We start from the raw sequence: 57,671 nt of genomic DNA on the forward strand, positions 1-57,671 counted from the left end.
CTGGGCGCAGGCCGATACCAGTTACACCACTTACAGCAACAATAATTTGCCGGAAGTTGGCTCCGATGCCCGGCTCACCTTTTATTCGCAGGATAACACCGGCAGTTTTGCACAGGCCTTTGTAGAGCAAGGCACTACTTTACAGTATGGCGCCAGCCAGGTGCTGCAATCAACCCAAAGAGCCAATATTAACTGGCAGCAAACCGATTTAACCCATTACGAAGGCTACGTAAGCCGCAATACCAGCTTAACCCTGGCTCTTCCGGCCCCGCCTACCACAGTAGTGGGTGCTAATATCTCCGACTATAATTATAACATCACCGCCGGCACTTTAGCTATCGAGTTTTCCGGCCCTTCTAATTTTGGAGTAATTACCCAGAATAATGCCTTACCGGTAAGATTAATTAATTTTAAAGCCGCGCGCCAGGAACACATCATACAACTCAACTGGCAAACGGCAGTAGAAAATCAGAATGCGGGCTTTACAGTGCGCCGGAAATCCGAAGGCGAAAAAGAATTCCGGCCGATTGGGTTTGTAGCCGGCAAAGGCAATTCCCAAACCTTAAGCTTTTACCGTTTCGAAGATAAAACGGCTCCTTCCGCGGCTATTAATTATTATCAGTTAATACAAACCGATTGGGACGGCAAAACCCATACCTCGCCGGTTATAGCGGTGCAAGGCCGAAATTACTTAAGTCCCGAACTGACGGTGTTTCCGGTACCGGCAGCGGAATATTTGCAGGTAAACCTCCGAGGTGTTGCAGCGGCTGATAATTTACATTTACAGCTTTATACTTTAAACGGCGAAGTAGTTTTACACCAGAAATTTTCGAACGAAACCAGCTTAAATGTAAGTAAGCTTAAACCCGGTTTGTATTACCTGCGGGTTCTGGATGTAAATGGTCAGGTTATTACCGCTGGAAAAAAGATAATCATCAACCATTAATTTTACCGGGTTAAAAGATTAGGATTATTATCTTTCGGTGTTAATAAATTTAAGGCATTATTTATGATACTTCCGGAATTCAGAGCGGTAGCCTACTCCCAAACAACTTTAACCGAATTAATGGTACCGGCTTATGCCAATTTCGGGGGCAAAATACACGGTGGCATTCTGCTCTCGCTTATGGATAAAGTGGCTTATACCTGCGCGGCCAAACACGCCGGCAATTATTGCGTTACCGTAAGCGTAGATGGCGTAAATTTTCTGCAACCCGTGGAAGTAGGCGAACTCGTATCGTTAATGGCTTCGGTAAACTACGTGGGCCGCACCTCTATTTTGCTAGGTATAAAAGTTATTGCCGAAAATGTTAAAACCGGTACCGTAAAGCACACCAATACCTCCTACTTCACCATGGTGGCCAAAGACGAAAGTAATAAACCCACCCAGGTACCCGGTCTGATACTCGAAAACCGGGAAGAGGTACGGCGCTTTCTGGAAGCGATTAAACGCAAAGAGATGAAATCCTTGTTCCAGGAAGAATTTAACAATGCCAAAACCAACTTAACTATAGAACAGGAACTCAACCGGCTGGAAGGCGAGCGATGCAAAGTAAGCTACCTGAATCTTCCGGCTTCCCGGCATAAATAAAAGCTTTAATCCCACTAAGTTTCCAGACCCAATTTTTCGGTTAAAAACTTAAAAGCATCAGCACGCTGCCGGAGGAAAATATTTTATTATTAACTGTACTAAAAGCTGGCATAATCATCTACCCAATGGCGGCAGCTAACCTCAAAATAATACCCAGCCCGGGAGAAGATAATGCGCTAATAACAGCGTAAACACATTGAACCTGAACCAGTACAGAAATGTTCTGCCTGCACCATTTACCCGTATAATTTCTAAAGTTTAGGAAAGCTAAGCTCCGACAATCAAACTGGTACCTAAATCACAGGTTAATTTCATGAATTATCGATATAAAGAGCGGGGGCCAGCTACGTACCATAAGGCACAGCAGGTACTTACTTATTTAAAGCCTTACCGGCTTTGGCTAGGTGGTGCCCTGCTGCTGATTATTTTCGGCGCAGCTCAAACCCAACCGGTAATGCCAACTGCTATTGTACTAAAACCAATAACTACCCCAATTACCCCTAAAGAATTTTTTGTAGCCGGGGTAGTAGATGAGCGCCGCGACCGCAAAGCCGTGGCTTATCTAGTACCGCCAACCAGTACTCCGGCAAAACCCAGTCCAACTCAGCCCATCGATTTAGAAGGAGGCGGCCTACCCGCCATCCGGCAATTCATTCTGCAGGGCATGCGCCGGAATATGAAGCTGCGGCCGGTGGTGGTACGCGTAAAAGAATTTAAATTAACCGAAACCGCTAATGCGAGCGGTTGGGTAGATGGACAGGTAAGTGTAGTTCTAGCGTTTGATATTCAGAACGAAGGCAAAACCATGCGCTCGGTAGATTATAAAGGCGGCGCACGATATAGGAGGCACCCCAACCAGTTTACCGTAATAGAACCAACCTTGCGGCAATCGCTGACCGATGCTTTAAACTATTTGAACGGCTGGATGGAAAAGAATGCCCACCATACCGAAGAACTGGCCCAAGGGCTCAAAGTAACGTTTAAAGATTTTAACCAGAACACCGATCCTGATACGTTGTTTTACAACCCGAAAAACCCACTGACCTGGAGCGATTTCCGGGCGGAGCCGCGGGGTGGCCGTTTTGCGGCCGCGGTTTTCCCCAGCTTTGCTTACGAAGGCGAAAGCAAAACCATTAATGGCGTGGTGCATCTTCATATAACGGTAAAAGTTTTTGTGGTGCGCGATGCTTCCTGGGTACGGGCGGGCCGCGATGATTATGGCTTAAACCACGAGCAGCGCCACTTTGATATTGTAAAACTTATAGCCGAACGGTTCAAACAAAAAATTAAGCCCAGTGCCCTCACTGTAGAAGATTACAACAGCATTATTCAGAACGAATTTTTGGAATCGTGGCGCGAAATGACACGATTACAGGAACAATACGATAGCGAAACCGGGCACGGCACTAACCACCCCAGTCAGGAAGCCTGGAACCTACGCATCGACGAAGAACTACGCAAGTTCGGGGTCCGCAAGTAAGCTACCAGGTTAAAACCTGGTTAACAAATTGCCAGCCTGCACAAATCCCTGACAAGGCCATAAAATAGTACCCTTTATTGTGCTAAAGGAGTTGTAAGGCAGCAGCGCCTTTGCATAGAAAGTAAAAGTGACGGCTACTTGTTTTATTAATTATCAAAATATATTTATCGAATAACAATAAATACATTTTGATAATTAATAAATTATTATTTCTTTTGGTCGAGTTAAAAGCCTCTAAACTTATTATGCTATGAAAACCTTAGGCCAATATTCCCTCTCCGCTTTCCTAAAATTTATTATTTACGCCAGCTGGTATATTCAGCTTTTTTTTCTGGTGCTGCTCACGGTACTTTTAACCATAAGCTTTATTGCTAAAGATAACATTCAAAGCGATTTAACGGTACGATTAACCCAAAGTAAGCCGATGGCGGTTACGCCTGCGCCAACTGCCACTAATATTAATAACGTTACCTTAAAATTAAACGCCGGCGAATTGTACTTTACCCAAGACAAAAGCGTCCCTCTGGTAATTTATAACCTGGGTGTTATGTGGATTGGCTTTGCCATTTCGCTGGGCATTACCAACCTGCTGCGCAAAATATTCGACAGCCTGACGGATAACAACCCGTTTGTAATTGAAAATGCGCAACGCCTCCGGCAGATTGCCTTGTTAATTATTTTAATTGCCCCACTCACTTTTATGCGCGATTTATTTCTGAACTGGTATTTGCGGCAAAACTTTGTTATTGACGGCAGCGTCATTCAAACCCACCTGACGCTCGATTTCAAAACCGTATTTATTGGTTTAATTTTGCTGATAATTGCCGAGATATTCCGGATTGGTACCCGGTTAAAAGAAGAGCAGGAATTAACCGTTTGAACCCGATGCCGATTTATATTAACTTAGATTTACAACTGGTAAAAAAGAAAATGTCGCTGACGGAGCTTTCGGAGCGGGTTGATATTACGATGTCTAACCTATCTATTCTGAAACAGGGTAAAGCCAAAGCAGTGCGCTTTTCTACGCTCGAAGCCATTTGCCGCGAACTGGAATGCCAACCCGGCGATATTCTGGAATACAAAGCCGAGTAATGCCCAATGGTCGGCTATGCTGGTACTTACCAATTACTAAACTATTAATTCGGATGGATGCGATTTATTCTGAGCGCTTAAAGTTAGTACCTCTAACCAACCGGCAATTGCAATTATGGGCGCAGAGCCGGACCGCTCTCGAAAAAGAATTGGGCCTGAACGCCAATATCATTCAGATGGATACCCAGATTGCGGCCGAGCTACAGGACGCTTTGCTGAATACCTGGCTACCCGGTACGGCGGCTCACCCCAACCATTATTTTTGGGTAACCAACTGGGAAATTATTTTGCCGGAGAAGAATATATCGGTGGGTGGTATTGGTTTTGCCGGTTTACCCGACGCGAACGGCGAAACCATGGTGGGCTACGGCCTAGATGCAAAACACCACGGTCGAGGGTACGCTTCTGAAGCGTTGGCTTGCCTGTTACGGTGGGCTTTCGGGCACGAGACTTTAAAAGCCGTGATAGCTACTACCCCACCCGATAATTACCCGTCGCACAAAGTGCTCACGAAAAACGGCTTTACCAACCTGGGCCACCTGGACCCGGAATATATTTACTGGCGACTGGAGCGAAGTAATTTTTAAAGAAATAGTCAATTTTAAGGCAGAGGCTGAAATTGCTCCTGCATAACACGCATTATTATTGGTTATGTTAAGCTGTTCTGACTATTGTAACCCGAACCGGAAAGGCAAAGCATGAACGTAGGCTCTTGGCACACCTTCTTCCATAGCCGGTTTAAAATCTGGCATGGCGCGCGCCACCCGTAAAGCTTCCCTATCCAACGATGAGGAGACCTTTTTTACCACTTCTGAGCTAATAAATTTGCCGGTTTCATCAATAATTACTTGCACCACAACAACTCCTTGCTCTTTGTCTCGCAGTGCCGCCGCCGGGTATCTTAAATTATTCGTCAAAAATTTAAGTAATGCGTTAGGCCCACCCGGGAATTCCGGCAGTTCTTCGTGCGGATAAAAGCTGACCGCTGTTCCGTCCTCGTTAAAACATTCACCAACTTTCAGCTCCCCCTTAATAAAGTTTTCGCGGCGCTTAAGTTGCCCGCTAGCATAGTACCCAACAGCCTGCCCTTCTTTTTTGCCTTGCCGGTACTGGGTAGTGTAATATAACTGACCATTTTTATGCCATTTTTGGGCTAAACCTTCCGGAAAAAATACACCTTCGGGAGTTTTGATAAAGTTGGTTTCGGCATGTTTCTCACCGGTTATAAAATAAGTAATTTCGGTTTTGCTGCTTTTTCCCTTATCTGTAAATTCTGTAACTTTATAATAGGCCGCGCCTTCTTTTCCGGGTAATAAATTAAATTTCTGGCCAAAATATTCCGGGTCGGTTTGGCTAAAAGCTGATAAACTAAGCGTTAAATAAGAAACTATAACAAGTAGAAAGCGCATGAATAAATTTTTTATATAAAATCAACCTATTATTTAAAATTAGGTTGATTGTTCATCCTGACAAACTTCTGTAAAAACTTATTTTGTTTTCCCGAACCATAATGTACTTGGCTAAAAAGCGATTCATTGTTTTATAGGTGTGGTTATGTGCTTTAGCCTTTTCAATCAATCCAACCAGTATAGAAAGGGTGTAGTAATTGATAGGGAATATAAGTTGATAAAAAAGCATACTATTACAATGACAATCAATAAATTTCGATTATGCGTCCCTCTATCAGTTTTATCATATTTTAAGGCAAATAATATGAGGCTAGGAATTGAAAGAATTAGAAAAGAGTTTGTCGCCAAACTTTGGTTTTTATAAACTATATTTAATTCTTCTGTCTTAACTTTATCACCTAATAGATTATAATACAAATAATCAGAAAGCCCTAAAACTATTAATGGGATAATTAGGGAACCTACACCAATTAAATATCCACTACCATTTTTAATAATCCATGCTTTTATAGAATTATTTCTAAGTAACTCAGTTTTATAAACTCTTTGAGATTGATATACATGTGCCATTAAAACTAATGGCCCTACGATTAATAAAACTATCTTCAAATAATTCTCAAAAGTCCAATGCGCCATTTTACTTATTTCAATTACACCTAACCATAACTAAATTACACCACCGGGTACTTCCATTCGCCGCGGTACTCGCGGCTGAGTAATTTATTGGCTTCGGGGTCGTTCAGGATAATTTCTTTGTCGCCGTCCCAGGCTATGCTGCGGCCTAGTTTGTACGAGAGCATACCCAGCAGAGCCATATTAGTAGAGCGATGGCCTATCTCAATGTCACAAACCGGTAGTTGTTTGCTTTTTACCGATTGCAGGAAATTGGCCCACAATTGCTTAATATTCTGACTGTCGGGCTGGTTTAGCCTGGCGTCTTCGTGCAATACCGGCTTGTTTTTATCGGTGGGGTAAAAAGTCCAGCCCTGGTGCCAACCCATGTGAAACGTGCCTTCGGTACCATAAAAATAACAGCCCACGTTTTCACCTTTCTCGGCGTTATTTCCCGCAAACTGACGGTGCTCCCAGTTTACGGTAAAATCTTCGAACTCGTAAGTAGCTACCTGGTGGTCGGGCGCATCGGTGTTGTCTTGCCGGATAGCACGGCCGCCGGTAGAGAATATTTTACGCGGGAATTTTTCTTCGGTCCACCACAAAATCTGGTCGAGCCAGTGAATACCCCAATCGCCGAGTTGCCCGTTGGCATAATCTAAATAAGCCCGGAAGCCTTTCGGGTGAATGGTTTTGTTATAGGGCCGGAAGGGAGCCGGACCGCACCACATTTCCCAGTTCAAGCCCTGCGGGGCTTCGCTGTCGGGTGTTTTTTGACCGGGGCCGCCGCCGTAGTGTACAAACGCCCGTACCATCCCAATCTTGCCTGCTTTCCCGGATTTCAAAAATTCCATGCCCGATACATTATGCGGCGATACCCGACGGTGCGTACCCACCTGCACCATCCGGTTGTTCGCCCGGGCGGCTTTTACCATGGCTTTACCTTCATTTATGGTGTGGCTAATGGGTTTTTCTACATACACGTGCGCGCCCTGCTGCACGGCGGCAATAGTAATAAGCGGATGCCAATGATCGGGCGTAGCTACAATCACAATTTCGGGTTTTTCGCGGGCCAGCAACTCTCTGAAATCGCCGTATTTTTTGGGCTTATCGCCATTTAATTTTTCTACTTCCAGCGCGGCGGCCGTGAGCATATTTTGGTCTACATCGCATAATGCTACAACTTTAGATTCGCCGGCGGCAATGGCTTCGCGCAAAATATTCATGCCCCACCAGCCGCTACCTACCAAAGCCGTGCGGTATGGCCGGGTTTTTCCGGCTACCGAAATTAGGGGCAACGACCAGGCTGAATAGGCGACACTGGCGGCAGCCGAAGTTTTAATAAAATTTCGTCGGTTCATTGTTAAGAGTAGTTAGCAATTAGTAATTAGTTTTTAGTAATTATTTTTTCGATTACAAGCTAAAGCTATTAGAATGAAGTATGGGAAATTAGCTAAGGTATAACTCCAGAATTCTTAAATTTAAGCAGATGATAATTATTAAAAAAATCATCAGAAGTGTTATTCCAAAGGCCCTCCTTAATTTTTGACCGCCAGAATACTGTTTCCAAAAACAGAAAATCTGGTAAGTTTTCAGAAGACTTGCCAGTAATCCTATTCCGGTAAAAACGCTTTCAGCAAAAACGAATATTATCTTCGAAACTACAAGCCCGTTTAAATTTATATTTATTAAATAGGGAGACGATAAAATAGCAAGAGCCGTAATTCTTTCCATTGGTGCAAAAGCCAGTTTGGGCGTATGGGCAAGAGGTTATTTACTGATTAATCAATAGAGATAAAACATTCGATATTCTAAAACTCCCAAAGCACGGTGAGGATGAAAAGAGCGCCTTATTTTATAGCCAAATATATCCTGAGGCGCAAAACACCCTTTCTAAAATGCAAACTTTCCTCCGCATAAATACCTAATTTTTCAGGAAGCATAAAAATACTTGCCTGAGACTTAACCTTTTAATAAAAAAGGCAGTAATATCCCTTCCAAATAATTATTTATCAACCTCTTAAAACCGATGTGATGAAACATTTTTTTGACTATGATTTAAACAATCCCCAGGAAAGAATGGAGCGGTTCCAGAACTACCCCGAATTATCTAAGTTCTATATAGCGCTGCGGGAAGAACTATCGCAGGAAGAATACGAGAAGCTATACGAAGCAGAAAAAGAATCTTTTAAGGCATTAACCCCCGCCAATTCCCCGAAAAAGTTACAATGGATACGATAGCACCCACATATTATAATATTTGAAAAGGGTAAACAATAAAATGTTTACCCTTTTTCTTTTCTGGAAGCAAGGTATTTCTTTATTCTTCGCGCACGTACGGGTGCTGATATTGCAAAGCTTCTGCTTCGGTAATTATGGTGTAGGTATTCAGCATGTGGCTGCCTATCCCCGTGTTTAAACCTTTTACATACAAGCCCTCCGGCGACCGGTAAATAGCGTAATTATGCTTCCCGAACGGGTACAAATTATTGCTGCGCAACTCTTTGGCTTTGGTCAGGTCTAGCTGTTGGTTGTCCTGCGTAGTCACCAAAAATAGATTCTTATCTTTCATAACCGATAGATAATGGTTTTTAATTATTAAGACAAGTGTTTTACCTACCTATTACATACTCCAAAATAACTACATTCGTAAAGGTTCCTATTCAGGCTTCTGTTTAACCTGGCTTACTTCCTGGTTCCGCCGGTAATAGCAATTGCCTGGTCAGCTAATAAGGTAATTAAAAACGCAGTTTTTATACGACGGCATAATCATTATTAAAATATTACCCGTAGTAATATCAAATAATATCGAATAGGTATGACTGAAGACGAATTACTTAAGCATTTAAATAATGTTGAAATATCCGTAAAATATCAATCCTCAGTGCTGACAATATTGTAAAGAACATTACTGCTTCTCCGGTAAACCTGCACTGCAAAATACCAGTCAGCCGGTTTTAAGATTATAGCCGCCCGGTAAAAAGAAAAACTATCCCTACTGATAACTTAGCCCGACTCAGATTTAAATAAAGACAAATTTAACCTATTCGCTCCTCCTTTTTTTGACTAACCACTTCGGCAGTACCATTGCAATATTCTGAAGACTCCATCGATTGCGTAAAAAATATTTACAAAAATTTAACAATAACTTTAAATAATTACAAAATTTTCAAAATATTGATCTGTTTATTGCCTTATCTTCCGTACATTTAAATACTTTTTCTGTTTTAAATACAGTATTCTTACTCACATTGTTACCACCCATTGTTTAAAATGTTCTAACATGAAAAAAAGATTACATTGCCCGCAATATCTGTTCTGGGTACTGCCGTTGCTTCCTTTGCAGCCGAATCTGGCGCAGGCCGAAAGCACAGTAGCAGTAGCCGGGACATACACTTCCCCGGAGGCAAGTAAAGCGGCCGCTGCCTTCTTAAATAATAAAAGTACCAGCATCAGCTTTAAAAATAAGCTGGCAGAAGTTACCGTTCAGGGTAAAGTAACCGGCGAAAACAACGATGCGCTGCCCGGCGTTACGGTGCAGGTAAAAGGCACCACCACCGGTACCAGCACCGGCGTAGATGGTTCTTATTCGCTTACCGTACCAGATGGCAACGCTACTTTGGTTTTTTCTTATGTAGGTTACACTACGCAGGAAGTAGCCATTAATAATCGTACTACCTTAAACGTTACGTTGCGGCCCGATGCCAAAGCCCTGGAAGAAGTGGTGGTAGTGGGTTATGGTACCCAGAAAAAAGGTGATGTAACCGTAGCCGTGGCCAGCGTAGCGGGCGAAGCCATTGCCGAACGCGGTACGGTAAACCCGTTGCAAGCCGTGCAAGGCCAGGTAGCCGGGGTCGATATTTCGGCGGGTTCCGGTCGGGCCGGTACTAACTATAATATTCAAATCAGGGGGCAAAACTCTTTGGCCGGCGGCTCGCCTTTATACGTGGTAGACGGCGTAATTGTACCGGATATTAACTTCCTGAATCCGCAGGACATTGCCAAAATGGATGTTTTGAAAGATGCGGCTTCTACGGCAATATATGGTTCCCGGGGTTCTAACGGGGTAGTTATTGTTACCACCAAACAGGGTAATCTGGTAAAAGGCGGCGCTACTATCTCATACGACGGCTATACAGGTATCCGGCAAAACGTACGCATGCCCGATTTTATGGAAGGGCCAGAGTGGTGGGAATTCCGGCAAAATTCTTACATCGTACCGGAACTGATCGCGGGCAACAACCCTACTGATATTAGTACCGCCGGATCTAATAACCCGGAAGTAGCTCGCCGCATTGCCGAAAATGATTATACCAACTGGCGCGATCTGGTAATGCAAACCGGGGTACAAAACAACCATTGGCTTACGGTTTCGGGTACCAGCAGCAACAACATGCAATATGTATTGGGTGCGGGTTACCAAAACGAAAAAGGTAACTTAATTAACGAATATTTCGATCGGTATAACTTTAAAGCCAGCGTAGATCACAAACTCAACGACCACTGGGCGGCTGGTGCTGCCTTTAATTTTGCAATCTCCGAGATTGAACGGGGCAGTGATTTGGCTGTTACCAATGCCTTCCGGATGGCACCTATTTTTAAACCGTACGATGATCAGGGTAACCTGGTGTTCCGGCCGGGCCAGATTCCAATACCTGGTACCACCAACGTTACCAGTATGACTAGTTCAGTAAATCCTATTCTGGACAACCAGAATTCAGATAATAATACCCGCCGTTCGTTTGGGGTTGGTAATTTATACCTGCAATATTCACCTGTAGAAGGCGTAAGCTTCCGGTCTACTTTTTCGCCGCGCGTTACCTTCGAAAGAAACGGTCGTTTCTGGGGTTCGCAAACCGAAAGCCGGGGCGGCTTACAGCCGGCGGCCGAGTTGCGTAACAACGAAGCTTTCTCTTATATCTTAGATAACATAGTTACTGTAAACAAAGCATTTAAAGAACATAGCTTTACTTTTACCGGTTTGCACAGCATTCAGCAGGAGCGCTACGAAAGCAATTTTAGCCGGGTAACCAACCTGCCTTTTAATTCTTCTTTCTATAACCTGGGTACCGCTTCCAGCCGCGAGCGCATTGAAAGTGATTTCAGCAAAATATCGCTTATTTCGTACATGGGCCGGATCAATTACGCCTTCCGCGACCGCTATTTGGTAACCCTGGCCGCCCGCTGGGATGGTTCTTCTAAACTATCGCCAGGGAATAAATGGTCCTCGTTCCCGTCGGCGGCTATTGCCTGGCGCTTATCCGAGGAAAGTTTTATGGATGGTTTCGATTTCCTGACCGATTTAAAAGTAAGATTAAGTGCGGGGGTTGCCGGTAATAACAATAACATTAGTGCTTACGGTACCCAAATGAACCTGAGCAGCCCTACCTTCTACGATTTCGGCGGTACACTGGGCTTAGGTTATACGCCTAACCGCCTGCCCAACCCTGGCCTTACCTGGGAGCGAACCCGCGAATATGACCTGGGTCTGGATTATGCCTTATTTATGGGCCGCGTTTCCGGCTCTATTGATGTGTATGATAAACTTTCGCAGGGTGTAATCATGGACCGTGATGTGGCTATGGAAAACGGCTGGGTATCTATCAAAGACAACGTTGGTTCGGTAAGTAACAAAGGTGTGGAATTATCTTTAAGAACGGTAAATATTGCTACCGATAACTTTGAGTGGTCTACTACTTTTAACTTTGCCCGCAACAAAAACGCAATTGTGGAACTGCTGGATAAAAAAGAAGATTTACCCGGCAACGCCTGGTTTATCGGCGAGCCCATTAACGTAAACTACACGTATATTTTTGATGGCATCTGGCAGGAAAACGAAGCCGACCAGGCGCTTATTTACAAACAAATTCCCGGCATGGCCCGGGTAAAAGATATAGATGGCAACGGCGTATTAAATAATGCCGACCGCGCCATTATCGGGCAACGCGACCCCAAATGGACCGGTGGTTTCTCTACATCGGTCACGTACCGGGGCTTCGATTTTTCAGCTTCTTTATTTGCCCGCCAAGGCCACCAGGTGCTCAGCACGTTCCATCAGGAATTTACCAACTTAGCCGACCGCGGCCGGACCAAACTGGACGTGGATTATTACATGCCTGCTAATAATATTACCCCGGCTCGGGTTTCGAACACCTACCCTATGCCGGGCCGCCCCGGCGATTACTGGTCTTTGGTAGGGTATTACAAAGATGCCTCTTTTGTGAAAGTACAGAATATTTCGCTGGGTTACACGCTGCCGGCCAGCTTGCTGGAGCGGGTAAAAATTAAGAGCGTGCGGTTGTATAGCAATATATTAAATCCGTTTGTTTTCTCTGATTACGATGGTTTTGACCCGGAATACGCCGCCGAATCTTTAAATAATACCGGGGTTAGCACCGTTACTTACCAGTTTGGGGTAAATCTGAAATTTTAATCTGAATAGAAATGAAAAAGTATAATATATTAAGTTTAGTATTTATTTTCCTGCTCTCGGCCACCAGTTGCCAGGATTTTCTGGAAGAAGAAAACCGATCCAATATGGAATCGGACCAATATTATGCCACTGCTGAGGGCTACGATAAACTGGTGAATTCGGCGTACTCTACTTTGCGCACCGTTTACAGCGAGCCCTGGTTGTTTGCTGCCGGCACCGATTTATTTGTGGAAGGCCGCGATGCCCAGCCCAAAGGCATTAGCGAATACCGCGAACTAACGCCCGAGGAAGCCGCCGTAGAAGTTTTTTACCGCAACGCTTATACCGCCATTCAGGTTTGTAATACGGCCTTGTACTTCAACGACAAAACCGCCACCAACGCCAATTTACCCGTGCGGAAAGGCGAAGTTCAGTTTTTAAGAGCTTACTACTATTTCCTGCTGGTACAGAATTTTGGCGGTGTAGCCTTAGTTACCGATCGGTTTACGGCACCGCAGGGCTCGTTCCAGCGCAATTCGGCCGAAGAAGTTTATGCCTTTGTTTTGAAAGAAATGAACGAAGCGCTGGCAGCCGTACCAGAAAATCCATCTGAATTCGGGCGGGTATCTAAAAGAGCCATTCGGCATTATCTGGCCAAGGTACACCTGACCCGGGGTTACGAAACATTTGGTAGCCGCGAAGATTTCGTACAGGCTGCCGCCCTTGCCGATGCCGCTATTGCTAACCAAGCCTTAACCATTCCGTTCGAAACGCTCTTCTATCCGGGCAACGAACGCAATGCCGAAATTCTTTTCTCTATTCAGTACGACCCGGGTTCTATTCAAAATCCGCAATCGGGTGGTCATAACCAGAACTATTGGTTCGGGCCTTACATGGGTGGCCAGGGCGCTGCTCAAGGTTATCCGCAACGGGCTTACCGCTTGGTACCAACCATGTATTTGTTCGATGCTTTTACCCAGAACGATGCCCGGTTTGATGCCACTTTTATGCTGGAATATTATACCCGCTACTACGATTACTACGACAAGAGTTCCGAAAGAAATAACCTAAACGTACGGTTTTACTATGCGCCAAAATGGGCTTCGAGCCCGGCCGATATTGCCGCCTGGAAGGCCGCTAACCCTACCCGCCGCAATGCCGCGCAGGTAATTCCTTACTCCGCCGCCTGGGAAGCCTCTACCAGCACCGCTTTAGATAATGCCACGCCAGCTATTAAAAAGTTCGACGACCCCAAAGCCGCTTTTGGTAACCCCACCAGTACCCGCGATATTTTCCTGGCCCGCTTAGGCGAAACGTACCTGATTGCCGCGGAAGCTTACTTTAAATTAGGCGATAACGCTACGGCGGCTCAACGCATAAACGAGGTAAGAAAAAGAGCCGCTAAACCGGGTACTCCAGGCGCAATGGCCATTACACCAGCCGATGTAACCATTAATTTTATTCTGGACGAAAGAGCCCGCGAACTGGCCGGCGAATACCACCGGTGGTTCGACCTGAAACGTACCGGCACCTTAGTAGAAAGAACCCGTTTGTACAACCGCGATATTCGCAACTGGTTTAACCGGGGCATTAATCCTTTTGAAGGTGCCGGCGGTGCCCTGAAAGTGCTGCGCCCGATTCCTTCCCGTGCCCTTATCCTGAACGAAGGGGAATTTGAGCAAAACCCAGGTTACTAAGCGGCCCCGCTTGTAAATAAAAATACCTGGCCTGAATTTTCAGGTCAGGTATTTTTATTTACAATATTCTCCAATAAAACTTTTCTTCAATTTTCCGCCAATAAATTCCTTTAAACAGGCCGGCAGGTATCTATTACTTTCACCCGGTTCTTTCAACCACACTAAAATGGCCTCTTAAAACAATATAAGACAAGCCCAGCACATTTAAAGTAGTGGTTCCGAGCAAAGCCACCAAAACCGTATCGCCTAAGCCAATATTCTTTTTATTCATCAGCAAAATATACAGCACGGCTATTAACCAGAGGGTAACTACGGCGGCGGTCCAGACGGCAAGCCATTTGCGGTGCGAGGTATCTTCGCGGTAACGCTGGTTTTCGAATAAGCGGCGCTGGGCCATTAAATCGCCCGAGTCTATGTCAGCGTCGGGATCTTGGCTGGTGGGCCGCGATCCGATAATATCTGCTAAATTCCTGGCCACGTATATTTATATCTCAATTTCAGAAAAATATTCTTTTATGTACTCGTTCGGAATGGGCTGGTTCCAGGTAAAAGAAGTTTCTTTCGTAGTTTTATCCCAGGGGCTGCCCGGCATATGCGACCAGTCGGATAGTTGGGTAGCGCTGAATGGGGCATAATTATCTATAATTTTATTTAAAGCCTCCGTAACGGCCGGGTCCCCGGCAATCTCTTTCAGCGAATCGTCGGATACCTCAATTACTTTATCAAAATCAACGCCTTTCCGGGTTTTAGGAAACACCGGCCCAAATGGCCAGGCTTTGGGCTTCTCGTCTAATAAAACATGGTTATACCGGGCCAGAAAATAACCGTAGGCAATAAAAAGTAATTTCTGTACCTTGGTTACATTCAGGACAATACCTTTTTTATAGGCCAGCGCCAATAAATATTTAGCAACAACGGTACTATCGTAGGTAGTCATAAATTTTATCTTGGAGTAAATTTATAAATAATAATACCATCATCCAACTTGGTTTAATTTACTGACTATTAACGGCATACTACTGCTACCAGCGTCAATAAAAAAGCTTACCTAAGAAATAAAATAAGTAAATAGGCGTATTATTTTACTTTTTTTACTAAATATTGGTTCTCTTTATACTTATTTCTATCGTAGAAAAGAGAAATGCCTGCAAGTTAAAGGTATCTGTGGCTAATTACCTGGGCAACATGCGTAGGGCAATAGCCTTGTGCCGGCCAATTAATCATTGACCTAAATAAGACTATACATGTTTTTTAGAGAAGCCAAAATAGAAGACATCCCTAAGATGCACACCGTTAGAATGGCCGTGCAGGAAAATAAATTGTCGGACCCCGCGCGCATTACTCCGGAAGATTATACCCTGCTGCTAACGGAACGAGGCAAAGGCTGGGTTTGCGATGTAGAAGGTGATATTCTGGGCTTTGCTATTGTAGACTTACAGGAAGCGCTGGTTTGGGCTTTGTTTGTTTTGCCCGAGCAGGAGGGCAACTTTATCGGCCGTATGCTCCACGACATGATGATTTCCTGGTGCTTCTCACGGGGTATTCCAAAATTAACCTTAACGACTGCTCCCGGCACCCGCGCCGAAAAGTTTTACCAGAAATCGGGCTGGCAAAAAATAGGTATTACCGAAACCGGCGAAGTACAGTTTCAGTTGGAAAACAACCTGGATGAATTAATTGCCCCTGAGCAGATTTAGCTTCCATGTTGCGCCGCGACCAGATACAGGCAATATTCCGGCAGATGGCCGGTATTAACGAAGAAGAATGGCAGGCTTTTGCGCAACACCTGGAAGAAGTTACTTTTCCCAAGCATGATTATTTGTGCCGGGCCGGCGAAACCGCGCAGTATTTATATTTTATTTATACCGGGGCTGTACGGGTTTACCACCAAACCGAAGAGCAGGAATTTACCCTTAACTTTCATTTTGAAAACGAATTTGTAACAGCGTTCTCTTCTTTTATTACCCAAACGCCTTCGCGCGTAAGTTTGCAGGCGCTCGAACAGGTACAGGCATCGCGTATTCACCACCAGCATCTTTATAATACCTATCAGCAATATCACCACGCCGAAAGGATTGGCCGCTTGTTTGCCGAAAAGCTCTACGTGCAAAAAACCAACCGCGAAATAGATTTACTATCACTATCGGCGGAGCAGCAATATTTAAACCTGTTGCAGAAAAATCCGAAATTAATTAGCCAGATCTCGGTAAAGCACCTGGCCTCTTACCTGGGCATTCATCCCGAAAGCTTAAGCCGCATCCGGCATAAACTGGCTGTAAATTCCTAACCTACATCATTTATTATGGGGTTAGCTTGGTTGCATCTTTGTCTTACCGTTTAGCTAAATATTAAACCGGGCTAAAGCAGGTAAATAAAATTTGTATCAACCCTAAATAAGTAAGTTATGGCACCATTAATTGTTCTGCTGGCTGTTTTCGCGGCCACCTGGTCATTGGGCCGCGCCCTAAAACTCCGAAAATTAAACTTAAACCAAAGTGGCCGCGTAGCCATGTGCGCCATGCTGCTGTTTGCCGGCACCTCGCATTTTTACCTGACCAAAGGCATGGTGCTTACTATGCCTGATTTTCTACCGGCCAAAGAGGCCCTTGTTTACTTTACCGGCGTGTCGGAAATAATTTTCGGAATTGGTTTGCTATTTGAATCTACCCGCCGGCTTACCAGCGTGCTGCTATTCTTATTTTTCCTGGCTGTGCTGCCCGCCAATATTGTGGCTGCGTTTAAGCACGTAGATATTCCGTCGGCTACTTATACCGGCCCCGGCCTTAATTACCTCTGGTTCCGGATTCCTTTGCAGTTATTATTTATACCCTGGACTTATTATTTTGGTTACCGCCAGCAATCTTTTACAGTTGATACCATAAAACCAGCAATTAAATCGCCCAAGCTGGCTTAATGGTTTTCAGCAAAAGGAGCCAAACAAAACGGAGCAGTTTTAAGCTGCTCCGTTCGCCCATTATTTATTTTACCGGTTTGCACCAGAACTTACCTGTTTAATTTAGCGTCAGCATGGTAGGGCCGAACTCCTCGTAATGAATTGCTTCTTTGGAAATTCCTAAAGCCACCAAATCGTGGTACTGCTTTTTAATAAAGGGTGCCGGGCCGCAGATATAATAATCAGCATCGGGCAAAATAGCTTTGTCCTGCAGCACGTTTAAATCTACAATACCGGTATAATATCCTTCTACTGGTAAAGGCTCGTGGTGCGAATCGTAAAAAATATGTTTTTTTAGTTTATTGTGCTGGTTGGCTAAACGGATAATTGGCTCGCGGAAGGCATGTACAGATTGGTTACGGCTGCCGTGTATCCAAACAATTTCGCGGTTACGACCGGTATTAACCAACGACTCCAGCATACTGATTAAAGGCGTTTGCCCTACGCCCCCGCTGATTAAAACAACCGGATTGGTTTTATTAACATCCAGCACAAAATCGCCGGCCGGCGGCGCTACTTCAATAATATCGCCTTCCTTTACAAACTCATGCAGCCGGTTACTAATCATACCGTCGGGTTTAATATGTGCGCCGGTTTCTTTTTTAACCGAAATGCGGTAAAAACCGCCATTGGGTGCATTAGACAAACTATACTGGCGCGGCTGAAATAATTTTAATTCTGGTAAAAACAGACGTACGCTAATATATTGCCCTGGTAAAAAGTCTGCTACCTGTCCGCCATCTACCGGATGTAAATAAAAAGAAGTAATTTCTTCGGATTCCTTTATTTTTTGCTTCACCACAAAAGGCCGCCAGCCGGTCCAGCCACCTTCTTTGGCTACGGCATCGCGGTATAAATTGCTTTCCACCCCAATCATCAGGTTAGCCAACTGGTTATACGCCACGCCCCAAGCTTCAATTAATTCTGGCGTAGCGGCTTCGCCCAGTACTTCGCTGATAGAAGCCAGCAAATTGCGGCCCACAATGGCGTACTGCTCGGGCCGGATATCTAAACTTACGTGTTTATGCCCGATGCGGGTAACGGCCGTGGTTAATACCGAGGGGTCATCAATATTTTCGGCGTAGGCCAGTACCGCCATTGCCAACGCGGTTTGCTGCTTACCACTCTGCTGATTACCCATGTTAAAAGTGTTTTTTAAATCAGGGTTGTGGCCAAACATGCGCTTGTAAAAGTGCGAGGTTAGTGCTACGCCGTGTTCCCTTAAAATGGGCACTGTGGCTTTAACTAATTCTTTTTGTTTTGCTGTTAGCATCATTTAAATATTTAGTGGTTAATATCTGCTGGTTACTACTTTCATTTTTTAATTATTTAATTAAGCCAAATCGGTTTTACCAGTTACTCTTTTAGGTTGGGTTGGGTAAATTTGCTGCAAAGGTGTTGCTAATTGAATTATAATAAAATGATTAAGAACAGCGGTACAACTGATAAATATTAATGGGGGAGTTGTTTCGTCTTTCTTTTCCGACCAAAAGCAGGCACTAACGGCGGGCTAGCACCAACCATTATAAAGCTACTGCCCAACTACTTGCCAGTGAAAACGCGCAGTCTAGGCAATGGTATATTCCAGCTTGTTTTTAAATGCCAAGCGGCTTCTGTGAAGTAAACGGTTTATTTAGTTAAAAGTACGGTATAAGGGCAAATCTTATCAGTTAAAAGCCGCTATGGCTTCTTTAATGCTTTTAACAAACGCGGGTTCTATTCTGCTTTAAGCCAGAATCTAAACGAATAGCGGCGCCAGCGCGGCTAGCCTTAAACTTAGATTTACTTTAGTTAACCAGAATGTCGCTGCTGCACCATAAGCTACTTAGCGATAAATGCCTGCGCAATACAAAGCACTTATAAAATAGCTTCAACCGGCAAGAACCTTACACGTTACCATCCGGCTTAAAACAATATTCACAAGTTAATAAAGCACTATTAATACAAAACACGTCACAAAATTTATTTTTAGAAGATTAATAATATTAAACTGAATTCACACCTGTCCATTATCTACTCTCAAATAATTATTATTCTAACCACGGCTTTTTTACCAATTTCTTAATCGCCTGATTATTATACCACACAAAATGTTTAAACAGATGAAAATTATAAAATATCTATATTCAGCTATTTTAAATATCAATTTTTAGTATTTATTTTGAAATTGAATATTTTTAAGTCATATAACTTACAATCAGCCCACATCACAACAACGCATTATTAATTAAATGCAATAACATGAAACAGTATTACCAGGCAGGTATCCTGCGCCCAAAATTCTTAACCTTACTATTGCTGGTGGCAGCCCTTTTTAACGGCTGCTCCGAAACCGAAAAAAACCCTGTAAAACCCGAGGATTCTACTTTTGCCGTCGAAAGTACCCATGTTAAAACCTACGAATTGGTTACCCTGAATACCCAAAAAACAGTAGACAGTTCTACTAAGGGTACGTTTGGTCAGGTTCCGGTTGATTTAATAAAAACCTCGGACAGCACCCTTACTTTTATTGTACCGGACGTGGCCGCCGGCGGACAGGCACTTAAATTTGCCTCCACAACTATCGATTTCACCGTAGCCAAAACCATTGAAGTAAGTTCAGAACAATTATTTACAACCGTATTCGGAAATTTCGATACCCGGTTAGCAGCGCTAAACCCTGCTACTGATGCCGAAAAAGAAGAAGTACAGCAACTGAATTTGTTTAAGAATAATTTTACACAAGCTTTAAACGCTTTACCAGCAGAGCAAAAAAGGCAAACCGTATTATTTTACGAGGCAAACAAAGCCGCTTTTACGGCTTTTACCAACCAGGTAACTACTAACCTGGATGCCGCCACTACCCTCCGGCTGGCCAAGGTAAACCGGCAATCCGATTGCCCCGAAACCGATTATCGCTCGTTTTACGATTGCACATCGGCCAATATGGCCAACTCTTACGCCGCCTTTAATGTTAGCGCTAAAAAAATGCTGGAAATGGTAGCCATGGCCAGTGTTATGGGAGGCGTGGCCTTAAAACTTTCGGCTTTGGGACCGGTGGCTTTAGGTATTACCGCCGTAGGAATGGCCCTGCCTGTTACCATGGCCCTATATTTAGGCGTAACCGAAGTTTGGCCTGCCTGGTTAAAACTACGATATGATACAAAATTGTTTTTAAAAGCCCCCTGGATATTCCGACAGGAATTATTCGAGAAAATGAATATTTCTTTCCAAACTGATAAGGACGAAGATTTAAATTTAGACGCAGGCTTTAGAACGCTTAGCGCCGCCGATAATCAAAATACCGAAACCAATTATATACCCCGCAGCAGCATTTCGTTCTTAAATATTTTTGCCCGCGTAAACACTTACTGGAATAAACTTACCGTCTTGTTCGGCGAGCTTCCAACGTTTCAGCCGGGTGAGCGGTTGATTAGCTTAGCCACCGAAAATATTCAGATAACAGCTATTTCTAACAGCCAGGTGCAATTAATAAGCAAAGCCGGCGAAAGCGCCAGATTCAAGTCTTTGTCCGGGAAAGACGAATCCTTCGATTTTAAAATTAAAGTAACCAAAGAAGGATTTACCCAGGAGAAAGTGGTAAGCGCCCAAGTAACCGGCCTGAAAGTTTACGCCGAAACCATAGAAAGCTACAGTGGCCATTTGCAACCTTTTGCCAGTACCGACCGCCGGGCATTTATTCCGCTGCAAGTAAAGGTAAAAGATGCCACTGGCAAGCTATTAGCCGGCGTTCAGGTAGAATGGCGCGTAAAATCGGGTGGCGGCAAGTTGTATTCCGCGCAAACGGCATCTGTTCAAAATACCGCCACATCCCTTTCCCGCTCGGGCTGGGTAGATGACGACGGCATTGCCAGCATTGAGTTTTACCCCGGCCACGATGGCATACAGGAAGTAGAAGCCATTACCCGGAAAAAAGACGGTTCTTTGGTAAGTGGCTCGCCGGTTTCCTTTAAAATGGGGGCACCCATCTTAGGCAAGTGGAACCTGGTTTCCTACAAAACCCAATTCGAAAGCGCGGGTTGGAAAGCCAGAGAGATTGGCTCGGGCAATTATATCAATCTCACTACCGAGACCTATACCAACGGCCAAATGATTTACTCCGACTTTTTTGACGGCAATACTTCCAAAGGCAGCTTCACCATTTCGGGCCACCGCTCTGCTCCCACTACTTATTTCCTGGGCTTCGACAACAAGAGCAGCAAACCCGCTTGTATAAACGGCACCTACACCATTAAGTCGCTTACTACTACCGAAATGATACTGGAAGGCAGCTTTAAAGTAGAACGAAATGGCAGCTATTATAACCAGTACGAAGAAGTAATTTTTAAGAGGTAAACACCTTATTATTAAAAATATTAGCAAAAAGGCCGCTTTATAGTAAAGCAGCATTTTTATTTTATTCTAAGTTCTTATATTTGTAACCAAACGGTTACGCATTGTATATTACCGAAAGATGAGAAGAGATGTTTTTCAGGCCATTGCTGACCCTACCCGCCGCGAAATTATTAACCTGTTGGCTCACCAGCAACTTAACTTAAATGCCGTTGCCGAGAAATTTAACGTAAGCCGGCCGGCTATATCCAAGCACATAAAAATATTAACCGAGTGCGGGCTGGTAGTTATTAACCAGCAGGGCCGTGAGCGGTATTGCCAAGCCGATTTGCGGAAACTGCAGCAGGTAAACCAGTGGGTAGAACAATACAAGGCTTTTTGGTCGGGCAAATTAGATGCGTTAGGCGAATTCCTGGCGAAAGAGCAGGACCAACAGAAAAGAGATTAATCCGGTAACCCTAAAATATATAAAACTATGCAACAGCAACCTTTTGTAATCGAACGCACCTACAACGCCCCGGTACAAGCCGTTTGGGAAGCCATTACGGACAAAGACAAGATGAAACAATGGTACTTCGACCTGGAGGCGTTTAAGCCCGAAGTCGGGTTTGAGTTCCGGTTTTACGGCGGCGACGACGAAAACCAATTCCTGCACATCTGCCGGATAACCGAAGTTATACCGGGCCAGAAACTAACCCACACCTGGCAGTACGAAGGCCAACCCGAAGAAACCTTTGTTACTTTCGAATTATTTCCGGAAGGCAATCAAACCCGCTTAAAACTCACCCACGAAGGCTTAGAAAAAATTGCTGGCTACGGCCCTATGTTCGCCAGAGAAAACTTTGTTGCCGGCTGGACCGATATTATTGGTAACCTCTTAAAAGATTTTGTGGAGAAGAATTAGATACTCCCCTTGTAATTTCACAATTACTTTTGACCATCGATTTATTGTTGAAGTTTTTGACAATAAATCGATGGTCAACTTATTTTAATTTAACTTGTCCCTAAGAAGCTAATGGAGCGTACCTATATTAGTTGGTGAGGAGTATTAGTTGGTGAGAAGATTAGAGAAAATCAGATATATATTCGTTAATGAGGTTTTATTTAACCGTTTTGGGAAAGCTGATCTTACATATTATATATAAGGAGGTTTATTAACTTTGAAAATTAAGAATATACTATGGCACAAACCCTTTTAGATCGCATAACCATTGACCCGGAAATATGCCACGGCAAGCCAACTATCAGGGGGTTACGCTATCCGGTTGATAATATGCTGGAATTACTAGCTTCCGGCATGTCCATTGAAGAATTATTAGAAGATTACCCGGATCTGGAGCGGGAAGATTTTTTAGCATGTATTCAGTATGCCGCTAAATTAACCCAGGTAAAAAGCATTTATCGCATCGCTTCGTGAAGTTTATTGTAGATGCGCAACTACCTAAAACATTAGCAGAATATATAAAGGCTAAAGGTTTTGATGCCTTACATACTTTAGATTTGCCAGATAAAAATTAAACCAAGGACGGCTTTATTGCCGAATTGGCAATCGCATATCAGCGCATTGTTATTTCTTAAGAAGCCGATTTCCTCGAATCCCATCTTCTGAAAAACCAACCACCTAAACTCTTACTACTTAAAACAGGCAATATTCGAAACAGTGAATTACTAGCTTTGTTTGATAAGCATTTCGATTTCTTGATAGAGCTTTTAGCTAAGCATACTTTAATTGAGTTTACGAAAGAGGAAATCGTTATTCACGGATAAACTTCGCCAGCTTCAACTATGGCGCGGAGGTTGCTTCCGTGACTTATTAGTAAATCTCAAAATACAAAACAATGTACTTTAGGAAATATTTAGAGAAAGAAGCAGCTTGCAAGAAAATTTTTCAAGATATTTAATTAGACACAGAAGGTACTTCCACGCCCTATTGTGCGAGAACAAATAATATTTAAGGTCTATATAAAATTTACCTTACCGTGTACTGATAACAATTACTTGTCAACACCACTTCTAAACTCACCGCATCTACAACCCGAAAATGAATATCGAACATAGCACCTGATGGAATAGCTGTGATGTCCCGCCACAATACTTCCGAACCATTACCTTTATCATTAGTCAGAATAGTTTGTGAAGTTAAGCCATATCCTAAAGTAAGCCAAGATGTACTGGTACAATTACCATCAACCACATTAGTCGGATCCACGGCTCGTTGTAAAAGATACTCATGGTTGGGCAGAAGGTGATGAACCCTTACGTCAAGTGTTATAACTTTTGCTAGGTCTGGATTCTGCCGGAATTGAATATGCCCGTTCCTTGCGCCTTCCCCTTTAAGGACAACTTCCAAATTATACTTAGATTCCCCTGCTTTTAATTCGTTGGTGCTGAAGTTCCCTGCTGGTTGTAAACTGCTTTCTTTCTCTGTCATTTCTTTTTCGCAAGAGAGCATGAGAAATGATACAAACATTAATACTAGAATAAAAAATGGACCATGCTTTTTCATAATGATATTTATTAAATTAAATTTTTACACGGAATATTATTAATAATAGTACGAGTGGGCCAAATTTAAAGCTACCTTTATACAAATTCATTTAGTAAAAATATTACGTGATTTATATAATATGCATTATGAACATCCGCCAGCATTCAAAAGAATATTACGGTTAAATTATATGGATTAACCTAGTTTTCACCATGGTTGGTATTAACACCTAAAGTCTCAAATTCTACAACCCATAATAAAACAAACCATAACTTCAACACCTCCCCTTACTTTCACTTCCGATATTTTAGCCGTAATTTTACCCCTACATCGTACCGAAAATTCGTGCTGCATGGAAGACTTACTGAAACATTTCTTAAAAATTGCTACTGAGCTAAGTATCAGTATTAAACAAGTACAAGCCACTGTACAGTTATTAGACGAGGGCGCTACTGTTCCGTTTATTTCCCGCTACCGGAAAGAAGTAACCGGCTCTTTAGACGAGGTGGCCGTGGCCGCCATCCGCGACCGCATGGAGCAACTCCGCGAACTGGATAAACGCCGCGAGTCTATCCTGAAATCGATAAACGACCAAGGCAAACTAACGCCGGAACTGGAAGCGCAGATTAATGCCGCCGAAACCATGGCTGTGCTCGAAGATATTTACCTGCCGTACAAACCAAAACGCCGGACCAAAGCCACCATTGCCCGCGAAAAAGGCCTGGAGCCGCTGGCGACGCGTATTTTTGAGCAGGAACGCTTTGATGTTACCACCGAAGCCAGCCAATATATTAGTGCCGAGAAAGAAGTTAAAGACACCGAAGAAGCGTTGGCCGGTGCCCGCGACATTATTGCTGAGTGGATAAACGAAAACCCGGATGCCCGGGCGCGGATGCGGAATTTGTTCGAGAAAAAAGGCGTGTTTAAAAGCCGCGTGATGCTGGGCAAAGAAGAAGAAGGCCAGAAATATAAAGATTATTTTGAGTGGGAAGAGCCGATTGAAAAAGCACCTTCGCACCGGATTTTAGCGTTGCGCCGCGGCGAAAAAGAAATGATTCTGATGCTGAACGCGCAGCCTGAAGAAGAAGCCGCGATTGAAATATTGGAGAACATGTTCGTGAAAGGCAATAACGAGGCTGCCGAGCAAGTACGGTTGGCCGCTAAAGATGCTTACAAGCGCATGCTCAAACTCAGCATGGAAACCGAAGTGCGCATGAGTTCTAAAAAACGCGCCGATGAAGAAGCCATTCGGGTATTTGCCGATAATTTACGCCAATTGTTACTTTCCGCGCCGCTGGGTCAGAAAACCGTATTGGCTTTAGACCCCGGCTTTAGAACCGGTTGTAAACTGGTCGTGCTGGATAAACAAGGCAAGCTGCTGCACAACGAAAACGTGTACCCGCACACCGGTAACCGCCAGGCCCAAGAAGCCGCCTCTACGGTTAAATATTTAGCGAATAAATTTGAGGTAGAAGCCATTGCCATTGGTAACGGAACTGCCAGTCGCGAAACCGAAACTTTTGTAAGGGGCTTAGGCCTACCGGCCAATATTGCCGTGGTAATGGTAAACGAAAGTGGTGCTTCTATTTATTCCGCTTCGGATGTAGCCCGCGAAGAATTCCCGGATTACGATGTTACCGTACGAGGTGCTGTTTCTATTGGCCGACGCCTGATGGACCCGCTGGCTGAACTGGTAAAAATTGACCCGAAGAGCATTGGCGTGGGCCAGTACCAGCACGATGTAGACCAAACCGCTTTAAAACACAGTCTGGATGATGTGGTCATGAGTTCGGTTAACGCCGTGGGCGTGGAAGTAAACACCGCCAGCAAGCAATTATTAACCTACGTTTCCGGTTTAGGTCCGAGCTTAGCCCAGAATATTGTGGAATACCGTAACCAAAACGGTCCATTCCGTAGCCGTTCGGAACTGAAAAAAGTACCGCGTTTAGGCGATAAAGCTTTTGAACAAGCCGCCGGTTTCTTACGCATCCGCGATGCCAAAAACCCGTTGGATGCTTCCGCCGTGCACCCGGAACGCTACGACCTGGTGCAGAAAATGGCCGCCGATTTAAATGCCACCGTTACCGACCTGATGAAAAGCGCCGAACTGCGCCAGAAGCTCGACTTGAAAAAGTACGTAACCGCCGAAGTAGGTTTGCCCACGCTACAGGACATCATGAGCGAGTTAGCCAAACCCGGCCGCGACCCACGCGAAGGTTTCGAAGCGTTTAGCTTTACCGAAGGCGTAAACGAAATGAAAGATTTACATCCCGGCATGAAACTGCCCGGCATTGTTACCAATATTACTGCTTTTGGTGCTTTCGTGGATATTGGAGTGCACCAGGATGGTTTGGTACACGTGAGCCACTTATCTGATAAATTTATCTCTAACCCGGCCGAAGCGGTGAAAGTGCACCAGAAAGTGGAAGTAACGGTGCTGGAAGTAGACGTGGCTCGCAAGCGGATTGCTTTGTCGATGAAAACAGACCCGTATGCGGCCGGTAAACCAAGTGGTGAACGTGGAAACGGCGGCGGTAGAAAAGGTGGCAACAGTAAACGCGAAGAAGAACCAATGGATGATTTTCAGGCGAAGTTGGCTAAGCTGAAAGGCATGTTTAAATAAATTAGCCACTGATAAGATTCTAAATATTTAAAAAAGCTCCTTTATAATAAGGGGCTTTTTTTATTTGGGCAATTAGTTAAACCAATATTTAGTACCGGCTACTTGTTACCCCAAAGTGTAGAATTGGCCACCACCTATCTTCCGCACATTGTAGAATAATTCCACACATCTAAAATATACAAACTTCCCTGAATATTCAATAACTTATTGTTAATAAGCATTTTAACTAAAATAAAAATTTCTGGCACGACTATCGGATATAGAACTGGCAATGAACACTATTAAATCACAAACAAATACCCTTATGAAAAAAGTTGTTTTGTCTGCCTTTGCTTTTGCTATGTTCACTGCGGTTTCTGCTAACGCCCAAACTGCTCCATCAACTCAAACGCCTGCTGCCACTGGCACTACTCAAACCGGGACTCAAGGTGCTGCCCAAACTGGCGCTGGCGCTACCCAATCTACAACAACCACTACCACTACTACCGCTACAGAAGAAACTAAGACAGCGGTTACGGTAGAAGAATTACCAGCCGGCGTAAAAACTACCCTGGCCAGTGCAACCTTAAAACCGTGGACTGCTACCGAAGCGTTTTTAGTTAAAGGTGCCGATGGAAAAGAATATTATGCCATCAACCTGAAAAAAGATAATGAAACCGGCAGCGTTAAGCTGGATAAAGAAGGCAAACCAGTTAAATAAATAATTTGCACCGAAAGTGCATCCGCGCTGATAATTAAGGTTAAAGCGAAAAATCAATCTAGAACACCAGTAACTTTTAACAATTAGCTTAGTTTGTATAATGTATTCTGCCTGAATACCACTTATACCTGATTATTGTAGTACTGTCTGGTCAAATAAAATTATGAAAAAATTCGTTTAATAATTGCTTTAACCTTTTTACCAAACAGAGAAAAAGCCGGGCATTCCCCGGCTTTTTCTTTTACATTTACGTAATCAGCGTATTTTTATCAGGCATGCCCAAAATCTTATTAGTTGAAGACGACTTAACTTTTTCGCTTATTCTGGAAGGTTTCCTGAAGAACCAGGGCTACGCAGTAGAAGTAGTGCACCGGGTAAAGGATGGCATTAAGTCCTTATCTAACCAGACGTACCAATTATTGCTGATAGATTACCGGCTACCCGACGGCACCGGCTTTGAGATACTGGAAGCCATTAAGGCCAAAGCTTTACCGCTGCCCGTTATCATGATGACCAGCTTCCGGGAAGTAGGAACGGCCGTACGCGCCATGCGTTTAGGGGCTTTCGATTATATTACCAAACCCGTTAACCCCGACGAACTGCTGATGGTGGTGCAGGAAGCCTTAAACAAAAAGGAAACGCCGCCCGCTGCCAAAGAAAACAAAACGCCTCTGCTAATTCAGGGCCACAGCGAAGCTTCTAAACAACTTTACGATTTTATCAGTTTGGTTGCCCCTACCGAGATGTCGGTAATTATACAAGGCGAAAGCGGTACCGGTAAGGAGTATGCCGCCCTTACCATTCACCGCCAGAGTAAACGCGCTGAAGCGCCTTTTGTGGCCATCGATTGCGGCGCTATTTCGGGCGAACTAGCTAACAGCGAATTATTCGGCCACGTAAAAGGCGCTTTTACCGGGGCTTTAAGCGATAAACAAGGATTATTTGAAGCGGCGCAGGGCGGCACTGTTTTTCTGGACGAAGTAGGCAACCTGAGCTACGAAATTCAGGTGAAGCTTTTACGTGCCTTGCAGGAACGCGTAATACAACCCTTGGGCAGCAATAAGCAAATAAATATTGATGTGCGGGTAATTACGGCTACTAATGAGGATTTAATAAGCAGTGTTAAAAACGGCGCATTTCGGGAAGATTTATACCACCGGCTAAACGAATTTAAAATTAAAGTGCCGGCTCTCCGCGACCGCGGTAACGATCTGGAAGAATTTGTCCGGCATTTTACCAACTTGGCGAATCAGGAATTAGGCCGGCAAGTAACTGCTTTTGCGCCGGAAGTAATGGCAATATTTCAGTCCTACCATTGGCCCGGCAACTTGCGCGAACTCCGGAATGTGGTACGGCGGGCGGTGCTTTTAACCTCTGGTGCAACAGCCGGAAAAGAAACCCTGCCCGACGAGATGGTACTGGCCATACAGGAAACACCTAAACCAGAAGGCCCGGACCTGAAAGCCCGGCAGGAAGCCACCGAGCGGGAATTAATTTTAAAAACCTTGCAGGAAGTTAAATACAACAAATCGAAAGCAGCTCGTTTGCTCAACATCGACCGGAAAACGCTTTACCTGAAGTTAACCAAGTACAACATACCGGCCTAAAGCTTTAAACGGCCTCCAGGAAATTTACTTTGCGTTGAATATTTTTCACCAACTATTTTTCTCCATACGCTCTATGGCGCGGAAGTTACTTCCGTGCCTTACTTGGGTAGTAAACAGAGCATGAAAGTAACTTCCGCGCTAGAAAAAGCCAGCATATTTGGCCCCACTGAACATTAGAAACTTAAGCAACCTCCAGGGAATTTAATTTACTTTTAATATTTTTTACCAACTCTTTAATGGCTACCTGCAAAGCTATTATTTCGGTCTGTAGCCCGGCCAAAGGTTCTTGTTGGTTTAAGGCTGCTTCAATGGCGCGTAAACGGGCTGCTAACGCCACAGCGCCCATTTGTCCGGTGCGGCCTGCCAGCCGATGAATAATTTCGCTTACTGGTTCAGCTAAACCTGCTGCTAAATAAGTGTCTAAACTTTCCAGATCTTCTTGAGTATCCCGGATAAACTGATGCAATATTTTATCCAATAGTTCTTCGTTGCCACCGGTCATTTGCAGCAAGCCGGCTAAATCCGGTCTAGTTAAGTTATCACTAGTTGCTTCGGCACAATTAAGTTCTACGGCTGGTAAGTGTTGTTGCGCCAAGGCTAATAATTCCTGTTCCCGGAACGGCTTCATTAAAATACCGTCAAAGCCCTGGGCCAGAATTGCATCCCTTTCTTCGGGCAGCGCCTGAGCGGTTAAGGCGTATATTTTAGCGTTAGCACCAATACGTTGCCGTAGGGTTTGGCATAGCTCCAGGCCGTTTAATTGCGGCATCCGGATATCGAGCAATACTAACTTAACCTCCTCGTCCCACGTCTGGTTAGCTACGGCTAATGCATCGGAGGTACAAATATTAGTTAACTGGTGTTTTTGCAAAATAGCTTCGCATAATTGCAGAATAAAAGTATCATCGTCTACCACCAATATTTTACCTTGGCGTTTGCCTGGCGCCGGTAAACCCGACTGCATTTGCTCCGCAGCAGCTTCGGGCTGAGCGATTGCATATGTCAGGTTAAACCTGAAACTGGAGCCAATACCGGGCTGGCTTTCAACGGAAATATTCCCGCCCTGCAGTTGAATCAAGGTTTTAACAATACTCAGCCCTAAACCGGTGCCGCCGTGTGTGCGGGCCACCGAAGCATTCGCTTGCTCGAAAGAATTAAAGATATGGTCTACTTCAGCCGCTGGAATACCAATACCCGTATCTCTTACTTCGAAACTAAACTCGCAATGTTCGCCAATATTTTGATGCTGGATAATTAGTTTTACTTCGCCGGTGGCGGTAAATTTAACCGCATTGCCCAACAGGTTATACAAAACCTGGCGCAGCCGGAAAGCATCGCCTATAAATATGCCGGTTTCAGACAAATCACTCTCCAGACGCAGGGGCAAATTCTTGTTTTGGGCCGGCAGCCGCATAGTTTCAACTACTTCGGTTATTAGTTGCTGCATACAAAAAGGCTGTTGCTCCAACGTAAACTTATCCGAAACAATCCGGCTGTAATCGAGCACTTCGTTCACAATCTGCAACAAATGCTCCGATGATTGGTAAATAGCGGCTACAGCGGCCGGTTCGGGTTGCTGCTGGTGTCGCACCTGCTCGGCAAAACCCAGAATGGCTTGCAGCGGCGTACGAATTTCGTGACTCATATTGGCCAGGAACCGTTGTTTTACCCGGCCTAGTTGCTCGGCTTCTTCGCGGGCTATTTCGGCTTCTTCTTTGGCAATAAGCAACTGCCGACGGTATTTATGGCTGCGCGAAATATCAATAAATATAAAATAAACTAGTGCTGCCGCCCCCACAAAAAAGCAAATTAAGATAATATTTATGCGGCCGATGCTGGCGTTCATGGCTTCGGTAGCCAGGCGGTTATGTTGTTTTACCTGTTTTATTTCTTCGGCCTCGATGGTGTGCAGCAATACCAGTAATTGCTTGTGCAACTGATTGCCCGAATTTACCAAAGCTAATTCCCGGTTTAATAATTTGGTGGTGCGGGCGTGCTGTTCGCGCTCAATGCGGCGCATCATTTTTTCAACCTGCCACAAGGCGCTGTCTTGCCGGGCCACCGAAAGCGTATCTACCTGCACTTTTAGTTCTTCTTCCACGTACTTCAGAGCCGGCGGCAACTTTTCGCCTTTGCGCCCCCCAAATAAGCGACTTAAAAAGGGCTGTTTCCGATGAATTTCTATCTGGGGTTCCGTTGGAATAACAGTAGTTGTGGTAACTTTCTGGTTGGTGGTAATAATACTGCTGTCTACTTTGGGTTTGTTTCTCGCAATAAATTTTGAAATGGCATTAATCCGCGCTGTCAGTGCGTCATTATGTACAAAATCTGCCCGGAGGTCGAGGTAACTTTTCAATAATTTATCGCGGGAACGCAGAATCGCCTGCATCGAATCGAGTTGCTGCAACTGCAAGGCATTGCCGGCGCTTAATTGCCGCAGCGAATCAATGGTTTGAATTAAATATGCTGACTCCTGCTTAAACGCCTGACTTGCCTTTGCCGGTTTCCGGATGACATTAACCTTTTGTAGTTGATCGAGTTGCGAAACGTGGTGAAAAAGATTATTTACAATTTGCAGCTTTTCGTTGGGGGCTGAAACTTCTTTAACGGCATACAGCATTTCGGTGAAACCAAGCCGCGTTACCACCCAAAACGAACCCAGCGCTACCGCCCCAATCAGAAAGGCCGCAATAACTTTTCGCCGGATAGACCTTAAAAAATATTTTTCTTTAAAGTTCGCCATGATCTAAATAAACTCTTTTGAATCTGGATTATTATGTTCCGGGCTAAGTCTCAGGAATATTTTTCCTTTTGCCCTTATTACCCGCCGAAATATTCCGCTGAAAAAACCGTTTTAAGCCCGGACAGTTCTGTTGCACTTGCCCCTGTTTCCGGTCTCCTTTCGGAATGAAGCGCATAGGACTTCCCCGATCAGACATTACTTTCTTTTACTAATATTACACTCAGCAATTTAAACTTAAAAGCAAAAACCGGAGCCCTATTTTATGCCAGATCCCATCCATAGTTAGGCATACATTAAAGTAGCTGACTGATTACCAACCAATTATTCCCGGTTAAAGTTTAGAAATAGTTAAACATCAGACCTTAACGCTGTATTAGAGTGGGTCTAAAATATTGATACTATTAAGCTATTTCCATTAAATAAACAAACTTAGTTTTCAACATATTGCTGTTTATAAATAATGGAAAACCGGGGCAAACCAAGCGGGCTTAAACCAGTATAATCTAAAAGCGGGCTGCTATTGTATTACCAGATGTTCCAGCGCATAATGCCGAAAAACTATGGAAGAAGTTTACTTTAAAGAGGATTACCTGACACTGTATTATAACCGGCAGAACAAAACCGCGCGGGCTGTATGGAATGGTTTCTTAAGCGGCGAAACCTTACGCCATGCTATAGAGCAATGTAACCAACTGTTAGATGAAGAAAAACCAACTAACTGGCTGGCCGACAACCGCAAAATGAAAGCTATCCGGCAGAAAGATCAGGTATGGATACAGGCCAACATGATTCCCAAAATTGTAGCTTCGTCGCTGCGCAAAATGGCTACGCTGGTTTCCGAAGATATTTTTAACCGCATGGCCATCGAAAACCTTTTTGTAAAGGCCAATGATCTTATTAAATTCGACCACCAATATTTTAAAAACGAAAAAGCTGCTACCCAGTGGCTCGAAGAAAAGCATAGCATACCGAGTTAATGGCAGTAATCTATTTCCAGAATAATTATCTCACCCTGTACCACCACGCGGCCGAAAGCCTGGGGCACCCCGTCTGGACGGGTTTTGCCAGCGGCGATGAACACCGCAATAGTGTGCTGGAGTGCGTTAAGTTAATTCAGGAAGAAAAGCCTCAGCTTTGGCTAACCGATAACCGCAAAATGAAAGCGGTGCGCAAAGCCGATCAGGATTGGTTTACGCAGGAAATTATTCCGATTATGGCCGCTTCTTATTTGCGTAAATTTGCCGTGCTCATATCAGAGGATATTTTTAACCAGATGGCGGTGGAGAATATTTACCAGCAGACTACCAAAATAAACAATTTTGAAATGAAATTCTTCGATAATGAGGCCCTGGCCCTGGCCTGGTTAAAACAAGCAGCTATTTAGGTTTTTGTTTCAGGTAGCTACTGGTGCTGTTATCTCCGCCAATTCTAAAATTCCTACCACCATATTTCCGGAACCTTCGCAGCAGGGGCAGCGGTTTTAGCCTTTTTATAAAAGGCGACCCTGCTTTGTAAAGATTATTAGCTTCCTGTGGCCTAATATCACGCGCTAATTTTATATTATTACCCAGAATTAAAATACTTTTGTGAAAGTTTTGCACTCTTTTCATGAAAGTAGAAAGTTCAGGCGGCAAAGTGGTCTCGCTGTACCAGCACCATACTCCGGAAGAAAAAGTAGAAATGCTTTTCCGGCAGTATTACGCGGGCCTGTGCAAAAGCCTTTACCGCATTCTGCGCGATGACAGCCTGGCCGAAGATATTGTGCAGGAAGTTTTCTTGAAAGTTTGGGAAATACGCGATCAACTTAAGATGGACGAGGCCATCCAGTCCTATCTGTATCGTTCTTGCTATAACACCGCGCTCAATTTCCTGAAAAAGCAAAAGCAAAATACCGATGTAGCAGTACTGGAGGTTGTGCCGGATGAGGATACGGCTGAAAAAAGTTTAGATTTTGCCGAAACCGAAAACCAAGTATTTGCCGCTATTGAAGCGTTGCCGCCCAAAACCCGAATGGTGTTTTCGCTTAGCCGTTTCGAAGAATTAAGCTACAAAGAAATTGCCGATCGGCTGGAAATTTCAATTAAATCTGTGGAAAAACACATGGGCATTGCCTTGCAGCGCCTCCGCGAAAACCTGCGTGAATACCTCGTAGGGCTGCTTTTATTCCTACTCAGCCAACTCTTCTAAAATTTTTTTATTTTTTTTCTGATACCAAGGTAGGGTAAGCTTGCCTTTAATTGTTTTATAGAGGAAGACAGCAAGGGCCCGCTGCTTTATCATTGAAACAAATTATCGACCTAATTAAAAAACAACCAGAAAAACTTTAAAACTATGAAAAGCTATTTCGCACAAAAAACCATTACTGCTCTTTTTTTACTCGCTCCCGCTTTTTTATTTACTGCCTGCGATGAGGAAGCATTACGCGGCAAAGGCGACACTATTTCCTTAACTCGCCCGGTAGGTGCTTTTGATGAAATTAGCATGGGCGGCGATTTTGAAGTTTATTTATCTCAGGGTCCGGCTAAAGATATTTTACTCGAAGGCCAGGAAAATATTCTGAACGAACTATCGACCCAGGTAAGAGATCATAAATTAATTATTAAATACGACCGCAACCGGGTAAAAGCGCATAAGCCCGTCCGGATTTATATTACCACCCCGGAGCTAACCGAAATTGAAGTATCGGGTTCTAACACCGTACGAGGCTTAACCGATTGGGATGTAAATGATTTTGAGATTGATGCTTCCGGCAGCAATACTATTGATTTAAACCTGAAAAGCGCCGATGAAATTAAAACTCAAGTATCTGGTTCGGCTAATATTAACCTGAACGGCGATGCCAACGATTTCGCTATTCAGATTTCGGGCTCCGGTAAAATAAAAGCCTTCGGCCTGACCACCAAAACCGCCGATGTAAATGTAAGTGGTTCCGGCCGGTGCGAATTAACGGTAACCAACCATTTAAAGGCAAAAATCAGTGGCTCAGGTAATGTGCAGTACCGCGGCAACCCCACTGTAGATACTTCTATTTCGGGCAGCGGCCGGGTAACAAAAGCCGATTAATTTTCTTTTATTTGCTTTAAATTACCCGCCGGTAAGGCAAGGCTCCAAATTGGTTTTACAGCTATAAATGAATAACAACCCGCAAACACTCTGTGAAAAACTAGCCAGTTACGTCAGCGGGAATGCCTCGGAAGATGAAAAAAGCTGGGTCCGGCAAAATACGGCCTCGGTAAAAGAAAACGAAGAAGCATTCCGAAAGGCGGAGCAGGTATGGTCGCGCACAGGCTTACCGGCCGACTCGTACGAACCAGATGTAGAAAAGGGTTGGCAGCGATTTCAGGTGCGGGTGCAGGCCCGCACCATAGCTTCACCAGTTAAAAAACCGGCTTATAGTATGTGGGTTGCGGCAGCCACGGTAGCATTATTACTGGTAGCCGGCCTTTACTGGACCGCAAACACCAACCAGCCTGCGCAGACAAGCTGGACGGAAGTTAGAACTGGCCCGAATGAAACCAAAACCATTAATTTAGCCGATGGCAGCCAGGTAGCCTTGAATAAAAACAGTACTTTTTCGTACCCAACCAATTTTCAGAAGGAAAACCGGACGGTACGGCTAAAAGGGGAAGCATTTTTTGAGGTGGCTAAAGCAGAAGGCAAACGGTTTACCATTTTTGCCGCCGGTACCAAAACCGAAGTAATAGGCACTTCTTTTAACTTAAGGGCCTATGCAAAAGAACCGGTAAAAGTGCAGGTAGTAACGGGTAAAGTAGCTTTTGCCAAAACCAGCACCGACGATGCCGTATTTCTGGAACCGGGCCAGGAAGGAGTAATAGCTGATAAAACCGTTCGAGCTGTTAAACAACCCATTCCTAGCCCCAATTTTCAGGCCTGGAAAACCAAGAGCCTGGTATTTCGGGATACCCGCCTGGAGAGCCTGGCTAATGAACTCGAAAATTATTTTGGAATTTCAATTCAAATTAAAAAAGAGGCTTTAAAAAATTGCCGGTTTACAACTTCTTTCCAGCATCCGGAGCTAAAAGAAGTACTAGCCATACTAGCCGAAACGGGCAATTTGAGCATCACCCAAAACGGAACCCAATACCTGATTTCAGGGCCGGGCTGCCAAGACTAATCTTCTAAAAAAATCTTTAAATTATTTAATTAAATTTAAGAATGAGAACAAAATTCTTCATAACAGGATTTCTATGCCTTTTCCTTTCGGGCTACGCCCTAGCGCAGAACCTGCAAAAAAAGGTTTCGCTTGAGGTACGGGAAGCTACCCTGCCTCAGGTACTGCAAAAAATTGAGCAAAATTATCCTTTTCGCTTTTCGTACATGAACAACGCCTTGCCGGCAAAAAAGAAATATTCGGTTGAAATTAAAGAGAAGCCGCTGGCCGAAGTATTAGATGTATTGCTGTCGGATACCGATTTGGGTTACCGCGAAAGCAATGGTCAGGTAATAATTAAAAAAGGTTTTCCCAAAAGTACTCCTAAAGCCTCTACCCTACAAAAATTACCGCCGGCTACTCCCGAAAACAAACCCAAACCAGCTGTAAAAGCAAGTAGCAGCCAAGTGCCAACGGCCGAACCGAAAAGTAATACTTCGGCTAGCCAGCCGAAAACCGAAACTACACCGGCTAATACGCCAGCGGAACAAGCAGCACCAACCGACAATAGCGCCACTTTAACCGTCGACAATACCGCCACTTCCGAAACCACACTGGAAACCACTACCGGCGAGCAAAAACCTTCTTTTCTGGAAAAACTGAAAAATATAAAGTTGAACCGGAAAAATGAAGAATTACCCGCCGATACTACTGAAATAAAGCCGACGCATTTTGGTATTATTTACCCCATAAGCACCAACGGTCCGCAGGCTAACCAGTACGTAAACCGGGTATCGGCCCATTTGCTGATTGGTACCGCCAAAGGTTTAGAATTTGCCGATTTTACCGGCCTTGCCAGCATCCAGAAAAGTTACGTAAACGGCGCCCAGTTCAGCGGGTTCATGAATATTGTGCAGAATAAACCGGAGCACCGGGACTTGGCTTTCGTCCGGAATGGGGGTAGTGCCGTTAAAGGCGCCCAGTTTGCGGGATTTATGAATATTGCCAACGGCGAGGTTAAAGGTGGACAATTTGCCGGCTTTATGAATCTGGCGCAGGAAGTAAAAGGCGTACAGGGTGCCGGATTTTTAAACCGGGCGAAAACCGTACACGGTACGCAAATGGCTGGCTTTATGAATATTGCTGGTAATGTAAAAGGTACCCAGATTGGCGTTTTCAACATTGCTGATAGCATCTCGGGCGTACCTATTGGAATATTTAATTTTGTAAAGCATGGCGGTTACAAGAGAGCGGAGTTTTACATGGCCGATGACTTTGATGCCAACTTTACCTACAAACTAGGCGTGCAGAAATTCTACTCCATGATAGCGTTAGCAGCCGAACTCGAAAACGAGAAAAGATGGGCCTACGGCTTTGGGTTTGGCGCGGAATGGCCAATTTCTAAATTACTTAAATTAAATACCGACCTTATTTCTTATAACGTAATTGAAGAAAGCTACGAGAATTTTCCGGATGGTTTTTTAGAAGCTGATCAACTAAACCTGCTAAATAAATTCCGCTTATTAGGTACCCTGCAACTGGCCAAGCACCTGGCCTTATTTGGTGGCCCTACATATAATGTAATGGTATCGCAGTACGAGGCGCCGGGTTCCGATAAAATAGGTTCCGGCCTGGTTTCTAAAACAATTTACGATCACACCGCTGGTATAACCAATGTAAAAATGTGGATTGGCTTTAACGCCGGTCTGCGGTTCTAATCCTCCGCCCTACCCGGCACTTACCAATTTCTTTAAGCTAAATATTTTAAAGCGGCTTTTCAGCCACTCCGGACCCTTATTGCCTAAAAACTACAACTATGAAACAAAATATCACTTCCGTAACCATTGCACAGGATTACCAGCGAGGCTGGGAAATCTCCCAAAAAGAATATTCACGCCAGCAAAAAAGAGCACAGCGGCAACCTAACCACCGCTCCGCTACTTGGGCCTCGACTATGCAAAAGTAAAGAACTGCCTGCGGCATTTGTCCGGTAATCGTACACGTTGCCCGTCCGGTTCCAGTACAAAAGTTACTTTCTAACTTTTGCAAGAGGCCCTAATTTCTAAATATTACCAGTCACTCAACACCCTATATTCGGCATTCATCTTTTAAAATCCGGCATTCATGGGTTTAGAACTTCTATAAAAGCAGCAATCAGGTGCATTTGGCAAAGTTTAAGTAGTTGCCGGTGCACACCAACCAAAACCTAAAACCATTTATTATCATGTTTCAGAAAAAACGTTTTATATATCTATATTTATTAATATGTCTGTTTGGCTTTTTAGAGTTGCAGGCCCATGCCCAAACCCTTACCCAAACTATCCGCGGCCGGGTACTCGACAAAGAATCGCAGGAGCCGCTCATTGGCGCTTCTATTGCTATTACCTCTACCAAACCCTTAAAAGGCACCATTACCGACAGCGACGGTTACTTTAAAATAGAGCGCGTTCCGGTAGGCCGCCATACGCTTAAAATTAATTATCTAGGCTACGAAGAGCAGGTGCTACCCGAATTATTATTGGGTTCCGGCAAAGAACTGGTGTTAAATATTGGCCTAATCGAGTCTATCCGGCAAATGAACGAAGTTGTGATTACGGCTGAACAGGAAAAAGGCGTACCCATAAACGAAATGGCTACCTTAAGTGCCCGTTCTATTTCGGTAGAAGAAACCAAACGCTATGCCGCCAGCATTAACGACCCGGCCCGGGCCGCGCAATCGTACGCCGGCGTAGGCAGCACCGACGATACCAGCAACGAAATTGTGGTACGGGGCAACTCGCCGCGCGGCGTATTGTGGCGCATTGAAGGTGTAGAAGTTCCTAACCCGAACCATTTCGGCGAAGAAGGTGCTTCCGGCGGCGGTATCAGCATTTTGAGCGTAAACATGCTCGATAATTCTGATTTCTACACTGGCGCTTTCCCGGCGGAGTACGGCAATGCTTTATCGGGGGTGTTTGATATTAATCTCCGGCGCGGTAACAACGAAAAACGGGAATATGCCGTGCAAGCCGGTGTACTGGGTTTGGATTTTGCCGCTGAAGGCCCGTTTAAAGCTGGGTACAAGGGTTCTTACCTGGTTAATTACCGCTATTCTACTTTAGCTGTTTTAAATAAATTAGGCGTAAATATTGCCGGCGATGGGACCCTCGATTTCCAGGATTTCTCTTATAAACTGCACTTGCCTACTACCAAAGCCGGGGTATTTTCGGTGTGGGGCATTGGCGGGCACAGCCAGCAAAACATAGAAGCCGAGCGCGATGTAACCAAATGGCAAAACCGTTGGGATAATTACGACGATAAATTTATTTCCAGTATGGCCGCCACCGGTATTTCGCATACTTATTTCCTACCCAATAATGCTTACTTAGAATCGGCTATTACGTTTTCGGGCAGCCGCAACGAATATCGCCAGGACTCGCTCAGCGCTGAATATAATCCTAACCTGATTTACCGCCACCAGTTTAATAATATTACCGGCCGGGCATCAATATTGTACAACCAGAAATTTAATGCCCGTCATACGCTACGCACCGGCATTATTTACAGCAACCTGGGTTTCGATTTATTCTCCGAAGGAACCAACAACGACGAGCATGATTTGCAGCGCTACGTAAGCAACGATGGCCGCACCGGCTTGTGGCAAGCTTATGGTCAGTGGAAATATCGCCTAGCCGAAAAATGGACCTTGAATACGGGTTTGCACGCTATCTCACTGGCTTTAAACGGTAACACTTCGGTAGAACCACGTTCGGGTCTGAAATGGAACTTCTCGCCTACCCAAACACTGGGTGCCGGGTTTGGGGTGCACAGCCGCCATGAATCGATGAACCTGTACTTTGCCGAAAAGCCATTGTCTAACGGCCAGCTTAGTTACCCGAACAAAGAACTTGGGTTTACCAAAGCCAAGCATTATGTAATATCTTACGATAACCAATTGCGTGAAGACCTGCGCCTGAAAGTAGAAAGTTATTACCAAAGTTTATACAATGTACCGGTTTGGGCCGACCAAACCAATACTGAATCAGCGTTAAACGCAACGGATGGATTTACGATTGACTCATTAATTAATACCGGCAGTGGCAAAAACTACGGGGTGGAAATGACCTTGGAAAAATTCTTTACCAAAAATTATTATTTTTTAATAACCGGTTCACTTTATAACTCAAAATACACAGCCAGCAACGGCCAGGAATTTGATACCCGGTTTAATGGTCAGCATTTGTTAAATGCCTTGGTTGGTAAGGAATTTAAAGTTGGTAACCAGAAAGCAAATTTAATTGGCGTAAACTTCCGGTTAAACTGGGCCGGTGGCAACCGGTATACCCCCGTAGATTTAGAAAAATCGCGCGAACAAAACAAAGCCGTTTATGTGCAGGACAAGCGCAACACCTTGCAAGCCGCTGATTATTTCCGGACCGATATTCGGGTAAGCTACCGCAAAAACAAACCCAAGGCTTCCTATATTTTATCGCTGGATTTGCAGAACGCCACCAACCGCCTGAATGTGTACAGCCAATATTTCGACCTGGAAACCGAAACCATTAAAACAGCTACCATGAGCGGCCTGATACCCGTATTAAATTACCGAGTTGAGTTTTGATTGGATTGTTGAATAGCTGATTTGTTAGATGGTTAAATTGTTGCTCTCTGTTGTGGGTAGAGTTAGCGCAGCGCTCTACGCACTTTACGGAAAACCAATCTCTGATTGGCGTATTAAATAATCTGGAACAGCCAGCATTTTGATGCGTAATAACTTTGGCTTGCGACAAAGGAGCACTAAAGCCAGAATCAGACATAGTTGTACATGGTTTACTTTTGAAGATACGCCAATCAGAGATTGGCGTACCTGAAAAAGGGTAGAGCGCTACGCTAACTCTACCCACAACCGATAGCCGTCATGATACCCGCCTCAATTTATTTTATTAAGTTTTAGTCGTCATGTTTAACCTGTTTACTTTTATAAGAAAGCTGGCTATAAGCTGGCTTTCTGCGTATAGAACGCTACTTATTTTAAAATCTGCCAATATTTTATGAAAGAAATAAATAAACAAACCGTATACGATGGCTTCTTTAAGCTCTACAAAATAACTTACGAAGACAATGGCGAAACCTTTGATCGGGAAGTTTTTGTAACCGGTAATGCCGTAGCGGCTTTGCTTTATGACACCCGAAAAGATAAATTTATTTTTGTAAAGCAATTCCGGCCGGCGGTAAACCAGGATATGCTGGAATTAGTAGCCGGCCTGCTGGATAAAGAAGGCGAAAGCCCCGAAGAGGCCATGATTCGGGAAATAGAAGAAGAAGCGGGCTATGCGGTAGATAAACTCGAATCAATTATTAATTTTTATCCCTCGCCGGGAGCTTTTGCCGAAAAGCTGCACGTGTATTACGCCGAAGTAAGCCACAAAATAGGCGAAGGTGGCGGCGCCGAAGGCGAAAACGAGAATATTAAATTGATAGAGATAACCAAAGCCGAATTAAAAGATAAAATATTCAACGATGCCAAAACTTTAATTGCCGTGCAGTGGGCCAAACTGAAAGGGTTAGTTTAGTTACAGAGAATTGCTCCGGTAAAAATTAACTCCCGAAATAACCAAGGCTAAAGCCCGCACCGCTATGTAAAATCGGTGCGGGCTTATTCTTTTAATAAGCCCGCAGTAAATCCAGCATCTGCCGGTCCAGCTGGTGGCCCTGGTAATCTTCGTAAGTTACATCGGCACGCGCACTATCAAGCACCCCAAAAGCGCCTCGTAAATTCCACAACGACCAGCCCCAGCCATTTTCTTTATAAATTTCCAGGTTGTCTTTCATCCAAGCCAAAGCCACTGCGTGCGGCGTTTTATTGTAAGCACCCCACTCCCCTACGTGTACGCCGGCACCTTGACCAGCTAGCTTTTTCCAGGGAGCGTAGGTTTCATTTTTTAGCCGGGCTTTGTCCCAGATATTGTTGGCTCCTTGCTGGTAAGGCCAGGCGGGCACCGGCCAGGTATCAGATCCAGCGGCCCAGGAGGCCTTGTAATGGGTAAGCTGGAACGGACCATAGCCACGGGTACTTTGCCCCACTTTCAACGGCACTAAACTAAAAACCGGCTTGGTACCATACTGCATGCCATCGGCAATAATCAGGCGTTTGGGATCTGCTGCACGGATGGCCTCCACTAACCGGGTAACTACCCGTACATAATCGGCTTCGGCTACATTGGCCGGCTCGTTTATTAAATCGAAACTTACTTTTTTATTGGAGATGCCTTTGTAACGTTTAGCCAAGTGCTGCCAGTGAAAAGCCGCGGCGTCCAGGGCCTTCTCATCCTGCCACAAGTTAAGCGGTTCCGCCGGCGGATTTACACAGTAGCCGGGTATGCGATGTAAATTCAGGTTTACATGCACTTTATGTTTGTCGCCGTAGGCAACTGCCTGGTCTACCTCCTGCAGCACGCTTTCGTTTAGTTGCAGCCAGTTATCGGGCCTGGCCCAGCAATGGTACGACATAGGTAAACGGGCAAAATCGAAACCCCAGTCGGCCATCATTTGGAAATCGGCTTCCTGGAAAGGCTGGTTATTAGCGCCGTTAAATTTTTCGAGCAGGTTAAAGCCGCGCCAACGGGGCAACTTTTTCGCACTCGGCTTTCGCAGGATTTCGGCGGTAGCCGGTATATTTAAAAACAAGGCCGCACTGAAGCCAAGGCTGGTTTTAATAAAACGACGACGGTTAAGGTTACTTAAACTCATAACAAATTTGGGGTTGATAGCATCAAGAATCAGTTTTTGAAGGTACCGGTTGCTAAATCAATTATATAAAAGTAGTAGCATCCACCTAAATTCCACTGCAACTGAATAGCGTTAAACTCCCGGGCTAAAATAAAAAAACAAATCTGTATAAATGCTGTTTATCAGCCAACGGGTTATCATTTTAAGTTAAAAAATTGAAAAAGATAGGAAATAATCGGCTTTCACCGTATAAACCTTATTTATAATTTAAAACTATGAAAAAGCTAACTAAAATATCATTCTTTGCTTTTATGGCAACTTTTGCCTTTGCTGCCTGCGATAGCAATACTAAGCGGGCTGCCGAAAATACCGGTGATGCCGTGGAAAGAGATTTGGAAAATGCTGGCGAAGAGATAGAAGAAAACCTGGAAGAAGCGGCTGATGAAACCAAAGAGGCGGCTAGAAAAGCCGGCGACAAACTCGAAAAAGCCGGTGACGAAATAAAAGAGGGTGCCCGCAATGCCCGTGATGAAATAAGACAGGAAGTAAACGAAGAATAACGCGATTAATTTACGCGCTTTTATTTAACCGATTGGCTTTTTAAGGGGCTAAATACCGGCTGCTGGTGAAACCAGGCAAGAATGGCACAAAAGTTATAGCCATGGTCAGGTATGAAAAGAAATTTAAAATTTTCTAAAATCGCGGGTTACTTTTTCTTATTTCTGGTATAAAGGAAAAACAAACCCAAAAAAGATGAAAAAATTAGTAAGATTTTCTTTTATAGCACTGGTTGCAACTTTCACTTTTGCGTCTTGCGAAACCAAGAATACGGAGAATGCTACTGAAAATGCCGGCGATGCCATAGAAGCAGATGCCGAAGCTACCGGAGACTCTTTAGAGGCCAACACCGACCAAGCAGTTGATGCTACTACCGATGCCGTTAACGAAGCTGGCGCCGAAGTAAAAGAAGAAGCACACGACGCTCAACACTAGTATTACGTTTCTGATTATATAAGAAAGCCCGCTGGTACCAGCGGGCTTTCCTTTTTTATACGCTTTCTATTATAATCCGTCGCCGTATTTAAAATGGTCGCTTACTGTTACCGGCAGTTTACCATTGGGCTTTATCTCGCCAAAAATAAGCCGGGCTGCCGCCTCCTGCACTGCCGGTAGTTGCTGGTAACCCACAATCAGGCCATTGGTTTTAGCCATATCTGAAAACTGGTTAAGCGTATAGGCATTGTCAAATAAAGTTACAATTGCCCGTTTATCCCGGATGAGCTGATCTACCAAATCTCTCTCTTCTTTGGATAGGCCTAAATGGTTGCTGGGCCGGATGCTGGGGCCGTAAATAGCGATAACTACCTGACTGTGTTTCTTGAGTTTCTTCAGCAATAAATCCCTGTTCTTTTTAGTACTGCGGCGCGGCAGCCAGAAGGCTTCAATTGGAGCCCGTTCGGCCATTTTACGCTGGAAAAAAGTTGGCCGCGCAGCTCCTACAGCCATTACCGCAATTTTTTGCTTTTTGCGCTTAGGTTTCTGCAGCGGTAAAATATTGCGCTTGTTGTGCAGCATGGTAATAGCGCCTTCGGCTAAACGCCGGTTGGTTTCGTGTGCCCGTGAGGTATGTAAATCCTGGTAAATGTTTTGCAGCGGCACCGGTTTATACCGGTTCAGACCAACCCAATATTTAGCCGCCAGTACCTTTTTACAGCGCCGGTCTAGTTCAGCCTGACTGATTTTGCCTTCCCGGATAGCGGCCTGGATCGCTTTTATCGCTACGGGCACGCTCACCAGGCGCTCCAGAATATCGTTACCCGCTACCAGTGCCATTACTTCGGCTTCGCCCGATTTAAAATATTTGGTAACGCCCTTCATTACCATGGCATCGGTAATAATCAATCCAGAAAAATCGAGCTCACGCTTTAGTAAATTGGTAACAACCGGGCGCGATAAAGTAGTAGGAATATTTTGAACGGATGAATCGAGTTGGGGCAGATGCATGTGGGCTACCATGATGCCGCCAACTCCGCTCCTAATCAAAGCTCTGAAAGGATATAATTCCAAGGTATCCAACCGTTCGCGGCCATAATTAATTACCGGCAAATCCAGATGCGAATCTACATCGGTATCGCCGTGACCTGGGAAGTGCTTGGCTGTGGCAATAATGCCGTGCTCCTGCATACCCAGCATATACGCCAGGCTTTTAGAAGTAACATCTTTTTTATTTTCGCCGAACGACCGGTAACTAATAACCGGATTATTCGGGTTGTTATTAATATCCACCACCGGGGCGAAATTTAAATGCATACCCAGTCGCTTAAACTCATAGGCAATTTCGGTGCCCATGCGGTAAATCAGGCTATCGTTATTAATGGCGCCCAGCAACATGGGCAACGGATATTGCATGGCGCTATCCATGCGCATTCCTACCCCCGACTCCGCATCCATGCTAATGAGCAAAGGTACTTTAGAAGCGGCCTGAAATTTATTCGTGAGTTTAGCCTGGCGTACCGGCCCGCCCTGGAAAAAAATAATGCCCCCTACTTTGTAACGCCGAATAAGGTTCAGCACATCTTCTTCATTCTTTTTACCATTGTTCGGGAAAGCTTCTACAATCATTAATTGGGCAATTCGCTCGGCCGGCGTCAGGCGGTTAAACACCGAATCGACCCAGGTATTGCGCCGGTTTAAGGTGGTAATTAAGGCATTGGGGTATTTAATGGTATCTTCGGGCAAGACTACCGGTGCTTTAAATACCACAATTTTATGCGGCGCCCGGTGGCGTTCGCAGCCGACCAGTGCCCCAGCACTACACAAACTTATCAGTAGAAGAACCCGGAAAAATAATTTATTTAAAAAACAATCAGTATACACTTTCAAAAATATTCTAATCAGGTAGAAGCCTCACTTACTCTCTTAACGCAAGAGTTGTTACAATATTCAATAATTCTAATTTAACACCTAACTTTAAATTGTGAATGGTAATTTATTATCCGCTCTTTTTAAGCAAAAAATAAAATCTGGTAGAAACCGTTTAAAACGCAATGCTCCCAACAGCCGAATAGGCTACCCTACGTCTGGCGTAAAACATGTACCAAGCAGCCGAAAAAGCCAATATTTTACCCTTTGGGTAAATAGCAAGGCGCAACATCACCCCCGATTTATTCTGAAAAAATTATTTACCAACTAATAAGAAAGCGCAATTACCTAAAAACTAACGCTTAATAGCTCAAAGCTAAAAACTAATTTTTTACCTTTAAGCTCAAATTATAATTCCATGATTCAGAAAAGTAACCGGCTGCTGAACGTTTTCTACGAAATTCGCGGCCCGATATTTGAAAAAGCGCTGGAGCTCGAAATGCAAGGCTACAAAATTACCCGCCTGAATATCGGCAATCCGGCCCCCTTTGGCTTTGACGCCCCCGACGAGATTATTCACGATGTAATTATTAATATCCGGCGAGCGCAAGGCTACACCGATTCTAAAGGATTATTTGCGGCCCGTAAAGCGGTAATGCACGATTGCCAGCGCAAAGGCATTCCTAACGTGCAGATAGATGATATTTACATTGGCAACGGCGTAAGTGAGCTGATTCTGCTCTCAATGCAGGCCCTGCTGAATAACGGCGATGAAATATTGATTCCGGCCCCGGATTATCCGCTCTGGACCGCTTCGGTTAACTTAGCGGGTGGCAAAGCCGTGCATTACCGTTGCAATGAAGCCGCCGATTGGTTTCCCGATTTAGCTGATTTGGAAAGCAAAATTACGCCCCGTACCAAAGGCATGGTTATTATTAACCCCAATAATCCCACCGGGGCCGTATATTCCGAAGAGGTTTTGCGGCAAATGGTTGCCATTGCGGAGCGCCACAACCTAATTATTTTCTCCGACGAGATTTACGATCGCATTTTGTACGACGATGCCGTTCATTTTTCGCCAGCTACTTTTTCGGATGATATTTTATTTCTGACGTTTAGCGGTTTATCTAAAAATTACCGGGCCGCTGGTTTCCGGGCGGGCTGGCTGATTGTGAGCGGCGCCAAGTACCGGGCAAAATCGTACATAGAAGGGATAACAGCGCTGGCCAGTATGCGTTTGTGCAGCAATGTGCCTTCGCAGTTCGCCATCCAGACGGCCCTGGGCGGTTACCAAAGCATTAAAGATTTGGTATTACCCACTGGCCGTTTGCGTCGGCAGCGCGATGCGGCCTACGAAAAGTTAACGCAGATTCCGGGTATAACCTGCGTTAAACCCAGAGGGGCTTTTTACATGTTCCCAAAAATTGACGTAGAAAAATATAACATTAAAGACGACCAGCAATTTGCGCTGGATTTATTAATCGATCAGAAAATATTAGTAGTACATGGTACCGGTTTTAACTGGCCGCAGCCGGATCACTTCCGAGTAGTGTTTCTGCCTACTGTAGAAGAACTGTCCCAAACCATCGATAGGATTGGGTTATTTCTGCAAGATTATTCGGGCAGCCTCGAATAATAATTAATTTGAATTAAGATAATTTTTAAAGGAACCTGCTCTTACCAGCAGGTTTTTTTATGCCCATCTTTTTACTGATTTAAACAAACTGTGCTAAAAATTTACAGCACCAATATTTTATTTTTTATAAATTACAAACCAGTGTAAAATAATAAGCCCCAAGCATTTATACAAATGGGTTCCGAACGGATGTTTAATCATAAAGCTTACCGCTGTTTTGAGCTTATTTGAACCACCAATAATTAAAATGAAAAAAAAACAATCGTTCCTGAGCCTGCTGGCATTCTCGCTGCTGGTGCTATCCTGTAAACCACCCCAAGGTACTTCCGGCGATACTGCCAATTTTAAACCCGAGTTCAACCCAAAACCTTCACCGGCTTATTTATCACCGCAGGAAAGCATGAAAACCATTCATGTGCCGGCTGGCTACAAACTGGAACTGGTGGCCAGTGAACCCATGATTAAGGAACCGGTAGCCATAGCCTGGGACGGAAATGGTCGTTTGTACGTGGCTGAAATGCTGACCTACATGCAGGATGCCAATGCCAGTGGCGAACGCCAGCCCATCAGCCGCATCACCAGGTTAGAAGACACGAACAACGACGGCAAAATGGATAAGAGCTCAGTTTTTATTGATAAACTGCTCTTGCCCCGGATGATCCAATGTGTAAACGATGAGCTGCTGGTAAACGAAACGAACACTATTAACATCCATAGTTACCGCGATACGGACGGTGACGGCAAAGCCGACCAGAAAAAATTAGTTTACCAGAACGATAAGTACGATGTAAACGGCGCTAATATGGAACACCAGCGCAGTGGCCTGGACTGGAACCTGGATAACTGGATGTACCTGACTTACGATCCGATCCGCTTCCGGTATACCAATGGCACCATGCAGATCGATACCATCACCAGCGGTTCGGGTGGACAATGGGGCGTAACCCACGACGATTACGGCCGCATCTATTATTCGCGGGCCGGCGGCGAAATTCCGGCTTCCGGATTCCAGATAAATCCGGTTTACGGTGGCCTGGAGTTCCCGGACCAGTACAGCGCCAAGTTTCAGGAGGTGTGGCCCATTATTGCGACGCCCGATGTACAAGGCGGCTTTCCTCGCCTGCGCCCAGATGTAACGCTAAACCATTTCACGGCCTCCTGCGGCCAGTCTATTTACCGCGGCGATAGGTTGCCAGCCGATTTGCGCGGCGATTATATTGTTTGCGAACCCGTGGCCCGCATTATCCGCCGTGCAAAAGTTATCAACAACAATGGCAAAACCACTTTAGAAAATGCTTATGATCGTCAGGAGTTTATCTCTTCTTCCGATATGAATTTCCGACCCGTAAATACCGCAACCGGTCCCGACGGTAACCTGTATATTGTGGATATGCACCGGGGCATTATTCAACAGGGCAACTGGACCAAACCCGGCTCCTTTCTGCGCCAGCGGATTGACAGTTTAGGCTTAGATAAGAACGTTGGCCACGGCCGCATTTACCGCTTAGTACACAACAGCACCGCCCGCACCAAAGCACCTAAGCCCCAGCTACTAAACCAAAGCAGTTCGGAACTCCTGACTTACCTCGATCACCCGAACGGTTGGTGGCGCGATAATGCGCAGAAACAAATAATTGTAAAACAAGATAAGTCGGTGGTAACAGCCTTGAAAAGCATTATTTCGGGCGGACCAATTGGCAAATTCAAAACGCCCAGCCATTTAGCTCGCATCCACGCCTTATGGACCTTGGAAGGTTTAGAGGCGGTGGATAAAGAAATATTAATAACTGCTTTAAAAGATGAACACCCGCAGGTAAGAAGAACCGCCGTGTGGATAAGTGAACCTTACTTAAAGCAGAACAATGCTCAAATGCTAGCTGAAGTAGCTAAATTACAGAATGATCCAAATTACGATGTACGGGTGCAGTTATTGTTATCCCTTTACGAAAGTAAAGCGCCAGCGGCTAAAGCAATAACCAAGCAGATATTAGATCAGAACACCAACATCGAAATGCTGGTAGCTACACAGGATGCCCTGGTTAAGAACGAAAACACTAAAAATTACGGCAGTAAACTAGCTAACTTACCGGCCGCTGACCGCAGTTTAATATTGCAGGGTGCAGCTACTTTTAAATCGTTGTGCGCTTCGTGCCACGGGGCTGATGGCAAAGGATTAGCGGTTGCCGGCAGCAGCATGGCCGCCCCGCCGCTTAAAGATTCCAAGCGCCTGGCCTTCCTCGAAAAAAATACCGCTATCCGGATTGTGATGCACGGTTTATCGGGCCCGGTAGATGGCAAAACGTATGCAAGTGTAATGCCGTCTATGTCAGCGAACAGTGATGAATGGATTGCCGGTGTGGTTAGCTATATTCGTCATGAATTTGGCGGACCGCCACCCCGCAATTACGGCGGTGTGCAACCCGGCATGGCTCCGCCTTCTGCCAGTAAGGCGAATGGCTTTACTATCCGGCCTACTGTTTCGGCAGCCGTTACGCCCGAAGAAGTAAAGAAAATCAGAACCGCCCACGCCAGCCGCACCAAAACCTGGACATTGGCCGAACTGGAAGCTAAAAGCAAAGACGAATTAACGATACAAACTACGACGGGAAGTAGTAAACAGTAGCCGTTTTTCTGGCAACATTTTGTGGATATCTCCCACTGATTATAGCACCTCCGGCTAAAAACAATTTGTTTTTAGCCGGAGGTGTTTTGCTTCAACATTCACTTATCCACAATAAATATTGGCCTGATTTAAGCAATCTCACCCTGTCATTCAGGAGGAAACTTGTTGGTTGTCTGCTAAATAGTTTCCTCCTGAATGACAATAGTGGACTTGATAGGTTAATACAATAAACAAGCAAAGTAGCGTTAAGTTGCAATGCTATTTTAGATTAAAGACATAAGTTGCGCTAATGGCTTACTCTACAAATTAAACTCACCCACAATAAATTCTATGGATGGCTTTTGGGTATCTGGACGATAAAGCACCCGTACACCGGCATCGAACAAAACGCCTTGTAAGCGCATGAAATTAAAATCGGTAGTAAGCTCCAACCCGACTGATTGGTAGGTATAATTCCGGTTGACTTGGTTTCGCCGGTCGTAGCGCTGGCCGTACCCGTAATCATAAAAAATATTGCTTTTCAGGCGCTGAAAATAGAAGAAAGGGCCGAGCGCAAAATCAGGATAAAATATTGGGAACTTATATTGCACCGAACCTCCATAGAATTCGTCATGTGGCCGGTAACCATACCCCCTGACAAACCGCATGGGGCTGCTGAAAATATAATCGTGGGTATCTTCTTTCTGGTAATTACCCGTTAACTGCAAAGAGTGGTGCTTTAACAACCCAGGGAAAGCCAGCCGGGTAGTAGCCGTAAATATTTCGCCGCTGTAATCTCCACCGAAGGGTGTATGATTGTAATACAAAGATGCTCGCTGCTCAAAACGGCCCGCCAAATCGCGACGGCTTTGGCGTAAGACTCGATTATAGCTCGCCGAATAATTAACGTTGCGCAAAACCCCATTGGCTTGTTCGGTTAAGACGCGCCGGGGCCGGTAAAAGTCCGAAATGCTATTAATCTGGGCATTGGTAGACAAGGTTAAAGATTGCAGGTATTTGGAGCGGGTCAGGTTAAGTGGCAAAGCCAGACCGGCGGTAATATTTTTTTCGCGCCATTGATAGGTGGTGTCGTTTTCCTGAGTAGTGCGGTAGCCGGTAGCACCCGTTAGATTTATTACTGGGTAATATCCTAGATAACTAACGCCGGCAAATACCCGGTTGCTGCTTTCGCTCAGGTTACGCGTATAACCTACCGTTGAAACGGCTGTACTCAGAATATCCTGCGATAAAATAGCCAGCGAAACCGAATTACCTTCCGGGTCCAGGCTCGGCATCCAGCTATGCGGGTTAAAAATATGTTTCAGGCGGCTATATTTCTGCACAGGGTATGTTTTAGCTGGTACATTAGTCAAAATATTAGGGGTTCCCTCCTGCTCAACCAATGGCCCGTAATAATTTACTTTACTTTTAACAACCTTTGCCAGGGGTATCCAATTATCCGGGTTCAGCGACATGGTGTAAACATTGTACCCTCTTAAGGAAAAATCGTTGAATAATATTCCTTTACCATTGGTAGTTACGGCCGGGTTAATGCCCGCGTACCGCCGCGATGCCACCTGGTACTGCTGCCGGGTAATTAGGTCCAGCGCATAAATATTCTCGATACCATTATAAGGCGAATTATAGAAAACGTATTTATCGGTGATAACCGGGTGCCCAATATTTTCGGAGGTGGGTGGCATTAAATCGGTGAAGGTACCAGTTTCTACATCAACCTGGACTATGGTGCGGGTGTTGTTGCGGGTGCGCAACAACACTACGCTTTTCCCATCGGGTGCCCACCTCGGCATCGAAATAAAATCGTTTTGCGGACTAGGCCAGCGCTTGAGTTCTTCCCCGGTATCAGCATCTAACAAAACCAACGAATTAATATTTTGGGTGCTTACTTCAATGGCGGCAATGGTGTGGGCATTGGGCGAAAAAGCGGGTGCCGCCAGGCGGGTCTGGCGCTTTAATACCTGATACGTTCCGGTTTCCAGGTCGTAGGTTTTTATTATGGAATAGTTGCGGGTATCCCAGCGCGGATCGTACTCGTATTCGCTCCAGACAATTTTTTCATCTACCACCGAAAGCATGCCGTTGCTCGTTAAAATACCCGGCGTAAATATTTTACGTTCGTTGCGGCCATCGGCATCTAAGCGCACAAAAGTTTGGATATCGCTTAACCCACTTTTAAGGGCAATAAAGCCGCCGTCGGATAAAGGTTGGGGGTACAAATAATCGGTGTAAGTGCGGTTGCGGCGCTGGGTTAAAACAATAGCCGGCGTCTGGGGCAAGCTGTCGGCTTGTTGCGTCCAAAGCGAATCCAGTTCGTGCGTCATGGCGCGGTAAGTGGCCGTTAAGCGTTTACCGGCCTGCTGGCGTATGGCTCTCGAAAAGGTGAACGGCACATAAAATTGATCCAGGGCTTGCTGCATTACTTTACCCCAGATGTCAGTTCCGGCTTTGCGGCGCAGGTGCGTTACCAGGTGGTAGCCGGTTACATAATGGTTGGGGACATTGTCGCGGAAAGAGCCCAGGTGTTGCTTGTTGTAGCGGTAAGGCTTACGTTCGAGCAAGATAGTCCGGAACAATAAATCAAAATCCGGAATGCGCCCGCGACCGCTCGGCGAGAACGCCGTTTCGGTAGCTACCGCATCGCCCTCCCAGAACCAGCTCGGCACGGCAGCGTTGCTTAAAGCCAATATACCATTCTGCCCGAAAGGATAATACGCCAGCTTAACGCGGCTATGGTAAGCTTTTTCGTACTGCACCATGTGCCGGAACTCGTGCATGGCCAGCAAGTTTAACCAGTTGTTGGTACCACTTAAATTATAATTCTGCGGCGCGGTGGTATAAAATTCGCTGCGCCGTGGCGATAAAGCTACAAAGCCGTTAGAAATTACCCCCTGGTTTTGCAATACCAACGGAATTTTGTGCGGTGCGTGGCCCAGGGAACCAGAGAGCGGTTTATGAATATATTGCATGGTGTTTGCCATGCGTTGCCCTTCCTGCTCCAGTTCGGCGGGGAATATTATTTTAAAACTTTCGGTATTTATTTGCCGCCATTTTACGGATGGCGGGTTGGTACCGGTTTGGGAGAAAGCCACCGAACTGGCTAAACTTAAGAGCGCAAGAAGCAGTTTTACCCGCATATTGGTTATCTGATAACGTTTGAGGGAAGTTGCAATAGGTAGTCCGGCACCGGAACCCAGCAGTTCTATTTGGCTGGTTTAGTATAAGTCCAAAACCACAAATATTTGGGTGTAAACTAATAAAAAAGCCTGTTATGTGCTATAACAGGCTTTGCTTACTAAAAGAATATTTTTATTTCCGGACGTGCTGGTATAAGTCTTTGGCATCGTGGGAGGCCTCCAAAGCCAGGTACTCTGCTTGTAACGATTTAATCTTAAGCCTATCGCCCGCCGACAAACCTCCTTCGAGTTCTTCTTTGCGATCATTCAGGCGCGAATACACATTATCTACATAATCCCAGTCGTCCTGGGACCATTTATTTTTTTTCGCCCGCACAATACCCATAAAGAGTAAATAGGTTTCGCGCATATCAGCAGCCGTTAAGGTAGTCAGCTCTTTCGTAGGGCCAAGCAATTCCTGCTCCCATTGTCGCAGTTTATTAGGGTCTAAAGGCTGTTGGGCCCGTCTTTCGTTTTCCTCTTCCCAGGTTTGATACTCCGCTTTTAATCGATTATATTCTGCGCGGGCATCTGCCGATAAACTATCCGCTTTGCTGTCCAGGCGGGCAGTACGGCGTTTAAAATCTTCTTTAACTTCGGGCCAATTTTCGCGGGCCGCGCTGTCGGTGCGGTTAGCTTTGTTTTTAACCCAACCCCGAAATTCTTCCAGCTCGTCGGAGGCTTTGGTAGTACGGCGGGTTACTGTGGTAGTATCGTTACCATTGGTGCTAGTAGTGGTTTGAGTCGTAGTCCGAGACTCACAGGCCAAAACGGCGGCACTTAGAGCCAGACTGTAACTCCATATTGCCAGTTTTTTCATAGTTTAGGTATTTAAGTTTTAGGGCAAATATTTATTTTACAAAATATTTACGAAAATCCTGTCTGAAAGATATAGCCACCCCTTATATAAGCAACTTTAAATTAAGCGTAATTAAGAAATCTGGCGTATCTGGTTGGTTAATAATTTCGAATTTAAAGTCTATTATTACTTATTAATTGCTTGCTATTCAGAAATTAATAAAAGTATACTTACCTAAACGGTATAGTATTATCAACAAGAATTAAAATTGAAGAAAGGCCTTTTGGGGCCAGAACCACAACATCAACAAGCCTCCGGTAATAGCAATACTGAATAAGATAGCTACTTGATAAAACAACCGGCGGTGGCCCAATACTGCTACCATGGCGCCTTTAAATAATAGATTCGATAAAGCAGCAATTAATATAACCTGCCAGCCGGTATGGGCATGAAGCTTTTCGCTTTGTACCAATTTGGCGGTAGAGAGGGTGATGGCATCAACATCAGTTAAACCCGATAAAAAACCAACGGCGTAAAGCCCGCTATTTCCAAAATAATCGCGCGCGGCCGCGGTACCCAACATTACCAGGGCATAAAGTCCGGCAAAAACAAACGCGCTTTTTAATTCGGCCGGGTTGCCTTGTTCCGGAATCTGAGCTTCTTCCTGTTTGTGGCGGTTCCAGAAATATAAAGCCCCGATTATGCCCAACAGAAGTAGGAATAAAGCGGCCAGCGGCGGCACTAGCTGGCCGGCCTGGCGCGGTGCCACTACTATTATTTCGACGATAATCCGTAGAAAAGCTACCGTAGAGGCCGTTAAGATTACATACGCCGCTAAAACCGAGGCATCTGGTGTATGTTTCGTGCGGCGGGCGTACGATACCGTGGTAGCCGTACTGGAGATAAGCCCGCCCAATATGCCACCTAATAAAGTACCAGCCTGTTTACCGAAAAATTTATAGGCAAAATAGCCGCACATGCCAATACCCACTATTAGCACCACCATTAGCCAGATATCGTGTGGATTAAGCACCCGGTAAGGACCGAAGGCCTGGTTGGGCAAAATGGGCAGTATTACAAGAGAAATAAGCACAAATTGCATCACTACCCGGCTATCATCGTATCCGACTTTCTGGATAAACCCGTGGAGTGGCTTTTTAAAATGCAGCAATACTGCTACCAAGCCTCCAATGGCTATCGCAATGGTTCTATCGCCGGCTACCAGATAGGCGCCAACCCCGTACATTAGTAAAACGGCGGCTTCGGTGGTTTGTCCGGGGCTTATCGGTTCCTGGGTTCTGCTCCGGAGCAGATTAGCGATTACCAACAAGGCCGTTACAGAGATAAATCCCGCTGCTAATATCCAACCACCAAAAGCCTGGGACAGAAAAGCCGATAAAGTACCCAGCATCGTAAACATAGGAAAGGTGCGGATGCCAGCCACTTGCGAGTTGGCCATTTGTCGCTGCAACCCCACCAGTAAGCCTAAACCCAACGAGATCCCTAATATCTGAATGTGATCCTGCACCAGTTATTATAAATATAGCATAACGGCAATTTACGGTAATTCTGCTTGGGTGAACAGAGGGCAAGAAATGTTTTTAGCCTTCGCTAAAGGCTAAAGCAGCACCGATAATTAAGCCACTGTTGCGCTGTAAGTTTTAGAACAGACGGCGGCTTTCGGCTGCCTGATAGCCCTTTAAGTTATAAAAAGGTTCAGAAAAGATTTTTGCATTAGATCTATGCAGCCTATAATTCCTGAAAAATCAATGTAAATCTTCAGCACCTGCTATATAAAACCGACTATTAATCGAATACCGTTGCTTTAGCTGGGTTATCCAGGAACTCGAACATGAGTTGCACTTGCGAAACGGTTCCCCGCTCTGTTGATAGTTCCGGCAATTCAGTACGGTCGAAATATTCAGCCGCCAATATTTCGGAGCCTTCCTGTAAAGTGCCTCCAATGGTTTCGCACAAGATAAAAATTTTGTAGGTGTGGTATGGCGAAGGCGGATGCGGGTGGCATTTTTTATCCAGTACGGCTAATATTTTGGTGGGCTTCACTTCTAAGCCGGCTTCTTCGCGGGTTTCTTTTACGGCCACTTCGCCCGGCGAAAAACCGACATCGGCCCACCCGCCCGGCAACGACCAGCAATTATCTATTTTTTCGCGCACCATCAGGATTTTACCATCCTTAAAAACAACGGCCCGCACATCGGTTTTTGGCGTTTGGTAGCCAATCTCGTTCGTGAATAAGTCTTTAATCCGGGGCACTTCTTCACCGGAAAGTTCGGCCAAAATAGCTACACTTATTTCGCTTAGCTCCTGGTAGCGTTCCTGGTCATAACTATTTTCGGCATAAGTAAGGCCGGCTTGCGCCAGCGCCTGTACGCGTTTGGCAAATTCCAGCCACGGATGTGCGGGCATGTGTTAAGTGGTTAAGTAAGGAATATCTTCTTTTTGATCTTTTTAATCGAACAAAGATATTAGTTTTTCCATTGACAATTCCTCATAGCCATCAATCACCAAATCGGTATGGTTGAGTTCTTCTTTCGAATGGGAAGTAGTAATAGCCACTACTTTCATGCCCGCCCGTATGCCAGCTTCGGCGCCCGGCACCGAGTCTTCCATCACAATACAATGCTGCGACGGTACGCCAAGCTTTTCCGCCGACTTCAGGTATATTTCCGGATCGGGCTTGCCATGTTTAACCGAACTGGCATCAATTACCACATCGAAGTAGTGCCGAAGGCCAGTTTTTTCCATTATAAAATCGACGTTCGAAACCGGGGCATTGGTTGCAACGGCCATTGGTATTCCGTTATCTTTTAGCATTTGAATAAATTCTCGGAAACCAGTAATAGGAACCATTTCTTTGCCGTGCAATTCACGGTAAATGGCCTCTTTTTCTTCGCCCATTTTAAAGTTTTCTTCGGGACTGAATTCCTTCTGAAAGACGTCGCGCAGCGCAGTGGTATTGGTTTTTCCGAAAATTTTTTCCGGTACTTCTTCTTCTTTCAGTTCTACATTATATTTTTCGGCAAACTGCAGCCAAGCCTCTTTATGATACGGATTGCTATCGATGATCACGCCATCCATATCAAAAATAACGGCAAACTTCTCTTTCATAAAATCAATTAATCTGGTAATACTCTTAAATAACCGCTACTAACGAATATTTAGGTTTTTAGTTCAATTATATGCCCATAACCTGGTTAGAACAATGGATGTTAGTTAAGCCCTTAAAATACGAACGCCCGGCTTACACCAGGCGTCCGTACTCTTTAAGTTGCTTCGTATTAATTTGAAGAGGCCAGGCTGCGGGAGTTTTTCAGGTCCCGTAAATATTGGCCTAAGTCTTTAGACAGTGAGGATAAATACTTTTTAGTTTTCCGCTTCGGCGTTCCTTTAGAACGGAACTCGCGGGGAAGCCGGCCATTTCTGGAATGCTCTACATTATCTACTACCATGTCTACCACGTTTTTGGCAGTATAAAAAGTAAGGTCATACGATACTTTTCCAAAATCACCTTTGTTCGTTGCCCGGTAAGTAACATAGCTCTCCGTTTCGTTAATATCGCGGAGATAAAACTGGCTCGTTGGCAGGTTTTCTCTTATCCAGGACAAGGTAGAATCGAGTAAAACCTCCTTTGTTGCACGTGGAACACGGAAGGAAGCTGTAAATCCGTAGCGTTTAGGTTTAGCGGCCTGAATATCGGCCAATATTAAAAAGAACAAAGCAAAAAATAAGAGCAGTTTTTTCATGAAAGAGGCTGTTTCTTAGCTAATTATCTTAAAGGAACCGATAAGTTATCCTGTTAGTTCCTTTAACGTTATCCACTTACTTCATATTGTGGTATACGGCCTGTACGTCGTCATCTTCTTCTATTTTCTCCAGCAGTTCTTCAATTTCTTCGGCCTGCTCATCGGTCAATTCGGTGCGGGTATTCGGAATGCGCTGCAACTCGGCAGTAGTTACCGGCAAGCCTCTTTCCTCTAAAGCTTTTTGCATGGCACCAAA

General features: G+C 44.8%; 51 protein-coding genes and 1 pseudogene (2 of these 52 cut by a window edge). 33 read left to right on the forward strand and 19 right to left on the reverse strand.

What is annotated here, in order from left to right; translation table 11 throughout:
• The 6 genes from AAE02nite_RS09620 to AAE02nite_RS09645 form a co-directional block, all read left to right on the forward strand.
• Positions 1–946, forward strand: the 3' end of a protein-coding gene (locus tag AAE02nite_RS09620) for a T9SS type A sorting domain-containing protein (protein WP_170252565.1). It extends 2,000 nt beyond the left edge of the window; the window shows 946 of its 2,946 coding nt (coding positions 2,001–2,946); its start codon lies beyond the left edge, outside the window; the stop codon is at positions 944–946.
• A gap of 63 nt (positions 947–1,009) precedes the next feature.
• On the forward strand, positions 1,010–1,591 hold the full coding sequence (locus tag AAE02nite_RS09625) for an acyl-CoA thioesterase (protein ID WP_146897512.1): 582 nt from the start codon (positions 1,010–1,012) through the stop codon (positions 1,589–1,591).
• 313 nt (positions 1,592–1,904) lie between these two features.
• Positions 1,905–3,071 (forward strand): hypothetical protein, encoded by a 1,167-nt coding sequence (locus tag AAE02nite_RS09630; protein ID WP_146897513.1) that lies wholly within the window; start codon positions 1,905–1,907, stop codon positions 3,069–3,071.
• A gap of 250 nt (positions 3,072–3,321) precedes the next feature.
• Positions 3,322–3,951, forward strand: a complete 630-nt coding sequence (locus tag AAE02nite_RS09635) for a DUF2975 domain-containing protein (RefSeq protein ID WP_146897514.1) — start codon at positions 3,322–3,324, stop codon at positions 3,949–3,951.
• Between the two features lie 5 nt (positions 3,952–3,956).
• Entirely contained in the window at positions 3,957–4,163 is a 207-nt protein-coding gene (locus tag AAE02nite_RS09640; protein ID WP_146897515.1) for a helix-turn-helix domain-containing protein, read from the forward strand.
• Positions 4,164–4,216: 53 nt separating this feature from the next.
• Complete coding sequence (locus AAE02nite_RS09645; protein WP_170252566.1) at positions 4,217–4,750, forward strand: GNAT family N-acetyltransferase; 534 nt, start codon at positions 4,217–4,219, stop codon at positions 4,748–4,750.
• Positions 4,751–4,831: 81 nt separating this feature from the next.
• Here the strand turns inward: AAE02nite_RS09645 and AAE02nite_RS09650 are convergent, their stop codons facing one another.
• From AAE02nite_RS09650 to AAE02nite_RS26270, 4 genes are all read right to left on the reverse strand, one after another.
• Positions 4,832–5,572: an energy transducer TonB gene (locus AAE02nite_RS09650; RefSeq protein ID WP_146897517.1), complete on the reverse strand. Its 741-nt coding sequence runs from the start codon at positions 5,570–5,572 to the stop codon at positions 4,832–4,834.
• Positions 5,573–5,737: 165 nt separating this feature from the next.
• Entirely contained in the window at positions 5,738–6,208 is a 471-nt protein-coding gene (locus tag AAE02nite_RS09655) for a hypothetical protein (RefSeq protein WP_146897518.1), read from the reverse strand.
• 35 nt (positions 6,209–6,243) lie between these two features.
• Positions 6,244–7,545, reverse strand: a complete 1,302-nt coding sequence (locus AAE02nite_RS09660) for a Gfo/Idh/MocA family protein (RefSeq protein ID WP_146897519.1) — start codon at positions 7,543–7,545, stop codon at positions 6,244–6,246.
• Positions 7,546–7,633: 88 nt separating this feature from the next.
• Positions 7,634–7,918, reverse strand: coding sequence for a hypothetical protein (locus AAE02nite_RS26270; RefSeq protein ID WP_170252567.1), 285 nt, complete (start codon positions 7,916–7,918; stop codon positions 7,634–7,636).
• Between the two features lie 300 nt (positions 7,919–8,218).
• On the opposite strand from AAE02nite_RS26270, the gene AAE02nite_RS09665 reads away from it, so the two are divergent.
• A complete protein-coding gene (locus AAE02nite_RS09665; protein ID WP_146897520.1) occupies positions 8,219–8,425 on the forward strand; it encodes a hypothetical protein in 207 nt (68 codons plus the stop codon).
• Between the two features lie 79 nt (positions 8,426–8,504).
• Here the strand turns inward: AAE02nite_RS09665 and AAE02nite_RS09670 are convergent, their stop codons facing one another.
• Complete coding sequence (locus AAE02nite_RS09670) at positions 8,505–8,756, reverse strand: hypothetical protein (RefSeq protein ID WP_146897521.1); 252 nt, start codon at positions 8,754–8,756, stop codon at positions 8,505–8,507.
• A 711-nt stretch (positions 8,757–9,467) separates the two neighbouring features.
• Between AAE02nite_RS09670 and AAE02nite_RS09675 the strand changes: the two genes are divergently transcribed.
• Positions 9,468–12,617, forward strand: a complete 3,150-nt coding sequence (locus AAE02nite_RS09675; protein WP_146897522.1) for a SusC/RagA family TonB-linked outer membrane protein — start codon at positions 9,468–9,470, stop codon at positions 12,615–12,617.
• Between the two features lie 11 nt (positions 12,618–12,628).
• Complete coding sequence (locus AAE02nite_RS09680) at positions 12,629–14,293, forward strand: RagB/SusD family nutrient uptake outer membrane protein (protein WP_146897523.1); 1,665 nt, start codon at positions 12,629–12,631, stop codon at positions 14,291–14,293.
• A gap of 139 nt (positions 14,294–14,432) precedes the next feature.
• Here the strand turns inward: AAE02nite_RS09680 and AAE02nite_RS09685 are convergent, their stop codons facing one another.
• Complete coding sequence (locus tag AAE02nite_RS09685) at positions 14,433–14,771, reverse strand: hypothetical protein (RefSeq protein WP_146897524.1); 339 nt, start codon at positions 14,769–14,771, stop codon at positions 14,433–14,435.
• Positions 14,772–14,777: 6 nt separating this feature from the next.
• The gene (locus AAE02nite_RS09690; protein WP_146897525.1) at positions 14,778–15,230 is read right to left on the reverse strand and encodes a Panacea domain-containing protein; all 453 of its coding nucleotides are present in this window, start codon (positions 15,228–15,230) and stop codon (positions 14,778–14,780) included.
• A 307-nt stretch (positions 15,231–15,537) separates the two neighbouring features.
• Here AAE02nite_RS09690 and AAE02nite_RS09695 point away from each other — a divergent pair, with 307 nt between their 5' ends.
• From AAE02nite_RS09695 to AAE02nite_RS09705, 3 genes are all read left to right on the forward strand, one after another.
• On the forward strand, positions 15,538–15,990 hold the full coding sequence (locus tag AAE02nite_RS09695) for a GNAT family N-acetyltransferase (RefSeq protein ID WP_146897526.1): 453 nt from the start codon (positions 15,538–15,540) through the stop codon (positions 15,988–15,990).
• Positions 15,991–15,995: 5 nt separating this feature from the next.
• Complete coding sequence (locus AAE02nite_RS09700) at positions 15,996–16,580, forward strand: Crp/Fnr family transcriptional regulator (protein WP_146897527.1); 585 nt, start codon at positions 15,996–15,998, stop codon at positions 16,578–16,580.
• A gap of 117 nt (positions 16,581–16,697) precedes the next feature.
• The gene (locus AAE02nite_RS09705) at positions 16,698–17,207 is read left to right on the forward strand and encodes a DoxX family protein (RefSeq protein ID WP_146897528.1); all 510 of its coding nucleotides are present in this window, start codon (positions 16,698–16,700) and stop codon (positions 17,205–17,207) included.
• A gap of 97 nt (positions 17,208–17,304) precedes the next feature.
• Here the strand turns inward: AAE02nite_RS09705 and hmpA are convergent, their stop codons facing one another.
• Positions 17,305–18,522 carry an NO-inducible flavohemoprotein gene (gene hmpA, locus AAE02nite_RS09710; RefSeq protein WP_246150917.1) on the reverse strand — a complete coding sequence of 406 codons (1,218 nt, stop codon included), beginning with the start codon at positions 18,520–18,522 and terminating at the stop codon, positions 17,305–17,307.
• A 965-nt stretch (positions 18,523–19,487) separates the two neighbouring features.
• On the opposite strand from hmpA, the gene AAE02nite_RS09715 reads away from it, so the two are divergent.
• The 5 genes and pseudogenes from AAE02nite_RS09715 to AAE02nite_RS27015 all read left to right on the forward strand — a co-directional run.
• Positions 19,488–21,581 (forward strand): hypothetical protein, encoded by a 2,094-nt coding sequence (locus AAE02nite_RS09715; protein WP_146897529.1) that lies wholly within the window; start codon positions 19,488–19,490, stop codon positions 21,579–21,581.
• Positions 21,582–21,699: 118 nt separating this feature from the next.
• Entirely contained in the window at positions 21,700–22,026 is a 327-nt protein-coding gene (locus AAE02nite_RS09720; RefSeq protein WP_146897530.1) for an ArsR/SmtB family transcription factor, read from the forward strand.
• Between the two features lie 27 nt (positions 22,027–22,053).
• Positions 22,054–22,482 (forward strand): SRPBCC family protein, encoded by a 429-nt coding sequence (locus AAE02nite_RS09725; protein ID WP_146897531.1) that lies wholly within the window; start codon positions 22,054–22,056, stop codon positions 22,480–22,482.
• Positions 22,483–22,758: 276 nt separating this feature from the next.
• Positions 22,759–22,995 (forward strand): DUF433 domain-containing protein, encoded by a 237-nt coding sequence (locus tag AAE02nite_RS09730; protein ID WP_146897532.1) that lies wholly within the window; start codon positions 22,759–22,761, stop codon positions 22,993–22,995.
• Between the two features lie 176 nt (positions 22,996–23,171).
• Positions 23,172–23,345, forward strand: a pseudogene (locus AAE02nite_RS27015) (DUF5615 family PIN-like protein); the annotation flags it as partial.
• A 202-nt stretch (positions 23,346–23,547) separates the two neighbouring features.
• On the opposite strand, the gene AAE02nite_RS09735 reads toward AAE02nite_RS27015, so the two are convergent.
• Positions 23,548–24,084, reverse strand: a complete 537-nt coding sequence (locus tag AAE02nite_RS09735) for a hypothetical protein (protein WP_146897533.1) — start codon at positions 24,082–24,084, stop codon at positions 23,548–23,550.
• 334 nt (positions 24,085–24,418) lie between these two features.
• Here AAE02nite_RS09735 and AAE02nite_RS09740 point away from each other — a divergent pair, with 334 nt between their 5' ends.
• The 3 genes from AAE02nite_RS09740 to AAE02nite_RS09750 all read left to right on the forward strand — a co-directional run bounded on the left by AAE02nite_RS09740 (position 24,419) and on the right by AAE02nite_RS09750 (position 28,996).
• Positions 24,419–26,689, forward strand: a complete 2,271-nt coding sequence (locus AAE02nite_RS09740) for a Tex family protein (RefSeq protein ID WP_146897534.1) — start codon at positions 24,419–24,421, stop codon at positions 26,687–26,689.
• Between the two features lie 304 nt (positions 26,690–26,993).
• Positions 26,994–27,389 carry a hypothetical protein gene (locus AAE02nite_RS09745; protein ID WP_146897535.1) on the forward strand — a complete coding sequence of 132 codons (396 nt, stop codon included), beginning with the start codon at positions 26,994–26,996 and terminating at the stop codon, positions 27,387–27,389.
• Between the two features lie 275 nt (positions 27,390–27,664).
• Positions 27,665–28,996 carry a sigma-54-dependent transcriptional regulator gene (locus AAE02nite_RS09750; protein WP_146897536.1) on the forward strand — a complete coding sequence of 444 codons (1,332 nt, stop codon included), beginning with the start codon at positions 27,665–27,667 and terminating at the stop codon, positions 28,994–28,996.
• 181 nt (positions 28,997–29,177) lie between these two features.
• On the opposite strand, the gene AAE02nite_RS09755 is transcribed toward AAE02nite_RS09750, so the two are convergent.
• Positions 29,178–31,739: a hybrid sensor histidine kinase/response regulator gene (locus AAE02nite_RS09755; protein ID WP_146897537.1), complete on the reverse strand. Its 2,562-nt coding sequence runs from the start codon at positions 31,737–31,739 to the stop codon at positions 29,178–29,180.
• Positions 31,740–32,299: 560 nt separating this feature from the next.
• On the opposite strand from AAE02nite_RS09755, the gene AAE02nite_RS09760 reads away from it, so the two are divergent.
• The 9 genes from AAE02nite_RS09760 to AAE02nite_RS09795 all read left to right on the forward strand — a co-directional run bounded on the left by AAE02nite_RS09760 (position 32,300) and on the right by AAE02nite_RS09795 (position 41,402).
• Positions 32,300–32,716 (forward strand): STAS/SEC14 domain-containing protein, encoded by a 417-nt coding sequence (locus AAE02nite_RS09760; RefSeq protein WP_146897538.1) that lies wholly within the window; start codon positions 32,300–32,302, stop codon positions 32,714–32,716.
• On the forward strand, positions 32,716–33,123 hold the full coding sequence (locus AAE02nite_RS09765; RefSeq protein ID WP_146897539.1) for a DUF7793 family protein: 408 nt from the start codon (positions 32,716–32,718) through the stop codon (positions 33,121–33,123). Before AAE02nite_RS09760 ends, AAE02nite_RS09765 begins: the two co-directional genes overlap by 1 nt.
• 224 nt (positions 33,124–33,347) lie before the next feature.
• Positions 33,348–33,926: an RNA polymerase sigma-70 factor gene (locus tag AAE02nite_RS09770; RefSeq protein WP_146897540.1), complete on the forward strand. Its 579-nt coding sequence runs from the start codon at positions 33,348–33,350 to the stop codon at positions 33,924–33,926.
• 144 nt (positions 33,927–34,070) lie between these two features.
• The gene (locus tag AAE02nite_RS09775; RefSeq protein WP_146897541.1) at positions 34,071–34,802 is read left to right on the forward strand and encodes a head GIN domain-containing protein; all 732 of its coding nucleotides are present in this window, start codon (positions 34,071–34,073) and stop codon (positions 34,800–34,802) included.
• A gap of 67 nt (positions 34,803–34,869) precedes the next feature.
• Entirely contained in the window at positions 34,870–35,874 is a 1,005-nt protein-coding gene (locus AAE02nite_RS09780) for a FecR family protein (protein WP_146897542.1), read from the forward strand.
• Positions 35,875–35,915: 41 nt separating this feature from the next.
• Positions 35,916–37,568, forward strand: coding sequence for a FecR domain-containing protein (locus AAE02nite_RS09785; protein ID WP_146897543.1), 1,653 nt, complete (start codon positions 35,916–35,918; stop codon positions 37,566–37,568).
• 98 nt (positions 37,569–37,666) lie between these two features.
• Positions 37,667–37,816, forward strand: a complete 150-nt coding sequence (locus AAE02nite_RS26275) for a hypothetical protein (protein WP_170252568.1) — start codon at positions 37,667–37,669, stop codon at positions 37,814–37,816.
• 258 nt (positions 37,817–38,074) lie between these two features.
• The gene (locus AAE02nite_RS09790; RefSeq protein WP_146897544.1) at positions 38,075–40,450 is read left to right on the forward strand and encodes a TonB-dependent receptor; all 2,376 of its coding nucleotides are present in this window, start codon (positions 38,075–38,077) and stop codon (positions 40,448–40,450) included.
• A gap of 430 nt (positions 40,451–40,880) precedes the next feature.
• Complete coding sequence (locus tag AAE02nite_RS09795; protein WP_146897545.1) at positions 40,881–41,402, forward strand: NUDIX domain-containing protein; 522 nt, start codon at positions 40,881–40,883, stop codon at positions 41,400–41,402.
• A gap of 91 nt (positions 41,403–41,493) precedes the next feature.
• Here AAE02nite_RS09795 and AAE02nite_RS09800 read toward each other — a convergent pair whose 3' ends face one another.
• The gene (locus AAE02nite_RS09800; protein WP_146897546.1) at positions 41,494–42,579 is read right to left on the reverse strand and encodes a glycoside hydrolase family 5 protein; all 1,086 of its coding nucleotides are present in this window, start codon (positions 42,577–42,579) and stop codon (positions 41,494–41,496) included.
• 254 nt (positions 42,580–42,833) lie between these two features.
• On the opposite strand from AAE02nite_RS09800, the gene AAE02nite_RS09805 reads away from it, so the two are divergent.
• On the forward strand, positions 42,834–43,118 hold the full coding sequence (locus AAE02nite_RS09805) for a hypothetical protein (protein WP_146897547.1): 285 nt from the start codon (positions 42,834–42,836) through the stop codon (positions 43,116–43,118).
• Between the two features lie 193 nt (positions 43,119–43,311).
• Positions 43,312–43,551 carry an entericidin EcnAB gene (locus tag AAE02nite_RS09810; protein ID WP_146897548.1) on the forward strand — a complete coding sequence of 80 codons (240 nt, stop codon included), beginning with the start codon at positions 43,312–43,314 and terminating at the stop codon, positions 43,549–43,551.
• Between the two features lie 69 nt (positions 43,552–43,620).
• Here the strand turns inward: AAE02nite_RS09810 and AAE02nite_RS09815 are convergent, their stop codons facing one another.
• Positions 43,621–45,435, reverse strand: coding sequence for a glycoside hydrolase family 3 protein (locus AAE02nite_RS09815; protein ID WP_246150927.1), 1,815 nt, complete (start codon positions 45,433–45,435; stop codon positions 43,621–43,623).
• 403 nt (positions 45,436–45,838) lie between these two features.
• Here AAE02nite_RS09815 and AAE02nite_RS09820 point away from each other — a divergent pair, with 403 nt between their 5' ends.
• A complete protein-coding gene (locus AAE02nite_RS09820) occupies positions 45,839–47,056 on the forward strand; it encodes a pyridoxal phosphate-dependent aminotransferase (protein ID WP_146897549.1) in 1,218 nt (405 codons plus the stop codon).
• Between the two features lie 247 nt (positions 47,057–47,303).
• On the forward strand, positions 47,304–49,679 hold the full coding sequence (locus AAE02nite_RS09825) for a DUF7133 domain-containing protein (RefSeq protein WP_146897550.1): 2,376 nt from the start codon (positions 47,304–47,306) through the stop codon (positions 49,677–49,679).
• A 299-nt stretch (positions 49,680–49,978) separates the two neighbouring features.
• Here AAE02nite_RS09825 and AAE02nite_RS09830 read toward each other — a convergent pair whose 3' ends face one another.
• The 7 genes from AAE02nite_RS09830 to AAE02nite_RS09860 form a co-directional block, all read right to left on the reverse strand.
• A complete protein-coding gene (locus AAE02nite_RS09830; protein WP_146897551.1) occupies positions 49,979–52,813 on the reverse strand; it encodes a TolB-like translocation protein in 2,835 nt (944 codons plus the stop codon).
• A gap of 172 nt (positions 52,814–52,985) precedes the next feature.
• Positions 52,986–53,672, reverse strand: a complete 687-nt coding sequence (locus AAE02nite_RS09835; protein ID WP_146897552.1) for a DUF6565 domain-containing protein — start codon at positions 53,670–53,672, stop codon at positions 52,986–52,988.
• Between the two features lie 241 nt (positions 53,673–53,913).
• A complete protein-coding gene (locus tag AAE02nite_RS09840) occupies positions 53,914–55,179 on the reverse strand; it encodes an MgtC/SapB family protein (protein WP_246150919.1) in 1,266 nt (421 codons plus the stop codon).
• 278 nt (positions 55,180–55,457) lie between these two features.
• Positions 55,458–56,078 carry an NUDIX hydrolase gene (locus tag AAE02nite_RS09845; RefSeq protein WP_146897554.1) on the reverse strand — a complete coding sequence of 207 codons (621 nt, stop codon included), beginning with the start codon at positions 56,076–56,078 and terminating at the stop codon, positions 55,458–55,460.
• A 42-nt stretch (positions 56,079–56,120) separates the two neighbouring features.
• Positions 56,121–56,780, reverse strand: a complete 660-nt coding sequence (locus AAE02nite_RS09850; RefSeq protein ID WP_146897555.1) for an HAD family hydrolase — start codon at positions 56,778–56,780, stop codon at positions 56,121–56,123.
• 170 nt (positions 56,781–56,950) lie between these two features.
• On the reverse strand, positions 56,951–57,415 hold the full coding sequence (locus AAE02nite_RS09855) for a hypothetical protein (RefSeq protein ID WP_146897556.1): 465 nt from the start codon (positions 57,413–57,415) through the stop codon (positions 56,951–56,953).
• 76 nt (positions 57,416–57,491) lie between these two features.
• Positions 57,492–57,671: the 3' portion of a YebC/PmpR family DNA-binding transcriptional regulator gene (locus tag AAE02nite_RS09860; RefSeq protein ID WP_146897557.1), read on the reverse strand. The gene runs 528 nt beyond the window's last position; the window shows 180 of its 708 coding nt (coding positions 529–708); its start codon lies off the right edge, out of view; it ends in the stop codon at positions 57,492–57,494.

It is taken from the genome of Adhaeribacter aerolatus, assembly GCF_007991635.1.
Classification (GTDB): domain Bacteria; phylum Bacteroidota; class Bacteroidia; order Cytophagales; family Hymenobacteraceae; genus Adhaeribacter; species Adhaeribacter aerolatus.

Bases quoted from the DNA above. Each gene is read 5' to 3' on its own strand.
- AAE02nite_RS09625 (WP_146897512.1), top strand. From the start codon at position 1,010: ATGATACTTCCGGAATTCAGAGCGGTAGCCTACTCCCAAACAACTTTA.
- AAE02nite_RS09630 (WP_146897513.1), top strand. From the start codon at position 1,905: ATGAATTATCGATATAAAGAGCGGGGGCCAGCTACGTACCATAAGGCA.
- AAE02nite_RS09635 (WP_146897514.1), top strand. From the start codon at position 3,322: ATGAAAACCTTAGGCCAATATTCCCTCTCCGCTTTCCTAAAATTTATT.
- AAE02nite_RS09640 (WP_146897515.1), top strand. From the start codon at position 3,957: ATGCCGATTTATATTAACTTAGATTTACAACTGGTAAAAAAGAAAATG.
- AAE02nite_RS09645 (WP_170252566.1), top strand. From the start codon at position 4,217: ATGGATGCGATTTATTCTGAGCGCTTAAAGTTAGTACCTCTAACCAAC.
- AAE02nite_RS09650 (WP_146897517.1), bottom strand. From the start codon at position 5,572: ATGCGCTTTCTACTTGTTATAGTTTCTTATTTAACGCTTAGTTTATCA.
- AAE02nite_RS09655 (WP_146897518.1), bottom strand. From the start codon at position 6,208: ATGGCGCATTGGACTTTTGAGAATTATTTGAAGATAGTTTTATTAATC.
- AAE02nite_RS09660 (WP_146897519.1), bottom strand. From the start codon at position 7,545: ATGAACCGACGAAATTTTATTAAAACTTCGGCTGCCGCCAGTGTCGCC.
- AAE02nite_RS26270 (WP_170252567.1), bottom strand. From the start codon at position 7,918: ATGGAAAGAATTACGGCTCTTGCTATTTTATCGTCTCCCTATTTAATA.
- AAE02nite_RS09665 (WP_146897520.1), top strand. From the start codon at position 8,219: ATGAAACATTTTTTTGACTATGATTTAAACAATCCCCAGGAAAGAATG.
- AAE02nite_RS09670 (WP_146897521.1), bottom strand. From the start codon at position 8,756: ATGAAAGATAAGAATCTATTTTTGGTGACTACGCAGGACAACCAACAG.
- AAE02nite_RS09675 (WP_146897522.1), top strand. From the start codon at position 9,468: ATGAAAAAAAGATTACATTGCCCGCAATATCTGTTCTGGGTACTGCCG.
- AAE02nite_RS09680 (WP_146897523.1), top strand. From the start codon at position 12,629: ATGAAAAAGTATAATATATTAAGTTTAGTATTTATTTTCCTGCTCTCG.
- AAE02nite_RS09690 (WP_146897525.1), bottom strand. From the start codon at position 15,230: ATGACTACCTACGATAGTACCGTTGTTGCTAAATATTTATTGGCGCTG.
- AAE02nite_RS09695 (WP_146897526.1), top strand. From the start codon at position 15,538: ATGTTTTTTAGAGAAGCCAAAATAGAAGACATCCCTAAGATGCACACC.
- AAE02nite_RS09700 (WP_146897527.1), top strand. From the start codon at position 15,996: ATGTTGCGCCGCGACCAGATACAGGCAATATTCCGGCAGATGGCCGGT.
- AAE02nite_RS09705 (WP_146897528.1), top strand. From the start codon at position 16,698: ATGGCACCATTAATTGTTCTGCTGGCTGTTTTCGCGGCCACCTGGTCA.
- hmpA (WP_246150917.1), bottom strand. From the start codon at position 18,522: ATGATGCTAACAGCAAAACAAAAAGAATTAGTTAAAGCCACAGTGCCC.
- AAE02nite_RS09715 (WP_146897529.1), top strand. From the start codon at position 19,488: ATGAAACAGTATTACCAGGCAGGTATCCTGCGCCCAAAATTCTTAACC.
- AAE02nite_RS09720 (WP_146897530.1), top strand. From the start codon at position 21,700: ATGAGAAGAGATGTTTTTCAGGCCATTGCTGACCCTACCCGCCGCGAA.
- AAE02nite_RS09725 (WP_146897531.1), top strand. From the start codon at position 22,054: ATGCAACAGCAACCTTTTGTAATCGAACGCACCTACAACGCCCCGGTA.
- AAE02nite_RS09730 (WP_146897532.1), top strand. From the start codon at position 22,759: ATGGCACAAACCCTTTTAGATCGCATAACCATTGACCCGGAAATATGC.
- AAE02nite_RS09735 (WP_146897533.1), bottom strand. From the start codon at position 24,084: ATGAAAAAGCATGGTCCATTTTTTATTCTAGTATTAATGTTTGTATCA.
- AAE02nite_RS09740 (WP_146897534.1), top strand. From the start codon at position 24,419: ATGGAAGACTTACTGAAACATTTCTTAAAAATTGCTACTGAGCTAAGT.
- AAE02nite_RS09745 (WP_146897535.1), top strand. From the start codon at position 26,994: ATGAAAAAAGTTGTTTTGTCTGCCTTTGCTTTTGCTATGTTCACTGCG.
- AAE02nite_RS09750 (WP_146897536.1), top strand. From the start codon at position 27,665: ATGCCCAAAATCTTATTAGTTGAAGACGACTTAACTTTTTCGCTTATT.
- AAE02nite_RS09755 (WP_146897537.1), bottom strand. From the start codon at position 31,739: ATGGCGAACTTTAAAGAAAAATATTTTTTAAGGTCTATCCGGCGAAAA.
- AAE02nite_RS09760 (WP_146897538.1), top strand. From the start codon at position 32,300: ATGGAAGAAGTTTACTTTAAAGAGGATTACCTGACACTGTATTATAAC.
- AAE02nite_RS09765 (WP_146897539.1), top strand. From the start codon at position 32,716: ATGGCAGTAATCTATTTCCAGAATAATTATCTCACCCTGTACCACCAC.
- AAE02nite_RS09770 (WP_146897540.1), top strand. From the start codon at position 33,348: ATGAAAGTAGAAAGTTCAGGCGGCAAAGTGGTCTCGCTGTACCAGCAC.
- AAE02nite_RS09775 (WP_146897541.1), top strand. From the start codon at position 34,071: ATGAAAAGCTATTTCGCACAAAAAACCATTACTGCTCTTTTTTTACTC.
- AAE02nite_RS09780 (WP_146897542.1), top strand. From the start codon at position 34,870: ATGAATAACAACCCGCAAACACTCTGTGAAAAACTAGCCAGTTACGTC.
- AAE02nite_RS09785 (WP_146897543.1), top strand. From the start codon at position 35,916: ATGAGAACAAAATTCTTCATAACAGGATTTCTATGCCTTTTCCTTTCG.
- AAE02nite_RS26275 (WP_170252568.1), top strand. From the start codon at position 37,667: ATGAAACAAAATATCACTTCCGTAACCATTGCACAGGATTACCAGCGA.
- AAE02nite_RS09790 (WP_146897544.1), top strand. From the start codon at position 38,075: ATGTTTCAGAAAAAACGTTTTATATATCTATATTTATTAATATGTCTG.
- AAE02nite_RS09795 (WP_146897545.1), top strand. From the start codon at position 40,881: ATGAAAGAAATAAATAAACAAACCGTATACGATGGCTTCTTTAAGCTC.
- AAE02nite_RS09800 (WP_146897546.1), bottom strand. From the start codon at position 42,579: ATGAGTTTAAGTAACCTTAACCGTCGTCGTTTTATTAAAACCAGCCTT.
- AAE02nite_RS09805 (WP_146897547.1), top strand. From the start codon at position 42,834: ATGAAAAAGCTAACTAAAATATCATTCTTTGCTTTTATGGCAACTTTT.
- AAE02nite_RS09810 (WP_146897548.1), top strand. From the start codon at position 43,312: ATGAAAAAATTAGTAAGATTTTCTTTTATAGCACTGGTTGCAACTTTC.
- AAE02nite_RS09820 (WP_146897549.1), top strand. From the start codon at position 45,839: ATGATTCAGAAAAGTAACCGGCTGCTGAACGTTTTCTACGAAATTCGC.
- AAE02nite_RS09825 (WP_146897550.1), top strand. From the start codon at position 47,304: ATGAAAAAAAAACAATCGTTCCTGAGCCTGCTGGCATTCTCGCTGCTG.
- AAE02nite_RS09830 (WP_146897551.1), bottom strand. From the start codon at position 52,813: ATGCGGGTAAAACTGCTTCTTGCGCTCTTAAGTTTAGCCAGTTCGGTG.
- AAE02nite_RS09835 (WP_146897552.1), bottom strand. From the start codon at position 53,672: ATGAAAAAACTGGCAATATGGAGTTACAGTCTGGCTCTAAGTGCCGCC.
- AAE02nite_RS09845 (WP_146897554.1), bottom strand. From the start codon at position 56,078: ATGCCCGCACATCCGTGGCTGGAATTTGCCAAACGCGTACAGGCGCTG.
- AAE02nite_RS09850 (WP_146897555.1), bottom strand. From the start codon at position 56,780: ATGAAAGAGAAGTTTGCCGTTATTTTTGATATGGATGGCGTGATCATC.
- AAE02nite_RS09855 (WP_146897556.1), bottom strand. From the start codon at position 57,415: ATGAAAAAACTGCTCTTATTTTTTGCTTTGTTCTTTTTAATATTGGCC.